This window comes from Streptomyces sp. T12 (assembly GCF_028736035.1).
Lineage (GTDB): Bacteria > Actinomycetota > Actinomycetes > Streptomycetales > Streptomycetaceae > Streptomyces.
Genome location: NZ_CP117866.1, coordinates 7474316 through 7531986, shown reverse-complemented (window position 1 = coordinate 7531986; position 57671 = coordinate 7474316). Strand labels below are relative to the sequence as shown.

Sequence of the window (57671 nt, the reverse complement as noted above, 5' to 3'; positions counted from 1 at the left end):
GCTTCATCGCCCGTGAGCGGCACGGCGGAGTGCAGTCGGTGCGGGAGGCGATCCAGGACCAACTGGCCCGTTTCGCCGAGGAGGTGAAGGCCGCGCTCACCAAGGACCCGGTCTCCGCGGGCTGGAACGACGACGACCTCCTCATGCTCGCCGACCTCTACGTCGACCAGATGCTGATGACGGCCTCGCTGTTCCTGGACGTCCTGGAGGCGCCGGGGGAGGAGCGGCGGCGCGTCGCCCAGGTCGCGACCCGCCAGATGCGGCTGATCAGCATCGGCCGGGAGCACTGGCTGGACTGAGCACCGGCAGCACGACAGGGGCGGCACCCCCGGTGTACGGGAGCGCCGCCCCTGTCGTACGACGGAAGTGCCGCCCCTGCCCTACGGCGCCCTGCGTCAGTTCTTGGTCGCCGTGGCCGCCGCGCTCGGAGCGCCGCTCGGCGCCCCGCTCGGAGCGCCACTGGGAGCCGCCCCGCCGCCCTGGCCACCGCCCGGACCGCCACAGCCGCCGCCCTGGCCACCGCCCGGACCGCCCTGACCACCGGCCTGACCACCGCCCTGCCCGCCGCCGGGTGCGCCGCTGGGAGCACCGCTCGGCGCACCCGAGGGAGCACCCGAGGAAGCCCCGGACGCCCCGACCGAAGGCGCACCCGAGGGAGCACCGCTCGGCATGCCCGACGGCGCCCCGCTGGGCGCGCCCGAGGGCTGCCGGCACGACGACTGCTGCCCGGAGTTGCCGCTGTTCGAGGTCGATGACGAGTCGCCGGACCCACAGGCCACCAGGGCCAGGGGCGAGAGCGCCAGCAGGGCCACGGCAGGGAGGAGACGCGCACGCTTCATGAGAAACAGCTCCAAGGAAGATGAGGAAGTCCTGGGCTCGAACTCAACCAACGCCGCTTAGGCCTTCCTTGAGGCCCTGCTGTAAGCAGCCTGTGTGCGGGGCAAAGCCCCTCTCAAGCCACCTCTCTGACCTGCAGGTTTCCTTGGATCTTCAACCTACTCGCTGGTACAAGGCCGTGACAGAAGCGGGTTCTTGGGCCGGCCGCGGCCGCGCGGCGGGGCCGCAAATCGACACAGTCCCACGCCCCTGCAGGGCGTTTCAGCTCAGCCTTACCCGTGCCAGCTGCCTCGACTGCGCCACCAACCTGTCCGCGCTGTCCCATACTTCCGCGTCCTCCTCCAGGAACCCGCCCGCGAGGTTGCGCGTCGTGATGGACACCCGCAGCGGGCCCGGGGCCGGGCGGCACCGTATGTGGACGGTGAGTTCGACCGTCGGGACCCAGCCGGAGATGCCGATCTCGAAGGCGGTCGGGGGCAGCGCGTCCACCGCCAGCAGCAGCGAGAGCGGGTCGGCGTCGCGGCCGTCGGCCAGACCGAACCACGCCCGCATCTCGCCCTTGCCCGACGGCTGACCGAGCGCCCAGCCCAGGGTGGACGGGTCGAGCTTGAGCATCAGGCGGTCGGCGATGGCCGAGCTGCCCGAGACGGGGGCGGGGCCGTCCTCGGGGCCGAAGCAGTGCTCCATGGGCGGGAACACCGGCGGCTTGGCCGTCGTACGGACGTCGTCGGGGAGGGAGTCGAGGTCGCCGTACGAGGCGAGGACGCGGATGCGCTCGATCTCGTTGCCCTCGGCGTCGTACTGGAAGAGGGATGCCTGGCCGGTCGACAGCGTCCGTCCCGTGCGCACCACGTCCGTGCGGACGACCGCCGGGCCCGGCTGGGACGCGGTCAGGTAGTGCGCGGAGATGGTGAAGGGGTCGCTGTGCGGCAGGGCGTCCGCGAGGGCGCGACCGAGGACGGCCAGCAGATAGCCGCCGTTGACCGCGCTGATGATGGTCCAGCCGGCCAAGAGGTCGATGTCGTAGACGCCGGGTGCGCGCGGGGTGAGCGCGGTGTCGCGGTCGAACTCGCTGTCGCCGATCGTGGCCTGCGTGGCCGTCGGGGCGGAGGCTGCTTCTGGCATGGATGAACGGTACAACAGGTAACTACTAAGCGGTAGCTTTCCTCGGCCGCCGAAGCGCTGAGGCTCATTGAGATATGGGCAACTTTTCGGTAAGCGTCGTTCCCCGTCCGAAACCTGAGATGCCGATAAGCCCTCTATCGGGACATGAGTCTCACCGGGACCCCGTTCCTCTACACGCTGATCGCGCTGTGCGTCGTCGCCGTCGTGCTGCCGCTGGTCCTCTGGTCACGGATGCGCGGACCCAAGGTCCTGCGGGCCGCCGCCCGGATGCTGATGCTGCTGTTCGCCCAGGGCACGGCGGTCGCTCTGGTCTTCACGCTGGTCAACAACTCCAACCAGCTGTACGACAACTGGGGCGACCTGCTCGGCACCAGCACCCATGTGCACGAGGCCGCCGACCTCGGTGCGAACGGCACCGGTGGGATCGCGCTGGAGAAGCTGCCCAAGGTCCGGCAGGCCTTCACGCCGGGCAAGGGACCCGGCATGCGCGTGGAGGGCGGGGTGCTCGTCACGCAGCTCAAGGGCCGGGTGTCCGGAGTGCACGCCGAGGTCAACGTCTGGCTGCCGCCGCAGTACCGCGACCCCGCCTACCGCAATCACAGGTTCCCGGTCGTCGAGGTGCTGCCGGGCTATCCGGGCTCGTCCAAGGCGTGGTTCGGAACGATGGACGCGACCCAGCAGTTGGCGCCGCTCATGCGCAGCGGGCAGATCGAGCCGTTCATCATCGTCTCGCCGCGCACCACGCTGCTGCCGGGCAGGGACACCGGCTGCGCGAACATCCCGGGCAAGGTGAACGCCGACAGCTGGCTCAGCATCGACGTGCCGAAGATGGTCATGGACAACTTCCGGGCCCAGGCCGCGCCGGACGGCTGGGCGGTCGCCGGGTACTCGGCGGGCGCCCACTGCGCGGCGAAGCTGGCTGTCGCCCACCCCGACCGCTACCGGGCCGCGGTCAGCATGTCCGGCTACAACGACCCCATCGCCGTACCACAGTCGCTCGCCGGCAGGTCCCCGGCCCTGCGGGCCGCGAACAACCCGTATGTGCTCCTGAAGGAGTCCCGCGTCCCGCCGCGCGTGGCGCTCTATCTGTCCGGTCAGCCGAAGGACGGGTACGAGGCGGCCATGGCCCTCCAGCGGGTCGCGAAGGCGCCGACGACCGTGGACGTGGTGTTCATACCGAAAAGCGCGGGCGGCCACACCATGGCGTTGTGGAAGCCCCAGGTCGTCCCGGCCTTCCGCTGGCTGACCGAGGTGATGGGCACGCGACACCCGGTGCGTACGGCGCCGGGCTCCGGCGGGACTACTCCTCTCGCACCGTCGACCGCCGGTTCCAGGCACGCGGAGCTCGCCAGTGGTACCGCATCGCCAGCAGACGCAGTACGAAGGCCGTGACGACCGCGAGGGTGCTGGTGAGCGGGGTCAGGGCGTCGTAGCGGATGCACAGCACGACCATCGTGGCGCCGACGATCGCCGGCACCGCGTACAGGTCGCGGTCCCAGCGCAGCAGTGACGGCACCTCGTTGGCCAGGACGTCACGCAGCACACCGCCGCCCACCGCGGTCGCCATGCCCAGACAGGCGGAGGCGGTCAGGCCCAGCCCGTAGTCGTACGCCTTCGTCGTCCCGGCGACACAGAAGAGGCCGAGGCCCGCCGCGTCGAAGACGTTCACGCCGGTCTGGATGCGCTCCACGTGCGGGTGGAGGAAGAAGACGAGCAGCGCGGCGAGCAGCGGCGTGAGGAAGTACCCCAGGTCCGTGAAGGCGGCCGGGGGTACGGCACCGATGATCACGTCCCGGAACAGCCCGCCGCCCAGGGCGGTGACCTCGGCGAGGACGGCGATACCGAAGACGTCGAAGTTCTTGCGGACGGCCAGCAGGGCGCCGGAGATCGCGAAGACGAAGATGCCGATCAGGTCGAGCGTGTGCTGGACGGACGGGCTGAACAGTTGCTGGAGCACCTGAGCATTCTCGCGTGCGGCTGGATGCCGGCCGCGCTGCGAGGCTCTCCACGCCATGGAGCAGAGAAGGAATCTCGAGGCATCCAGCAGCATCGACGCGAAACCAGGCGCGAACAAAAGGCGGGACCGGCAGGGGCCACCTGCCGGTCCTGGCAGGCGTTGTACCGAGGGGCCGGCGGACGTCCGGCCGCCGTGCCCGACACGCGGAAACCGCGCGGGGCTCCCAGAGGTCCGACAGGTAATCAGTTCTGCCGGTCGCTTGACTCCTGACCGTCCGCTTCCGGTTCTGTGGAGCCAGTAGCCTCGGCGGCCACCGCCGCCGACGTCGCCGCCGACTCCGCCAGCACCTCGTCCGCCACGAGCTCGGCCGCCTTCTTGGCGGCGCTGAGGAGCACCGTGTCCTGGGGGGCCTGGTCCTCGAAGTTCTCCGGGTGATGGCAGGCGACGCGCTGGCCGGGCCGCAGCTCCAGCAGCGGCGGCTCGGTCGTCTTGCAGATCTCGGTCGCCTTCCAGCACCGCGTGTGGAAGCGGCAGCCGCTCGGCGGGGAGATCGGCGAGGGCACGTCACCGCGGAGCAGGATGCGCTCGCTCTTGGCGCCCCGGCGCTTCGGGTCCGGCACCGGCACGGCCGACATCAGGGCCTTGGTGTACGGGTGCATCGGCGCCTCGTACAGCGAGGTGCGGTCGGCGAGTTCGACGATCTTGCCGAGGTACATCACCGCGATACGGTCCGAGACATGGCGTACGACGGACAGGTCGTGCGCGATGATCACGTACGTCAGCCCCAGCTCGGACTGGAGGTCGTCCATGAGGTTGACGACCTGTGCCTGGATCGACACGTCCAGCGCGGAGACCGGCTCGTCCGCCACGACCAGCTTCGGCTTCAGGGCGAGCGCGCGGGCGATGCCGATGCGCTGGCGCTGACCGCCGGAGAACTCGTGCGGGTAGCGGTTGTAGTGCTCGGGGCTCAGACCCACCAGCTCCAGGAGCCGCTGGACCTCCTTCTTCACCCCGCCCTCGGGCTCGACGCCCTGGAGGCGGAAGGGTGCCGAGACGATGCCGCCGATGGTGTGCCGCGGATTCAGGGAACCGTACGGGTCCTGGAAGATCATCTGGATGTCCCGCCGCAGCGGACGCATCCCGGCCGTGCTCAGCCGCGTGATGTCCTGGCCCTCGAAGTGGATCGAGCCGCCCGTCGGGTCCTGGAGCCGCGTGATGACCCGGCCCATCGTCGACTTGCCGCAGCCCGACTCGCCGACCACGCCGAGGGTCTCGCCCTTGCGCACCTCGAAGTCGATGCCGTCGACCGCCTTGACCGCGCCGACCTGGCGCTGGAGGACGCCCTTGCGGATCGGGAAGTGCTTCTGCAGGCCCTCGACCTTGAGCAGTACCTCGCGCTCGTCGGCGGCGGCAGCCCCGTCCGATTTCGCCGGGTTCGGAATCTTCGTCTCACTCACAGCTTCGGCGCAATCTCTTCGGTCCAGATCCGCGTACGGTCCTCCGGCGAGAGGTGGCAGGCGGAGAAGTGTCCGCTGCCGACCGGCTGGAGCTCCGGGCGCACGGTACGGGTGACATCGCCCTTGGGGATGTCCGCGTACGGGCAGCGAGGGTGGAAGGCGCAGCCCGAGGGGACGTTGATGAGGCTCGGCGGCTGACCCTTGACCGGGATGAGCCGCTCGGAGGTCTCGCGGTCGATGCGCGGCATCGAGCCGAGCAGACCCCAGGTGTACGGGTGCTGCGGCCGCTCGAAGACGTCGTCGACCGAGCCGCGCTCCACGCACCGGCCGCCGTACATCACCAGGACGTCGTCGGCGATCTCGGCGACCACGCCGAGATCGTGGGTGATGAGGACGACGGCGGAGCCGAACTCCTTCTGCAGATCCCGGATGAGGTCGAGGATCTGCGCCTGGACGGTCACGTCGAGGGCGGTGGTCGGCTCGTCCGCGATGAGCAGTTCGGGGTTGTTGACGAGCGCCATGGCGATCATCGCGCGCTGGCGCATACCGCCGGAGAACTCGTGCGGGTAGTTGTCCACGCGCTTGCCGGGCTCGGGGATGCCGACCCGGTCGAGCATCTCGACGGCCCGCTTGCGCGCGGTCTTCTTGTTGACGTCGTGGTGGACCCGGTACGCCTCCACGATCTGGTTGCCGATCGTGTAGTACGGGTGCATCGCGGACAGCGGGTCCTGGAAGATCATCGCCATCTCGCGGCCGCGCAGCCGGCGCACCGCGTCCGGGTCGGCGGAGACCAACTCCTTGCCGTCCAGCCAGATCTCGCCGGACATCTGCACGTTCTTGCCGCGCGCGCCGAGCCGGTGCAGGCCCATGATCGCCAGCGAGGTGACGGACTTGCCGGAGCCCGACTCGCCCACGATGCAGAGGGTCTTGCCCTTCTCCACCTGGAAGCTCAGTCCGTCGACGGACTTGACCAGACCGTCGTCGGTCGGGAAGTGCACCTTGAGGTCGCGGACCGCGAGGAACGCATCAGGGGCGTTCCCGGGCGAGGGCTCACCCAAGGCGGCACCGGTCTTGGAGAGTTCGGTCACGAGAGCCTCACGCGCGGGTCGGCGGCGGCGTACAGCAGGTCCACCAGGAGATTTGCGATCACGACGAAGAAGGCGGCGAGCAGGGTGACGCCGAGGATCGGGGGCAGGTCGTTGTCGGTGATGCCCTGCACCGCGTACTGGCCGATGCCGGGCAACGAGAAGACGGTCTCGGTGATCACTGCGCCGCCGAGCAGCAGGCCCAGGTCCATGCCGAAGACGGTGATGATCGGGGTCAGCGCGGCCCGCAGCCCGTGCCGGGCCACGACGTTGCGCTCACGCAGGCCCTTGGCGCGCGCGGTGCGGATGAAGTCCTCGTTCATCGTCTCCAGCATGCCCGAGCGGGTGAGCCGCGCGTAGATGGCGGAGTACAGCAGGGCGAGCGAACACCAGGCCGGGAAGAGCGTGTTGGCCCACTGCGCCGGATTCTCGGTGAACGGTACGTAGGTGCGGCCGAAGATCGGCCACTGGAAGGTGAAGAGCAGCAGCGCCAGGTTGCCGGTGAAGAACATGGGCAGCGAGACACCGGCGAGCGCGACGCCCATGAACGCGCGGTCGAAGAAGCTGCGGGGCTTGAGCGCGGAGATCACGCCGATCAGCACACCGGACACCAGCCACAGCACGGCGGCGCCGCCGGCCAGCGAGAGGGTCACCGGAAGGCGGGAGGTGAGCTGCGGCCAGACCTCGACGTGGTTCTTGAAGGAGTAGCCGAAGCACGGCGCGTTGCAGTGCGTCGTGGTGGGGCCCAGGTCGTAGGTGGCGCCGGCCACGATCCCCTTGATGAAGTGCCAGTACTGGACGTACAAGGGCTGGTCCAGACCGAGGTTCTGCTTGACCGCGGCGATGTCGGCCTTCGTCGGGCTCTTTCCGATGTACTGCTGCGCGAGCTGGTCGGCGGTCTGGCCGGCCATCCGTGGCAGCAGGAAGAAAATCGCGAAGGTGACCGCGGTGACGACCAACAGCAGGATCACTGCCGCGAACGTCCGACGGAGGATGTACGAGATCACGGGGACCGGCGCTGGTGCCCGCGGGCCGCTGAGCCCGCGGGCACCAATGCCTTCACCTGCCTTCCGGGGCTACTTCTTGGTCGTGCCGATGTTGAGGTAGTCGTACTGACCGCTGAAGGCCGCCGTGGACACCAGGTTGGTGAAGTTGGCGGGGCGGTACAGCAGGACCTTGAAGTAGGTCAGCGGGACGATCGCCGCCTGGTCCATCGCGAGCTTGTCGATCTCGGCGTACATGCTGTTGCGCTGGGTCTCGTCCTCGGTGGCGATGGCCTTCTCCAGCATCTCGTTGATCTGCTTGTCATCGAGGTACGAGAGGTTGGTGTTGCCCGAGGCGCCGATCGCGTCACCGTGCAGGATCTGCTGCAGGAAGCCGTAGCCGCCCGGCCAGTCGGCACCCCACTGCATCATGTGCAGACCGATGTTCTGCTTCTTGCCGAACGCCGGCACACCCGCGTAGTCGGTGAAGTACTTGCCCGACGGGTACTGCTTCAGGCTGGCGTTGATGCCGACCTTCTTCAGGGAGGCGATGATCGCGGTGGCCGCGTCGATCTCCTGCGGGCGGTCGCTGCGGGCCGAGATGTTGGTGCTGATGGTCGACTTGCCGCAGGCCTTCAGCTGCTCCTTGGCCTTAGCGGCGTCGCCCTTGTTGCCGGCGGTGGCGTAGGTGTCCGCCTTCTGGTAGCCCGGGATGTCCGGCGGCAGGACGGTGGTGGCGATGTCACCGCGGATCGGGCCGCCCTCGGCGGTCTGCACGGAGACCTTGTCGATGGCGTACTGAACGGCCTTGCGGCACTCGACCTTGTCGAACGGCGCGACCTGGGTGTTGACCGCCAGGTAGACCAGGCGGCCACCGTAGGTGTTGTCCGTGTTGGCCTTCAGCGAGGCGTCGTTGACGACCTTCGCCTGGGTCGCGGCCTGGACACCGGTACCACCGAGGTCGATCGCCGTACCGGCCTGGACGTCCTGGTCGATCGTCTCGGCGTTGACCTTGAGCTTGACGACGATCTTGTCCGGGTACTGCTTGCGCAGCGGGTCCGTCTTCGCGTCCCAGTTCTTGTTGCGGACGAGGACGGCCTGCTTGCCCTCCTCGTAGCTCTCGAACTGGTACGAGCCCGAGGACACGATGCTCTTGACGTAGTCGATGCCCTTGTCCTTGGCCTGGGGCACCGGCGCGGTCTGCGGCGTCGCGACCAGGTAGTCGAACTCCTGGAAGGCGCGGTTGAGCTTGAAGACGACCGTGGTGTCGTCCGGCGTCTCGATGGACTTCAGGCCCTCGGCGCTCTTGTCCTTGTAGGGGCCCTTGTACTTGTCGCCGCCATCGAGGAACTGCTGGAAGTAGTTCGGGCCGAGGGAGAGCACGTCACGCGCGAAGTTGGAGCGCTCGACGGCGTACTTGACGTCCTTCGAGGTGATCGGCGTGCCGTCCTGGTACTTCAGGCCCGGACGCAGCTTGTACGTCCAGGTCTTGCCGCCGTCGCTCGGCACGCCCGCGCTCGCAGCGAGGTCCGGGACCAGCTTGTTGCCCTCCTCGCCCGGGCCGGGCGCGAAGGTCATCAGCGGGCGGGCGTACAGCCGGCTGAGGTTGTACATGTACGCGTAGTACGTGTTGCCGGGGTCGAAGGAGTCCGGGACGTCCGAGTACTCGTACGTGACCGTCCCACCCTTCTGGGTGGAGGCGTTGACGACACCCTTGGTCGCTGCGTTGGCCCCAGCCGACTTGTTTCCGTTGTTGTCCGAGTTGTCATCGGCCTTGCTGCAAGCCGAAAGCAGCAAGCTCGCACTGCCGATGGCCGCGATCGCGGCCAGCGCTGACCTTCGCATGATGGTCTGCTTCCCCTCCATTGTTGGAAAACCTGTTGAACTCTCTCCGCTACCGCGATCAGCGGCTGCGCGGGTCGAGAGCGTCACGGAGACCGTCGCCGAGCAGATTGAACGCCAGCACGGTCACGAAGATGGCCAGACCAGGCACGATCATGAACTGGGGGTCGACCTGGTAGTAGTCGACCGCCTGGTTGATCATGCCGCCCCAGGACGCCTGCGGGGGCTGGATGCCGACGCCGAGGAAGCTCAGGGACGCCTCGAAGAGGATGTTGGTCGGGATGAGCAGCGTCGAGTAGACGATGATCGGGCCCACGAGGTTCGGCAGCAGCTCCCGGAAGAGGATGTACGGCCCCTTGGCCCCCATCCCCCGGGAGGCGTCGACGAACTCCCGCTCACGCAGGGCCAGCGTCTGGCCCCGGACGATACGGCCCAGATAAGGCCAGTTGAAGAAGCCGATGACAAAGATCAGCACACTGATGTGCAGCGGCAGGCCCTCCAGGCCGAAGGCACCGCCCTGCAGGGTGGCGGAGATGGCGATCGCGAACAGCAGGAGAGGGAACGCCAGGAAGGTGTCCATCAGCCGGCTGATGATCGCGTCGACCCGTCCGCCGTAGTAGCCGGCCACGACACCGAGGACGGCACCGATCGTGTTGGACAGGACCGTGGCGCCGAAGGCGACGACCAGCGACACCCAGGAGCCCTCCAGGATGCGGGTGGCGATGTCCCGGCCGAACTTCGGCTCCACACCGAGCGGGTGCTCCCAGCTCATGCCGCCGAAGTCGCCCTTGGGCAGCGAGGTGTTGGGGTCGATCAGATCCTGGTTGAGGGCGTTGGGGTCCAGGCCGAACAGCGCCTGGATGGGGCGGGAGAGGATCGCGAGCAGAATCAGCAGGATCACGATGATCCCGCCGGCCACGGCAACCTTGTCCTTCTTGAAACGGGACCAGGCGATCTGCCCCAGGGAACGACCCTCGATCTGCCCCTTGTCGGCACCGACGAGTACAGCCTCCGGCTGTGCCTCGGTCTGCGCCCCAGTGGTCTCGATCGGTGCGGTCACAGTGACCTGACCCCTCTCGCCGGTGGTAACCGGCCTACACCCGCCGTGGATTACGGCTTTGTCGACTCGCGTTCGATCACGGGATCGACCGATCCCGTGTCTGAGTGGGGAGTCTTCAACGCTTGGGTGATCTGTTGCCAGAGTTGGCGGGGAAAGGATGCGCAACCGTGATGCTGTCTGGGGAGTTCCGTTATCCGAACGGCCGGTAACGATCACCGGACGCGGGCCAGTTGGGGCGTATGAGGGCGGACCGGGACCTTCCGATCACATCTACGCGCGGAGATCTACCTGGGAAACCGCAGCGGGCAGCCGTTTACGCCTACGACAGTCGGGCTGCCGACTGAACAGTAGGTTAGCCGGTGAAAGATCAGTAACGGCCCGGCGCCGGAGGGTAGCCGTAACCGCTCGCCGGAGCCTGCGCGGGGGCGGCGTGTGCCTCGCGGTCGTAGAAGGGGCGGGCGCTCGCGCGCATCCACATGGCGACCGGGTCGTACTCGTCGGACATCGCCACGGTCGACACCGGCAGCCCGTCCGGACACGCGCCGATCGACTGCAGCATCATCGAGCGCACCGAGTCCACGGCGGGCGGACTGGTGTCGTACACGTCGAGCCCGATGGCGAGATACGGCGCGCCGAGCGCCGGCTGCACCCAGGCGCGGCGCAGCGAGCGGACGGCGGGGGTGCGGTGGGCGTTCTGCGTGAGCAGGGCGTAGAACTGCGGGACCTCGATGCCGGGCTCCGACAGCCGGAGCGGGCCCGCGGGCTGGCGGTCCAGGCCGGTGGCGATGCGGCGCAGGTCGAGCCAGGGGATGCCGACGCCGCCGCCCGGGGCGTGCGGGTTCAGCCAGAGGCCGAAGTGGTCCGGGTAGAGGGTGCGGGCCACGTCGACTCCGTCGACCACCTCGTAACTGCGGTTCCAGCCGCTGGCCGACAGCTCCTGGGCGGAGGTGACGCACGGGGCGTAGCCGTGGCCGTCGACTTCCATGTTTCCGTACTGGGCGTCCGGGGAGCCGGCCTGGCCGTGCCACAGCAGCATCCAGACCTGGCCGGAGGACGGGGTCGCGAGCGCGCGCAGGAGGGCCTCGTAGGCGTCGTAGCGCCCGGGCGTCACCTGGCGCAGCATGTGCTCGACCTGACCGGTCGAGGTGGTGCCGCTCGCGCTCACCATTACCGCCCCTTCGGGAAACGTGGGTTTGGAAGCCAGCTTATGCGCTCCGCCGGGAGCGCCGTTGAGAGCTCAGGACTTGATGTGGTCTGCCGTCCGCGGGTTCATTGTGGCTGCTCGCGCCCACGCGGCGGAGCCGCATGTCGGTACAGCCCCGCACCCCTGACGGGGCGCTGCCCCAGCGGGTTCACATAACCCGCTGGTAGAAGGGCCGCACCTGTGCGCGCATCCACTCGATCACCGGGTCCTGGGCTACGTCCAACAGGACCAGGTTGACCGGCCACTGGACCGGGGTGCGACCCAGTGCCCGGGCGAGGGCCTCCATGGGGGCCGCGCGCAGGTCACCCTCCCACTGGGAGAGTTCCACGCCTATGAACATCACCGGGGCGGCCGTCTCGATCGCCGCGAGGCAGCGGCGGGCCGTCACGACCACGCCTGTTTCGGCGAACTCGGCCGACGCCACCGCGAGGAAGTCGATCGGGTCGTCCTGCCAGTCGGGCTGGTAGAGCTTGACGCGGCCGCCGGAGTTGAGGCCGTCCAGCGGGGTGCGGCCCACCCGGCAGAGGTCGGCCACCGCCGCCGGGGGCAGCGGGACGCCGACCACGCCGTCCGGGTTCACGGCGATGCCCACCTGCGGGGGCAGGCCGCGGGCGAACTCCACGGCGGGGGCGATGGTGTACGACATGTGGGCGCCGGTGACCTGGCGGAACTGTTCCTCGGAGCTGAAGACCGGGACGTACGCCTGGCCCTCGATCTCCACCGTGGGCAGGTCCAGCGGGCCGCTGTGCGGGCCGCCACCGCCCGGCAGGGGCACCCAGACGAAGCTGCGGCCCAGCACCTCGATGATCCGGCCGCCCGCCGAGGGCAGGCCCATGGAGGCCGAGAGCACCTCCTCCAGTTCGTTGCCGGGCCACCCGCCGTGTGGATGGGGGTGTGCCAGTGCCGGGAAGTCCGCGGGGAGATCCGCCGGGAAGTCCATCTGCTCTCAACCGCCTGCTGTGAACCGCTGCCGTGAACCGCTGCTGTGGCTCAAAAGGCTAGCGGGTGACCACCCCGTACAGGACTCCCCCGTACAGGTCTACGGCAGCTCAGCCCGTGAAGCCGATCCGGCGCAGGACGTCCGCCGCCGCCCGGTCGATCAGTACCGCCGAGCCGCAGCCCTGGGGCAGGTGGCCCTTCTCCACCGAGTGCAGCAGGCGGGCGGCCGCCCTGCGATGGCGCAGGAAGGCATAGCGCGAGACGCCGCGGCCGCGCTCGCGCTGGCCCTCCAGAGCCGTGCCCGGGGTGACGTCGAGCAGCAGCAGATGCAGGGTGCCGCCACGGCGGCGGGCCTCGCGGGCCAGCCAGCCGCGCACCCAGGCCTGCGTACCGCAGTCGTGCACGACGACGCCCTCGCCCGAGCGCAGGGCGCGGCGCAGGCCGGTGTAGTGCGCGAGGCGGACCAGGGGGCGGTAGACGGCGTAGGGGAGGAAGCGGGGCATACGGGCGGCCCAGTGGTCCCGGGTGTCCTGGGAGTCGATGCGGGTGCCCTGCACGGCCCGCCGCATCAGCGTGGACTTGCCGCTGCCGGGCAGGCCGGTGATCACGACGAGGTCCTCGGGGGCGAAGAGCAGGGCGTGCGGGCTGTGGCCGGAGCGCTCGCGCAAGTCGCGGACCACGGGTGCGGATGTGCCGCGGGCTTCGCCGGCCGGGGCCGCGGGCTGCTTGGGCAGCGCGATGCCCGAGGTCGTGGCGTACGCCGTGGTGCGCTTCACCGTCATCGTCCTCCTCCGGGGGTCAGGAGTCCCCATCCCCACTGAGCGTAAAGAGAAGGTAATAGAGGATCTCTCGCTTTTTCGTTCGCTTCCTGCCACAAGCCGGTTACAGACGTGGCCTGCCGTTGACGCGCGGGGCGTGCAATGATGTCCGCGCCAACTGCATACCGGCCGTTTGAATCCGCGCGGGAGAGTCCCTGGCAGTGCATCGCCGGGGCGCCGAAGGAGCAAGTCCCTCCCTTGAATCTCTCAGGCCCCGTTACCGCGCGGGCGAGGCACATCTGAAAAGCGGGCCGCTCCGTCTGTCTTCGAGACGCGTGGCTCCACCCAAGGTGCAAGCCGTGACCTGGTCTTTCGCGGGTCATGGCGAACCTCTCAGGTTCCGATGACAGATGGGGAGGAACGACCTCGCCCGTCATGCCTTGGGAGACATCCGTCCGATGAGCAGTACAGAAGAACTCCGTCACACCGCGCTCGACGCCCTGCACCGCTCGCTCGGCGCGACGATGACCGACTTCGCCGGCTGGGACATGCCCCTGCGCTACGGCTCCGAGCGCGACGAGCACAACGCCGTGCGGACGAAGGCCGGGCTCTTCGACCTCTCCCACATGGGCGAGATCACCGTCACCGGCCCGCAGGCCGCCGCCTTCCTCAACCACGCCCTGGTCGGCAACATCGCCTCCGTCGGCGTCGGCCGCGCCCGCTACACCATGATCTGCCGGGCCGACGGCGGCATCCTCGACGACCTGATCGTCTACCGGCTCGCCGAGACCGAGTACATGATCGTCGCCAACGCCTCCAACGCCCAGATCGTGCTGGACGCGCTGACCGAACGGGTGGCCGGCTTCGACGCCGAGGTCCGTGACGACCGGGACGCCTACGCGCTGATCGCCGTCCAGGGCCCCGAGTCCCCGGGCATCCTGAAGTCCCTCACCGACGCCGACCTCGACGGCCTGAAGTACTACGCCGGCCTGCCCGGCACCGTCGCCGGCGTGCCCGCCCTCATCGCGCGCACCGGCTACACCGGCGAGGACGGCTTCGAGCTGTTCGTGAAGCCCGAGCACGCCGTCGAGCTGTGGCAGGCGCTGACCAAGGCGGGCGAGGGCGTCGGCCTGGTCCCCTGCGGGCTGTCCTGCCGGGACACGCTGCGCCTTGAGGCGGGCATGCCGCTGTACGGCCATGAGCTGTCGACCTCCCTGACTCCCTTCGACGCCGGGCTCGGCCGGGTGGTGAAGTTCGAGAAGGAGGGCGACTTCGTCGGGCGCGAGGCGCTGACCGAGGCTGCCTCCCGCGCCGAGTCGAACCCGCCCCGCGTGCTGGTCGGCCTGGTCGCCGAGGGGCGTCGCGTCCCGCGCGCCGGGTACCCGGTCGTCGCCGGTGGCGAGGTGATCGGCGAGGTCACCTCCGGTGCTCCCTCCCCCACGCTGGGCAAGCCGATCGCCATGGCGTACGTCGACGCGGCCCACTCGGCGCCGGGCACGGCCGGGGTCGGCGTGGACATCCGCGGCAGCCATGAGCCGTACGAGGTCGTGGCGCTGCCGTTCTACAAGCGTCAGAAGTAGCGGCAGAAGTAGCAGCACAAGCGGCGCGACCAGCGCCAGAAGTAGAGACTGACAGCGGTCCATGCGTGACCCTGCGCACATTTCCGCTGCTCACGCACGTTTCCAGCAGTCCCCCATTCATCACCACTCCCGCGCGTACAGGAGAATTCAGGCCATGAGCAACCCCCAGCAGCTGCGCTACAGCAAGGAGCACGAGTGGCTGTCGACCGCCGAGGACGGCGTCGCGACGGTCGGCATCACGGAGTTCGCGGCCAACGCGCTCGGCGATGTCGTCTACGCCCAGCTCCCCGAGGTCGGCTCGACCGTGACCGCGGGTGACACCTGCGGCGAGCTGGAGTCGACCAAGTCGGTGTCCGACTTGTACTCCCCGGTCGCCGGCGAGGTCACCGAGATCAACGAGGACGTGGTGAACGACCCGGGGCTGGTGAACTCCGCCCCCTTCGAGGGCGGCTGGCTGTTCAAGGTACGCGTCACGGAGGAGCCGGCCGACCTGCTCTCCGCCGACGAGTACACCGCCCACACCGCCGGCTGAGGAGTCGTATCCCCCATGTCTGCCCCCATTTCTGACAAGTCGCTTCTGAACACGCCCCTGCACGAGCTGGACCCGGCCATCGCCGCCGCGCTCGACGCCGAGCTGGAGCGCCAGCAGTCCACCCTGGAGATGATCGCCTCCGAGAACTTCGCGCCGGTCGCGGTCATGGAGGCGCAGGGCTCGGTCGCCACCAACAAGTACGCCGAGGGCTACCCGGGCCGGCGCTACTACGGCGGATGTGAGCACGTCGACGTCGCCGAGCAGATCGCCATCGACCGGGTCAAGGAGCTGTTCGGCGCCGAGTACGCCAACGTCCAGCCCCACTCCGGCGCCTCCGCCAACCAGGCCGCCCTGTTCGCCCTCGCCCAGCCCGGCGACACCATCCTCGGACTGGACCTGGCGCACGGCGGTCACCTCACCCACGGGATGCGGCTGAACTTCTCCGGCAAGCAGTTCAACGTGGTCCCGTACCACGTGGACGACTCCGGTCTCGTGGACATGGCCGAGGTCGAGCGGCTCGCCAAGGAGCACCGGCCGAAGGTGATCATCGCCGGCTGGTCGGCGTATCCGCGGCAGCTGGACTTCGCCGAGTTCCGCCGGATCGCCGACGAGGTCGAGGCGTACCTGTGGGTCGACATGGCGCACTTCGCCGGTCTGGTCGCGGCGGGCCTGCACCCCAACCCGGTCGAGTACGCGGACGTCGTCACCTCCACCACCCACAAGACCCTGGGCGGCCCGCGCGGCGGCATCATCCTCGCCAAGCAGGCCTTCGCGAAGAAGCTGAACTCGTCCGTCTTCCCGGGCTTCCAGGGCGGCCCCCTGGAGCACGTGATCGCGGCCAAGGCGGTCTCCTTCAAGGTCGCCGCGAGCGAGGAGTTCAAGGAGCGCCAGCGCCGCACGGTCGACGGCGCCCGCATCCTCGCCGAGCGCCTGACGGCCGCCGACGCCCGTGAGGCCGGCGTGAACGTGCTGTCCGGCGGCACGGACGTGCACCTGATCCTGGTCGACCTGCGCGAGTCCGAGCTGGACGGCCAGCAGGCCGAGGACCGTCTCCACGAGGTCGGCATCACGGTCAACCGCAACGCCGTCCCGAACGACCCGCGCCCGCCGATGGTGACCTCGGGCCTGCGCATCGGCACCCCGGCCCTGGCCACCCGTGGCTTCCAGGCCGAGGACTTCGCCGAGGTCGCGGACGTCATCGCCGCGGCACTGAAGCCGGCGTACGACGCCGAGTCCCTCAAGGCCCGGGTCAAGGCGCTGGCGGACAAGCACCCGCTGTACGCCGGTCTGAACAAGTAGTTCCTTTTTGTGGGGTGTCCCGCACACTCGTAGGTGAGCGGGACACCCCACCCCCTTGCATCACCCCCGTATTGAGGAGTCCCCCCGTGGCCATCTCGGTCTTCGACCTGTTCTCGGTCGGCATCGGCCCGTCCAGCTCCCACACGGTCGGCCCGATGCGCGCGGCACGCATCTTCGCCCGCCGCCTGCGCAACGAGGATCTGCTCGGCTCCGTCGCGTCGGTCCGCGCCGAGCTGTACGGCTCGCTCGGCGCGACCGGCCACGGCCATGGCACCCCCAAGGCGGTGCTGCTGGGCCTGGAGGGCGCCTCGCCGCGCACGGTGGACGTGGAGACGGCGGACGAGCGGGTCGAGGCGATCAAGTCGGGGGGCCGTCTGGCGCTTCTCGGCGACCACGAGGTCGCCTTCGACTTCGACAAGGACCTCGTGCTGCACCGCCGTAAGGCACTGCCGTACCACGCGAACGGCATGACGCTGTGGGCGTTCGACGCGTCCGGGGCGGAGCTGCTGTCGAAGACCTACTACTCGGTGGGCGGCGGCTTCGTCGTCGACGAGGACGCTGTCGGCGCGGACCGCATCAAGCTGGACGACACGGTCCTGAAGTACCCCTTCCGCACGGGCGACGAGCTGCTGCGCCTGACGCAGGAGACGGGCCTGTCGATCTCGTCGCTGATGCTGGAGAACGAGCGGGCCTGGCGCACCGAGGAGGAGATCCGCGAGGGCCTGCTGGAAATATGGCGGGTGATGCGGGAGTGCGTGTCGCGGGGGATGTCGCGGGAGGGCATCCTGCCGGGCGGCCTGAAGGTCCGTCGCCGGGCGGCGAACACGGCCCGCAAGCTGCGCTCCGAGGGCGACCCGAAGGCGCTCGCCATGGAGTGGATCACGCTCTACGCGATGGCCGTGAACGAGGAGAACGCGGCGGGCGGCCGGGTGGTGACCGCACCGACCAACGGGGCCGCGGGCATCATCCCCGCGGTGCTCCACTACTACATCAACTTCGTGCCGGGCGCCGACGAGGACGGCATCGTCCGCTTCCTCCTCGCGGCGGGCGCCATCGGCATGCTCTTCAAGGAGAACGCGTCCATCTCCGGCGCCGAGGTCGGCTGCCAGGGGGAGGTCGGCTCGGCCTGCTCGATGGCGGCGGGCGCCCTGGCGGAGGTGCTCGGCGGCTCCCCGGAGCAGGTCGAGAACGCCGCCGAGATCGGCATGGAGCACAACCTCGGCCTCACCTGCGACCCGGTCGGCGGCCTCGTCCAGATCCCCTGCATCGAGCGCAACGGCATGGCCGCGGTGAAGGCGGTCACGGCGGCGCGGATGGCGATGCGCGGGGACGGCTCGCACAAGGTGTCTCTGGACAAGGTCATCAAGACCATGAAGGACACGGGCGCCGACATGTCGGTGAAGTACAAGGAGACGGCGCGGGGCGGGCTGGCGGTCAACATCATCGAGTGCTGAGGGGATGGGCCCTGACCAGCGCGTTCGTGTCTTTCAGCGCTGTCGGGGCCTTTCCTGCTTACGCGGCGGAAAGTCCCTGGAAGCTCCCTGGGACAGGCCTGAAGTCCCTGAAAAGTCCCTGGGTAAGTGGTGGTGCTGAATCGCTCACCAGACGGCCGGCCGAGGCACGGCCGAGTCAGCCGCGCCTACACTCTCGGGGGCGTCCGTCGATCACAGCAAGGGCGGCACGTGCTGCGAAGTGCCGGCCCCGAGGGCACTCATCCTCTTACCCGGCGCCCAATGCCGTTCAGTTTGAATGCCGTTGCATTGGCCTCCGCGATGAACCTGGTCGCCTACTCCTCCCTGCGCACGCGCCGACATGCTCCCAGCACTTCGGGCACGCTTCGGTGAAGCAGACGCCCGTCAGAAGCGCTCTCAAGCCGACGTCCCGACCGAGAAATCCCCGTCGGACCGTAGAAAGCCGAGGTCAGAAGGGCTCTGACATCGTGACTCTTGATAGGCCCTGTTGGACTCGAACCCACAGCCAGTGAATTAACAGTCCTGGTGGGATCTTGCTGGGTGGTTCCGGACGCTGCTTCGGGGTCCGGAACCGCATGGTCAAGGCGCCTGCGGCGTGATGCGCGGTCTGTTCCGTCGCGGACGATGCCACACCGTCCGCTCACGCATCGCTCACGCAGAAGGAGCGCTCGGGGGTCGTCCTGAACCGATGTGCGCCGCAAAACAGGAAGAACAACCCTGTGCTTGGGCGGCATTCGACCAGTACGGGATCGGGAGTAAAGGTAGTGTCTCCTGGCTGCGAGGCTGTTCACGGGGAGTGTGGAGTGCGGGAACGCATAGGGATGGTGGCGCTCGTTGTTGCGAGCATCGTGCTGGCCGCCCTGTTGTCGCTGGCCGCTAACGCGGCTACTGCAAAGCAACATTGGCCGGGCCCGTTAGACAGTCTGCGTCAACAATCGTGGCCCTCGGTCGCCGTGTTGGTTGTGCTGTCTCTTGCCGTCACTGGCGCAATGACCTGGAAGCAGGGGCGCCCATCTGCTGGTCGCGACGACCCTCCACCCCCACAGCCGGCGGAGGTACCAGGTTGGTTCGTGGCTCGCTCAGAGACTCTCGACGCAGTAGCAGCGGTATGTCGTGGTGGTCGCGCAGTAGGAATCACCACGTCGCTGTGGGGCGCTGGCGGATTCGGTAAGACGGCTTTGGCTACCGCAGTATGCGCACATAAGCGAGTTCGACGGCGCTTTCGCTCCCGCATCTACACCGTCACCATCGGCCGGGATGTTCGCGGCCGAGCAGCCGTGGCGGCCAAGATCGCGGAAGTGACCCTGTTCATCACAGGTGACACCACCGAGTTCGACGATCCGAATCTGGCCGGCGACCACCTGGGCCGCCTACTCGATCAGCGGCCTCGTATCCTCCTGGTCCTCGATGATGTCTGGGAGGACGAGCAGTTAACCCCCTTCCTGCGTGGTGGTCGTCGCTGCGTTCGCTTGGTTACCACCCGCAATCCCAACCTGCTACCGCCCGGCGCCCGACCAATCAAGGTCGATGAGATGTCCCCTGACCAAGCCCGTGCAGTGTTGGCCTGGCAACTGCCGCCACTCCCTGCCGACATCATCGATGCGCTCTTGGAGACCACAGGCCGGTGGGCCCTCCTGCTGCACCTGACCAACCGGCTGATCGCCGAGCAGACGGCAACTGGCGCTGCCCCCGTAGCTGCCGCAACCCAGATCTTGCAGCAGTTGCGCGTGTTGGGGCCGGCTGCCGTGGACGAACCGGCAGGAGCCTGGGACCTGGACGACCCCCAGCGTCGCAGCCAAGCCGTCCAGGCATCGATCGAGGCAGCGATCACCCTACTGCCCCCAGACGGTGCGGCCCGTTTCGCCGAACTCGCCGTATTCGCTGAGGATGAGACCATCCCCCTCGTCCTGGTCGCACTCCTGTGGCGTGAGACAGGTGGACTCACTGAAGGGCAGTCACGCGCTCTGTGCCGCGCCATGGAACGCTTGTCGTTGCTGATGCTGAAACCTGATGAAGGCGGCCGCATCCGCCTGCACGACGTCATCCGTGACTACTTGCGTGGCCGTCTCGGCGAAGCTCCACTCACTGCCCTACATGCGCGTCTGGTGAGCGCAGTCGCTGCCACGCTGCCCGCAGCCGCGCCGCTGGCGCCGACTGCCCCCGATCCCGGACGCGCTTGGTGGCGCCTTCAAGAAGGCTACCTGCTCGACCACCTCATAGAGCACCTTCTCGCGGCGAACCTCACCGCCCAGGCGGAAGCCGTGGCAGGCGACCTACGCTGGGTCGAATGTCGACTGACTCAGCGTGGCCCCACCGCACCTTGGAGTGATCTCGCCCTCATCGACACTCCTCGGGCTCGTGCGGCAGCCCTCAGCCTCGCCCAGGCAGCCCACCTCCTCATGCCGACAGATCCCGCACGGGCGCTAGCCGGTGTCCTCTACAGTCGCCTCCAGCCCAACCAATACTGGGGCGATCAGGTCACCGCGCGTGAGCGTGATGCTTCCCAGCATCCGCTTCTGACGAATCGATGGATTCCACCCGATCACCCCGCCTCTGTCGTCCAACGCGCCTTCTCCGGCTACGGCAGGGCCTTCTGGTTGCTGACGGTCCTGCCAGATGGGGCGCGGATTGCCACCGGCAGTTACAACGGATCGGTGCGAATCTGGGACGCGGCGTCAAGAGCTCGTACAGCCACGCTCACCGGTCACAGCCAACAACTGCGGTCGGTAGCGGTCACACCTGACGGCGCGCGGCTCGCCACCGTCGGTGATGACCGCACAGCGCGAATCTGGGACTTGACGTCTGGAACCTGCATTGCGACGCTCGCCGGCCACACCAGGGCAGTGCACTCAGTAGCGATCACGGCGGATGGGGCGCGGCTTGCTACCGCCAGTCACGACGGGTCGGTGCGGATGTGGGACGTGGTGTCCCGGACTTGCACCGCTGTCATCACTGACTACACCGATCCGGTCCAGCTGATGGCGATCGCACCGGATGGCGCCTGGTTGGCGACTTCCAGCAGAGACCGCTCCTTGCGGATATGGGACTCGGCGTCAGGCTCACGCCTTGCCGGCCTGATAGGTCACACCAAGCGTCTGACGGCGGCAGTGGTGGCACCTGACGGATCCTGGCTCGCCACCGCATCCGAAGACTGCTCCGTGCAGCTCTGGGATCTGGCGTCCAGAAACTGCCGCGCCACACTGACCGGCCACACCGAGCGTGTAACGGCGATGGCTGTCACACCGGACGGAGCGTGGCTTGCCACTGTCAGCCGTGACCGCACAGTGCGGATCTGGGACGCCGTCAGGCACCACACCGTGGCTTTGGTGCGCGTCGAAGGGCCACTGACCGCGTGTTCATGGGGGCCGGACAGCCAAAGTCTCGCAGTGGTAGGCCGCTATGGGGTGTATCTGTTCGGACTGCTCGTTTGACACGCCGTCCGATGGGGACCGCCCGGAGAGAAGTCGTCAACAGGCTCCGCAGAACATGCGCGAGCATTTGGCACACGGTCTGGGGCCCCAGTTGACCGATCTGGAAATGGCGATCTCATCCCTTGCAAGACGTCAGTCCACGAGATCAGAGAGACGCGAGTCTCCTGCCACCGTTAGTTCATCCACGATGCGTTGCCATCGCTGGGCAGCTTCTCCCTTGACGACCGTGTGCACATCGCGCAGCCACTCAGGTAGCAGATTGGACCGCTTCGCGATCTCATCGCAGTTCCTCGCTGCCGACATCGACATCAAGATCGTGTCGGACACCCTCGGGCACAGCGACACCCGAATTACGCGGGACATCTATCAGAGCGTCCTCCCCCACGTCGGCGAGAACGCCGCCGAGGGCAAGAAGAAGGCCCAGCGGAAGAAGCCCAAGAGGTAGGGCCGAGCCCCCTCCGCTCACGCATCGCTCACGCAAGCCATCCCACGGTGCCCGGCCGCGCACCCCGCCATGCCCCGAGCAACAGAAAACCCCAGGTCAACGACTATCTGACCTGGGGTTTGATGAAGCCGCCTTCGGGATTCGAACCCGAGACCTGCGTATTACGAGGCCGACAGAGGCCATGCCGGGTTGTGCTTCGCCGTCGCACCAGATCCAGTTTTCCCAGATCAGAGCACATGTCGTGGTCCCGCTCATCGCAGCCCATGTTGCACCGTCCAAAGGCGTCCGCGCTCCCCTTGCGCTCCCCGCCGTCCCACGAAGCACTACGCGCGCATGGGCGACCCGCCCTCCTCGGCCCGAGGGCCCGGCTTGTCGGAATCACACCGACCACGTACGGGTCTCTTGAGGCAGGCGGAAACGGTCTCCAGAAGACATGCGCGCGCGTCTCATCGTCAGGGACGGCGAACTTGCCGACCATGACAGCCGGCACTTTGGAGCTCTTTCTCGTCCACTGTGGGCAGATCCTCCGCCGCCGCCCCCGACCGGGCGCCCCCGAACCTGCGCCAATCCACGTATCGCCTCTCACCGTGGCCGTTCTATTCCTGCTGTCCTTTCTCCCCTGACGGGTCCTCCCAGGACGGGTCCACGGGGACGTTCCAGCGTCTCAGCATCGCCAGGATCTCCGCCCGGGTCTTCGGCCAGGCGAACCTGAAGGCGCGGTCGAGCACTTCATCACTGTCCAAGAAAAATTCCACGAAAGTGAAGTAGGCCGTGTCCACCAGCCAACCCGTAGGGTCCTCCTCAAGCGCCTCAATGAACTCGAAACAACGCTTCAGAAAATCCTCCGCGTCCACGTCGATTTCCGGAGATTTCATCATGGGCTTGAACAGAGGGTAAACAAGAACTTCAGACAGGAGCGTCCCCGGATGAGTGTTTATCTGCTCCCAATGGGTCACCTGCGACACACTCAGATCGTGGCGCTCGGCCGCCTTTTCGAAATAGGGCTCCACTTCCGGAAGCAGTCGCATGAGCTGCGTGACCAATTGATCCGATGAGATTCCTTGCATGTCCATGCCCCTTCGTATAATGCTGCATAATACCGCGCCACCGTCCGGGAGAATTCTCCCGGACGGTGGCGTCTCTGGTGGGTGGTGCGGGTGGGGTCAGGCCATCGGGGTCACCACATAGCAGTCACCGAAGAACAGGCATCCCGCGCCCTGGCCGTCGGGGACCACGTCCAGCGGGTCCGTCAGGGATTCTGTGAGCTGCTTCGACGCTTCCTCGAATCCGTAGTTGTAGGCGTCCGCCGGGAACTGCGCGACGCCGGCAGCGCCACCCACCACTCCGAACGCCTTGGCGAAGCCCCGGCCCTTGATCTTCTCTCCCGAGGGCACGGCCCGCTGGGGCGCCTTCGGGTGGAGGTTCGCGGGGACGGCGAACTTCTGCCCGGTGACCTCGCTCATCGATTCCGCCGAGATGACGGTCTTGATGAGGTTGGACAGCGTCTTCGCAACCTGCGGTTTCGCCTTCACCCTCTTCGTCACCTCCCCGGCCACGTCGTCCGCGTTGAGGGCTGTCCATAGTTCCTTCGATTCATTGAGCGCGACCTTGCGGTCGGAGTCGGAGAGAATCCCCTTTCCGGTGTCCACCTTGGCCTTCCGGTCCTCCTCCAACAGGTCACGCAGACCGCCCAGTTTCGCGATGGCCTTCTCGATGTGCCAACTCGTTCCTTTACCTCCGAAGGCCTTGCCCTCGTTCATCTCCTCGATCAAGGCCGTGGCCGTCTTACCGTCGCCCACCACGTCCGAGTCCGCGACCCGCTCCCGGATGTAGAGCTCCTCGATGAGGTCTTTGAGGCGCTCGCTCTGCACCGCCGGCATATGGGCGCGCTTCTTGTCCATCCCCGGGTTCGGGTTCTTCTTGGGCTTCGAGGGCTTGCTGGGGACGATCCTTCCACCCACGCACTTGCCGGGGTTGTCCTGGCACCACGCCATCATGTCCGGGTCGTAGTTGCCCGTCGGGTCGCTGCGCCGCAGCGGGTTGTTGTGCCCGTAGGCATAGCCGTTCAGCTGCTGCGGGTCCGCCGGATCGACCACCGCGTCGGCGCTGAGGAAGCGGCCCGTCTCCGGGTCGTACTCCCGGGCTCCGAGATGGGTGAGACCGGTGGGGTCCTGCGTGCCGCCGACGAAGCCCTTGGTGCCCGGCCAGCTTCCGGCCTGCGGCACCGTGCCGCGTGCTCCGCCGAACGGCATGTTCCGGCGCTGCACCATGACCTGGGTCGTGGCGTCGATGGCGAGTTCGCCGGTGCCGTGGTGGTCGGCGACGACGAACGAGAGCGAGCCGTCGTCCTGACGTACGGCGCCGGCCCCGCCGAGGTCGTAGTACCGTCGCGCCGTCGTCTTCCCGGTGGCCTTCGTCCAGGTGATCTCCGTGGCGCCCAGGTACAGCGTCGAAACACCGCCGGGCCCGCGGCTGATCAGGCGCTTGCCGTCGGCGTCGTACAGGTACTGGGTGGTCGAGGAGCCCTCGGTCACCGAGGCGAGATTGCCCTCGGAGTCCCAGGCGAACGTCTGCTTCGCCCCGCCGCTCGGCGTACGGGACTCGGTGCCGCCGCCGGGCTCGTAGGTGTACGTGTCCTTGCCGGTGACGGCGCCCGTGGAGGAGACCGACGTCAGGGTGTTCGGCTGGTTCTTGCCGTTCTCGTCGTAGCGGTAGGTGCGGGTGATGTCACCGGCGGTCTTCCCGGTGGGGTCGTGCCGGGTGTCGGTGTCGCGGTTCCCGGCCGCTGTGTAGGTGTACGACTGCCAGTACGGTGCCGGTCCGCCGAGCGCGGTGGCGCCGGGGGCCTGCTCACAATCACCGGCCGGTGTCCACGCCTCGGTCAGCCGCTGGAGGTAGTCGTAGCGGAAGCACTGCCGGTCGGTGCCCTGGCGCGAGGCGTCAGTGACCGAGTTGACGTTGCCCGAGTCGTCGTAGTCGTAGGTGACCGCGCGGTCGACCCCGGCGATTCCTTCGCGTTCGGTGCGACTGGTGGACAGCAGCTGGGTGCCCGGCTCGTACGTGTTGTTGATCCAGACCCGCTTGCCGGCGTCGCCCAGCTCCAGCTCCTCCAGCTTGCCGGTGAGGCTGTAGCGCGCGTTGCCGACGTAGGTGCTGAGCCCTTCGGCCTTCACCACGCGCTGGAGCCCGTCGTAGGTCGGTGCGACCACCTCGGCGGGCAGGTTCCCCGCCGCCGGGTAGCTGGCGGACTTGACGGTCCCGTCGAGGTTGTAGGTGGTGTTGGTCTGATAGCTGACGCCCGCGGTGCCGCCGAGTCCGGGTTCCGAGGCCGGGATCGACACGGTCGTGCGCAGCGGTCGGTACAGGTTGTCGTACGCGTTGATCGTCTGCGTGTACTTCGCGCCGCTCGCTCCCCCGACATAGCGGGTGGAGCTGGCCAGGTACCCCTTGCGCACGGTGTCGAAGGTCCACGAGGCCAGCAGCGGGCCCGTGGCGGAGTTCTCCCGGGTCTCGGTGTGCCGGCCGAGCCGGTCGTAGACGAAGGCGATCGTCTTCTGCCGGCCCACGTCGGTCGCGGTGGTGACCCGGTCCGCGTCGTCGTACGTCGTCCTCGTGGTGCCCGAGTCGGGGTCGGTGGAGGTGAGCTGGCGTCCGAGCAGGTCGTAGGTGTAGGAGCGGACCGTCTTGTCCGGGCTGGTGACCTTCGTCAGGTGCCCGTTGCGGTCGTGCTCGTACAGCGTTCTGTCGAAGGCGCCGACGGGCGACGCCCCGTGGAACTCACGCAGTTCCTTAATCCGGCCCATCGCGTCGAGCACCGTCGCGGTCGGGGTGGTGCCGGTCGGCGGGTCGACGGTGACCAGGTCGGCGCTGTGGGTGCTCGTGGTGCGGGACAGCTCCACCCCCACGCCGTTGCCGCGGAGCGTCCGGGTGACGGTCTGGCGGCCCAGGCCGTCGTACTCGTTGACGACCTGGGTGTCCACGGCACCCTGTTCAGTCACGCCGAAGAGCTTGGCCTCCGGTGCTTTGGTGGCGTAGTACGGCGCGTACTTCCGCTCGACCAGGCCGCGTTCGTCGTAAAACGTGTCGTCGATCAGCCGACCGCCATCGGGGCCGGCGGACTGCGACTGCCGGGGCCGCAGCCAGCCGTCGTAGAGGATGTACGACGCCTGCTGACTGCCGTCGTTCATCAGCTTTTTGGCGACGACCGCGGCGATGGCGCCTTCCGAGATCCGGTAGTCGTACTCCAGGCTGGGCGTCGGGCTGGAGGCCTTCGGCCGGTTCGCGAGCCAGGCCTTGGTGAGCCGGCCGAGCGCGTCGAACTCCGCTTCGCTGCGCTTGCCGTTGGCGTCGATCGTGGCGGTGGGCAGCGAGCGGACGCCGTCGAACTCGGTCACGACGGACTGTGCGCTGGACGGGGTGCCGGCGACCAGTTCGGTGCCCTTCACGGTGAGGGTGCCGGGCTTGGTGGTGGTCGCCGGCGCGAAGACGGTCGTACTGCTGGCGCCCGACGAGTCGGAGGTGGACCGCACCCGCCCGTAGCTGTCGTAACCGGTGCTCTTCCAACGGTAGTTCGGCTTGGTGCCGGTGTAGCCGACCAACTCCTCCTGTTTGGTGAGCAGGCCCCGGGTCGGTGCGGCTCCGAACGCGAGGGAGTCGTAGGTGTTGATCCTGCGGGAGAGCAGGTGAGCGGGGTAAGTGACAGCCGTGCCGCACGCCACGTCGAGGACCTCGACCTGTTTGGGCAGGGCGCGCAGCCAGTTGGCGGCGCTGTCGGTGTACGAGGTGATCGTGCACTGCTCGTCGCCGGACGCGGCCTCACCGAGGTCGCTCTCCTCGATGACCCTTCCCGCATCGTCGAACGTCGTCGCGGTGGAGGTCTGCTGCCAGCTGCCGTCGTGCTTGCGGTCCCAGGTGCGGGTCGCGGCCGTGCCGGTCAGGTTCGCGGTGACGGTGCCCCAGTCCCGTACCCGCTTGGCGGTCTCCTTGCGCCACGGGGTGCTCACGGTCTTGCTCTCCACCGTGCCGCCCGGCGCGGTGTAGTTGATCGTCTTGAACTCGGTTCCCTGGAAGGCCTCGTGGTCGGTGAGGGTGCCGCCCTCGCCGTCGGCGACGGTCACCGACTTGGCGCCGCCCGCGGTGTTCTTGCGGTCACCGTCCATGCCCCGCAGGAACCAGTGCTCGGTCTGCGAGCGCATGCCGTCCCAGCCGCCGGACTGCACCTGGACCCGGCCGTAGCCGTTCCACTGCGACCAGGTCTTGTGCTTCTCCTTGGTCAGGCCGTCGTCGTCGGCGTAGTGCCAGGCGGCACCGTCGAGGTACGCGTACTTGGTGATCATGTCGTCGGCGCCGCCGGTGCGGTCGGTCGCGGTGACCTGTGTGACGACGTACTTGTTGAACCACTCCTGGACGGGGTCCGGTGCGCCGGCGGGCTGCCAGTACTGCGGAAAGCAGCGCGTGGTGTTCGTCGCCGGCGTGGGTAGCGCGTCGAAGTCGCACTCGGGGGCCGAGTAGGCGACGTCGATCGACCCGCCCGACTCGTCGGAGACGCCCGCGAGCCGGTACTTGATGAAGGGCGCGATGCCGTCACCGAGCCGGTCGAGGCGGTTGGGCGCCTGCTTGTAGCCGAAGGTCACCTTGGGCAGGGTGATCGAAGGGGTGGCGGACAGGCCGGTGTGCTGGATCGACTCCAGGAGCAGGGAACGGTCGATGTCCGCGTCGCCCCACGTCTGGGTGAACGCCCAAGCGTCGGCGTCCGCGTAGCCGCCCGCAGGCTGGAGGATCTGTGTGGTGATCTTGGAGAGCCGCTTGCGGGACCAGAAGGACGGGGCGAACCGGCCCTTGTCGCAGTCGGTGCCCGCCTTGCAGTTCAGGTAGTACGGCGTGTCCTCCCACCGGGTGGCGTTCTTCTCGATCTCCGCGGGGGCACAGGCGGCGGCCGTGGGCTGGATACACCGCTCGGTGTTGGTGAAGACGACCTTGCCGGCGGCCTTCGCGGTGAAGAGCGTGTTGCTGCGCTGGCCGTACTCGATGCGGTCGATGACACCGCCGCGCTCGTACGGGGTGTCGTCGGCGGCAACGCGGTTGCGGCCGTAGGAGTTGGTCTCCGGGCTGTACCAGTACGACATGGCGTTGTCGTTGAGGTCGACGACGTAGTCGAGGTTCCAGCGCCATGCCTGCTGGCACCAGGACGCGGCGAAGGTGGCCTGGTGGCAGGGCTCGTCGGCGTTGTTGCCGAAGACGGGCACGGTCCAGGTGGACTTCGTCTCGGGCTTGCCCGTGCTCCAGCCGGGAAGACGGTTGTAGCCGAAGAAGTACTGGAGGCCGTCGGTGGTCGTCACCTTCCAGTACTCGCCGTCGTCGTCGCCGTTCGCCCGCTCTTTGGCGTTGTTGAGCTTCTCGACGCGGGTGCCGTCGTCGTTGCGGATCCGCCAGGTGTTCTTGCCGGCCGGGATCAGCTCGCCCGCACGGCCGTTGAAGCTGATGGTGGCGTTGTCGTATCCCCAGCACTGGTCGCCGGGGGCGTCGTCCTTGCTCCAGTCACCGTCCTCACCGCACGGCTTGTAGCGCCGCTCGATGAAGCCGGTGTTCATGTCGAAGCCCGAACCGACCCAGGAGGACTGGTTGTTGCTGGTGGTGGTCTGGCCGTCCACGGCGCCCGAGGAGTAGCCGACGGACAGCTTGGGCAGCAGTCCGCCGGGCACGGTCGGCGCGGTCAGGGGATAGGACCAGGAGAAGTCGCCCGTCTGAAGACTGGTCTGCCATGCGGCGGACGACGACAGCGGGGTCGCGGTGTAGTCGCCGGCGCCCGCGGAGCCGCCGTCGGGGTCGGCCACGGCCGCGAGGACAACGGCGGAGGCAGCGGGACGCAGCGCGACGGAGTCGGCGGAGACCGTGCGCTTCTCGCTGTCGTTGCGGCCGGCCACCGGGGTGGTCGTACGGCAGCGGGGCAGCTTCGGCGTGGTCAGCGCGCAGGAGGGCAGGGTGACCAGGCGCAGCCGGGCGCCGTAGTCACCGCCGTACGCCTCGCCGAACGCGGAGTAGTCCAGGCTGACGCCGACGCGGCGGGCGCCGGAGGACGTGCTCGCGGGGTCGGTGGCGCTGACGGAGAGCAGAACTCCCTCGAGGCCGAGGCCGCGGGCGGTGTCCCGCGGCAGGAGCCGCACCTTGGCCTTGGTGGGGCCGGTTGCCGCTGGGTCGGCCAGCATCCGGACGGGCATGCCTGGTACGCGCAGGGGTGCGACGGCGGTGGACCGGGCCGGTGCGCTCGCCGCCTTCTTGCCGGCGGTACCCGGGGCGGCTGCGGCGGGCAGGGTGACCTGCGCGGCGCGGGCCTTCGGCCAGGTGGCGCGGGGAGCACGGCGGGGGCCTGAAGCCAGCCCGTCCGGCTTACGCGGCAGGGTTTTGAGCGCTTTGCCGGGGACGGGATGGTCGGCCTCGACGGGCGGTGCGTGCCTGGCATCGCCGGGCTTCGGAGCGGCCAGCGCGGGCTCGGCCTGGAACAGTGAGCCGGCCATGAGCGCGGCCGCCGCCAGGGCGGTGTACCGGTGGAAGCGGGCCGCGCGACGCGACCGTATGGGTCTGGACAACCCGATTGTTCCTTACGTTGATGGGTGGGGGGTTGGTTCTGGTCAGTCGTGGGACCCGTGGACCCGCGTGCTCGCGGGTCCACGGGTCCCACGGGGCCACGGAAACGCCTCGTCGGCCGCCCGAGTCCGGGGCTACGGTCCTGGGACCGTGTCCAGGGATTCGCCGTTGCCGAGCTTGGCGATCTGGGCGTCACTCGCCACGCCGGAGAACATCCACACGTCGTCGATCACACCCGGCCAGTACTCGCCGGGCGTCCCGTTCTCCTTGTTGCGTCCGAACTCGAGGTGCCTGGTCGCCTGGAACGGCAGGATGTTGGCCCGCCACGACATGGCGTCCAGTACCTGCTCCAAGTGGCCGTTGACGTACAACCGCGCCTCGTCGGCGAATGCGTCGTACACGACCGCAAGGTGGTCCCACTCGAAGTCCGACTGGAAACTCGAATGCCGCACCACGGGCCGGGACGCGCTCGCCGTGTCCGCGCTGGGCAGTTCCAGTTCGTAACCGCCCTGGTTCTGCGGGTCCGTGGGGTCCGGTGCGTACCGCACGGTGAAGGCGCTGTTGACGGCTCCTTCCGCCGACAGGACGGTGACCTTGTTCTGCGGGCGGGCCGCGGTGCTCACCCAAGCGGTCGCGGTGAAGCTCTCCTTGGTGTTCACCGGGACCGTCGCCGCGGCGGCGTAGTCGTCCAGCCCGTCCAGGACCAAACCGCCCGCGCCGACCCAGCCGGCGCCCGGCTGCACGGTCGCCTGGGCCCCCAGGACCGCCGGCCGCTTGCCAGCGCTGTCGTCGGGGCTGGAGGCCGGCGACCCCGCCGTGGTGGTGTCGAACTTCCAGCGCCCCTTCACCTGCGGGTGCTGCTTGAACAGATCACCGGCCTCGTCCTTGGAGACCACCCGGTCGTACAGGCGCACATCGTCGATCTGCCCCTTGAAGAACGAGTCGGGCCGTCCACCGTACGAGCCCGCGCCGACCTGCACCGGACCGGTGGCGTCCCAGGGGGCGGGTGTGAAGGGCACCGTGGACACGAGCCTGCCGTCCACGAAGAGCCGCAGCTCCTTCACCATGCTGTCGTAGACGCCGAGGAGATGATGCCAGCTGTCGCCGGGGTAGACCTGGTCGGCGGCGGGCTTGCCGAGGTTGGCCATGGCCCGGGTCGACTGGGCGCCCTCGGCGTCAGAGTTGTACCGGTTGAAGACCCAACGGCGGTACGAGCCCGAGTAGTAGAGCTCGAAACCGCTCTGCTCCGCGCCGGCCTGCGTCGCGATGATCTGCGCCGCGGTCGACTCCGTCTTGGGGAGTCTGGCCCAGGCCGACACCGAGAAGCTGCGCAGGGTGTTGAGCTGGGGCCCGGCGGTGCTCGCGTAAGCGTTGTTGGCGGAGCTGAAATCCAGGGCGCCGGCCACGTTCCCCGGGACGCCGAACGTACCGCCGCCGCCCTTGAGGACCAGCGGGTTCACCTGGCTGGCGCCCTTCGCCACCTGGGAGGTGGCCGCGTCGTCAAAGTTCCAGGCCGCCTTGGCCGGACGGCCGGTGGTCACGGGCTCATGGCGGGCCAGCCGACCGACGTCCTCCGCGCCCAGGGGGCGGTCGTAGACGGCGGTCTCGTCGATCGCGCCCTGCCACGGTTCGGCATGGGCGCCGTTGTACTTGGCACGGCCGAACTGGAGGTTGGCGGCGGCGTGCCAGGGGGTCGTGACCGCGGACGTGCCGGCCGCGACACCGTCGACGTACAGGGTGTACTGGCCGGCCGCCGCGTCACGGACGGCCGCGAGATGGGTCCACTTGCCGACCTCCGGCGTGGTCGGCGACAGCACCCGCTGGACGCCGAAGTCGGCACCGGCCGCGTCCTTGGTGGGCACGCGCAGCGCCCAGCGCCCGCTTCCCTTCTCGTAACCGAGGTAGAAGCCGGCCTGGAAGGTGCCGTCGACGCTGACCGCGGTGGCGGTGGCGGCGTCCGAGTCCAGGCGTACCCAGGTGGAGACGGTGAAATTGCCGTCATTGTCAAGCAGATGGGGAGCGGCGGCCGCGTAACCGTCAGTGGCACCCGCGCTGTTCAGGGTGAGGGCCGTGCCTCGGACGCCCGGTCCACCGAGTGCCGCGGTGCCGTCGAGGAGAGCGGGCCGGGTGCCGCCGCTGCCTGGGTCCTGCGTCGAGCCGGCCGGGGCGTCGAGAGTCCAGGCGGCGCGTTCGGGCTGGCCGGTGGCCACCCGGAACTGGTAACTGGCGATCGTACTGTCGTTGTTGTTGGCGTCCCAGGCCTGCACGTAGAGGGTGTTGAGCCCCGGCCGGGTCGGCATCACGTCGATCGTGACAGCCGCTCCCGGAGTCGCGGGCTTGCGCTCGTTGGCCGCGGTCGGGTCCGCGTTCAGGCCGAACCAGTACTTGGTCACGTCCTGCGCGGTCGAGTCGACGGTGAAGCGGCCGTACCGTCCGACCCCGTCCAGCCACGGGTCGAGCGGGTCGTCGGTGTGCGATGCGGGGTACTGCGGGGAGACCACGGTCGGTGCGGCCGGGTGCCTGGAGTCGTAGGTCAGGTTGCAGGCGGTCTGGGTGTCACCGGCGTAACTCCAGGGCCCCCACAGCTTGCCGTCCGAGGCGCGAACGCTCCACGCGGCCTTGACGTTCTGCGGGATGGTCGACGGGAGCTTGACCGTGAACGGCTGCCCGGAGGCCTTGGGGCCGATTCGGCCGGAGTTCCAGTGTTCCTTCCAGCCGTCGCCGGCGTCCCAGTCGACCTTGAACTCGGCGTACACCTGGTCCTTGTCCGGGTCCGACAGGACGGCCGTGGCCTTCGGGATGACGTTCACCGCCTTGGGCGTCGGCGTGCAGCTACCGCCGGGGCTCATGGTCAGCTGCGACTGCTTGGGCTGGTTCGGCGGGTTGTTGTACTCGACGCGCAGGAAGCCGTTGCCCGCGAAGCGCTTCCACTGGTTCTCGGCGTTCTCGTTCGGCGCCCTGAGCCCGAAGGTGAGCGAGCTCTGCTTGTTGGCGGCGGCCCAGACGACCGCGTCCTTGGCGTTGAACTCCAGGTCGCCGTCCGGGCAGGCGGCGGTCGCGCCCTTGGCCGCCGTCACGGTCGGCATCTGGTCGATCCAGTAGCCCGCGGCCTTCTGGTCGTTCCAGGACGTCGTCGAGGTGAGCGGCTTGGTGCGCCAGAACTCCACCGGCTGCTTGACGCAGTTGTACGCGAACGTCTCGCGGACGACGAACTCGGCGCTGGTGATGCTCTTCCCGGCGAAGCTGGTCACGGGAAGCTTGTAGAACAGGCGCTTGGCGTCGTTCGGCGCGCACCGGAGACCGGTGAAGTTCGGCGGGCAGAAGCCCAGGCCCGCGTCGGCGGCGCCGTCGAACTTGTAGAAGTCGGAGTCGGGGAAGGCGCGGGAGACCATCGCATAGGCGGAGGCACGCGGTGAGGACCAGGCCGGATCGATGAAGACCGGGTAGCGGGTGTCCTCGCCGGAGAGCAACTCCGGGTCGGGGATGAGAAGCAGGGAGTTCCCGGTCACGTGGGCGCGTACGTCGGCCCGCGCCGAGGCGTCGCCCGGGCCTTCGTACAACTCGGGGGAAGGAGTGGTACCCGAAGTGGCGTCCGAGGCAGCGGACTTGGCGGTGGTGTCGGAACCGGCGGACGTTGCGGACGACGCCTTCGCCAGGGTGCCCACGCCCGTGTTCGCAGCCGCACCGGTGTCGGCTTCACGGGAGTCCCACATCACCGGTTGTGCCGCCTCGAAGGCCACGCCTCCCGCCTGGGTGTCGACCGCCTCAAGTCCCCCCGCGCCGGTGGAACGGACGGTGAGTCCTTTGCCGGCCATGGGAATTCTCAGTTCGGAGAGCGCGGGGTTCGCCGCTGCCTCGGCGCTCTTGACAACGAGGACCTGAGAGAAGCCGTCGGGCTCCGCGGTCATCCGCAGGTCCACGTCCGGCAAGACCTCCGGATAGGTCACGGACGATCCGGAAAGCACCGGGTCGGGCAGTGCACCGGGCCACGACAGGGACAGCTCCCGGCCCGCCTTGACCATCCTGACCAGCGGGTCCCGGCTGCCGCCCGCCGAGAACACCACATCGGCGGCGGCGACGGGCGCGATGCCGACGCCGTCCAGCCGCCGAAGGCCGGTGTCGATGTCGACCCATTTGCCTGCCCGACGGGTGCGCACCGGTTCCAGATGCGTGATCTCGGTGAGGCTGCCACTCGGGTTGGCGAACACCTCGCGGCTCGCCCCGCGTTCGGAGACGACCTCCACCTGCTTCTTGTCCCGCTGAGCCTGCTCCCGTGCCCGGTCAATGTCGGGGGAAAGGGTGTCCGGCGCGGGGTCGTCCGCCATGGGGGACTGCGCCCGGGCCGCATCCGAGGTCTGCGCGACCGCGGTGGGCAGGGACGATCCTGGTAGCTGCCCCGTGAGCAACGCCCCAACCAGTAGGGAGATCGCGCCGACGGCAGCTCTCCCCCGAGTTCTTTCAGCCACGCCAGGCCTCTCATACAATCTTCATAATGTGAAGATCACTATCTGGCCACCCCTCCAACCTGTCAATGGGCTTTGTCCGGGGCCCCAACTCCCCAGGGCTGTTGCAAAGTCCTTTGATTTTGCGTGAGTGCTGGCCAGGAGGGGCCGAGTAGGTCCAGCGGTCGGCGGAAGCTGTCGTAGGACATCTCGCGGAGTCCGGCCGCGATGTTCGTGTGGCCGGTGGCTCGCAGGGTGTTGATGGCGAAGCTGCGGAGGGTGGCCATGCTGTCCAGGCCAAGCCCGGTGCGGACTGTGGAGGCGTCCTCAGCGAATGTGGTGTCGCGGACGAAGTGGAGCCGGTTCTCGACAATCCACCGTGAACGGACGATCTTCGCTATGTGCTCGGGGGAGGATTCGCGTCTGGTCAGGTCGGTGATGCCGTAGACCGTCTCGCGGCTGCGTCTGCCGGTCTTGCGCTGAATGCGGTGCCGGACGATCTTCCTGACCTGGACCGTGTGGGGAAAGTCGACGCCGAGGTCGGTGATGGGCAAGGCCGGCACGACTTGGGGCTCCAGGTGTCCGCGTGCGTCGGTGCGGTCGTAGAACTTCGCACTCGCCTTCTCCCAGGGCAGACGGGTGAGTTGGCGGTGCCCGTTCTTCTGGTTGCGCTTCACGGTGAAGGCGTAGTGCGCCTTCTTCGTCTCGACGAGGAACCGTGGGTGATCGCGCTGGCAGTGCAGGGCGTCCGCGGTGACCGTGATGCCGGTCAGGTCGCAGGGCGCCAGCAGCGATGACACCGTTGATGGTGCCGACCCGGATGTCCTGGAGGCTCGTTCTCGCGGTTGCGGTCGGTGCAGTTACTGGAGTAGATGCGGGTGATGCACGCGGCCTTCAGCCCGGCCACGGCCTGGGCGTCGCCGAGCTTGCCGCCGCCGGGGCTGCCGCCCCTGCCGCCGTTCACGAGCCTGGCCCAGGTGTTGGGACCGACGACACTGCCGAGCCCTTGACGCCCGACTTCGCCGTCATATGGAACGCCTCGTGGAGTTCCAGGACGCCTGGGGCAGCAAGCATCCGGCGATAGTGAAGCTGTCGTCCGGCGCCTGGGCGCCAACGCCCGCCCAACCTGATCTTCGGGCTGACCATCAGAGAGACTCGGAAGGCAAGGGTGCACGCCGGATTGTCTCTGCCCGCTCGAGAGGCACGGGTCCACTCTCCGGGGGGAGCGGTCTCCGGATCAGACCGATCCATGTACACCCCGAGGTTTCCGCCGGCCCTTCCCTTGCCGTATGAGCACAAAGCCGAAGTCGGCTCCCAGGAGGCCCTCCACGACCATCGCGTTGCCGCAATTCCGGATATTCCGGCGCCGTTGCCCGAACCGCCCTCGAACTACCCCTGCACTGATGCGCTCCCCATGCGCACCCTCACCCGCTCAAGGCTTATCGCGCCCCAGACCAAGGACCGAAGAATCAGCAGGTCAGACCCCTTTTCCTCGCAGCCTGAGCCCGCCTCGTCCCGCTCTCTTGAACTTCCGACCTACGCATTCGGATACGTAGGTCATCAAGCCTTCAAAACCAGCATTCCCATGGTCGAGAAAACTAAAAACCGCAGGCCAGAGGCCTGACCTGCGGTTTCTACTGGAGCCGCCTTCGGGATTCGAACCCGAGACCTACGCATTACGAGATCGATAGAGATCGTGATGGCGTGTGCCTCCTGGTCGCATCAGATCCTGTTTTTGCAGATCAGAGCGCCGATCACGGTCCCGCTGCTCGTATGCCGTGTTGCACTGTCCACAGGCGTCCGCGCTCCCCTTGCGCTCCCCGCCCCTGGCAATGCGATGAACCGGCCTGCGCAGTTCCTTGACAACACCATGGCGGCACGGCTTGTCGAGATCACACATACGAGACGATGGCCATCACTCGCAGGCTCCTCGCTCACACCTCTCACGCCGACGAGCACAGCGGCACACACAGCAACAACAGCAGCTCGACGAGAAGCCGCCCACTTCCGCCTCGGGTGTCGCAGCCGTCGGCTCCCCGATGCCTGTGCGCTCGGGTACGTCGATGTGGAGCAGCTTGAGCAAGTCTGCGGTAACGACCCGGTAGGCGTTGCCCAGACGCAGAACCGTGTACGGATACCGACCTCGCTTGGCGAGGTCGTACCCCGTTGTGCGGCTGAGAGACAGCGCACGGTTCGCCGTCTCCAGGTCCACGGCCGCAGGCAGCGCCGGCAGTTCCTCGCGCGTCAGTCCACGGGACACATCATCGCGCTTGGTGATCGCAGAGGATCTGTACCCCGCGAGGCAATGCGCCACCTGCCTCCGGGCAAGCCGCACCGGCGCAGAATCACCCCACCCAATAACAAGAGTTTTGTTAATGTGGCTCCATGGCCACCACTCCCGACCCCGCTCCCGGCGAAGGCCCCGTCCGCCCGGTCTCCGTCTCCCTCCACGAAGGCACCATCGCCGCCCTCAAGGCCCGCACCGGCAAGCGAGGCATGTCCGCCTACGTCGAAGCCCTCATCCAGCGCCAACTGGAACGGGACCGGTTGCGCGAGCTCATCGAGGACGCGGTGACCGAGCACGGACCGGTCGACCAGGCCGCCGTCGAGGCCAAGCGGGCCCTCCTGCGCGGCGACGCGGCCGGCTCGGCGGACGCCGCGTGAGCGGCACCCTCGTCCTGGACTGCGAAGGCCTGTCCAAACTCGTACGACGCACACCCGAACTCACCGAATGGCTCGCCGCCGCCGAGGCCGAGGACATCCGCGTCATCACCAGCTCCGTCACCCTCGTCGAAGCCCGCGACCCCAAGACCAACCAGGCCCGCTTCGAACACGCCGTCTCCCGCGTCAACATCGTCCCGCCCACCGAAGCCATCGCCCGCCACGCGAGCAAACTCCTCGCCGCAGCCGGCCTGCACGGCCACAAATACGCCCTCGACGCCATCGTCGCCGCCACCGCACTCGCCTCACCCACCCCCGTGACCGTCCTGACATCGGACCCCGAGGACCTCCTGATGCTGTGCGATCCCGGCATCCGCATCATCAAGATCTGACACCGCGCGAGCCGGGCCGACCGCGGCCTCCGGCTCGCTGCTGCTCAGCGCGGCTCGGTCTATCCCTTCACTCCGTACGCGGCCGCTTGAGCCGTATAGAGCTGGGCGTACCGGCCGCCTGACCCCAGGAGTTCGGTGTGGGTGCCCTGCTCAACCACTCGGCCTTCCTCCAGGACAACGATCAGGTCGGCCATATGGACGGTGGAGAAGCGATGGGAGACCAGGATGGTCACGGCGCCGCAGCGTGCGGCGGCGTCGCGGGCCTGCGTGGCGAACCGCTCGAACAGGTCGTGCTCCGCCTGTGGGTCGAGAGCGGACGTGGGTTCATCCAGCACCAGGAGCAGAGGATTGCGGCGCATCAGCCCTCGGGCCAGGGCGAGTTTCTGCCACTGTCCGTGAGACAGTTCGACCCCGTCGAAGACAGTGCCGAGTTGGGTATGGAGCCGCCCGGGGAGGGATTGGACGACGCTCTCGGCGCCAGAGCGGAGGACGGCGTTCGCAATGACGTCGAGGTCGTCGAGGTGAGGAAGGTCGCCGACCCCGACGTTCTCGCTCACCAGCAACTGGAACTTGGTGAAGTCCTGAAACGCTCCGGTGCACCGCGCTGCCCACGCATCCGGGGCGAGGTCGGCAAGGGGCATGCCGTCCACGCCGATGGAGCCCGCGTCAGGCCGGTACATGCCAGTCAGCAGTTTGACCAGAGTGGTCTTCCCGGCTCCGTTGATGCCGACGAGGCCCACCACGGAGCCCGCCGGAAGGTCGAGGTCGACGTCCGACAAGGCCCGTATGTCCGTACCCGGATAGCGGAAGGTGACGCGGCGCATGCTGATGCCGGACGTGAGGGATTCGGGAGCCGCTTCGGTCCCGGCGGGCTGGGCGTCCGCGTACTTCCTGAGCCACAAGTAGTGGCCGGTCACGTGACCTGCTTCGGCTACGACGCCGAGGGAGAAGAGAGCCGTCTCGATCTGCCGGCTGAGGGCACTGCCCAGAGTGACGAGCATGACGATGTCGCCGAGCCCAGCGGAGCCGGTCGTGTACAGGTGCGCCGTCAGCGCCACCGCACCGCTCAATGCCAGAGTGAATACCATCCAGCCGAGGCTCTCCCAGAAAGCACCGCGCAGCCGGGCACGGATGAGCCGGTCGGTCGTGTCGCCCCATAGTCGCCCCGCGCGCGCTGACAGGAGCGGACCACTACCCGCGATCCGCAGTTCCTTGGCCGACTCGGGGCGCAGGCAGAGCTCGTGGAGATTGCGTTCCAGCCGTTCGTACTCGGCGCAGTCGTCCCGCACCGTGCGAAAGTGCTTGCGCCCTCGGCCAGTGAGGATCAGGAGCGGGGCCGCGCACAAGGCCAGCAGGGGTAGAGCAGGGTGAATGGCAGCAAGCAACCACACGCTGAGTCCGAGACTGATCACCGACGAAGCGGCCTGGGCCACGCGCCAGACAGAGGCGGCCAGGGCCTGGGTACCGCGGCGAAGGTTGGTGACACGGTCGAGGAAGTCGGGTCGCTCAAGGTGTTCGAGCGTGGGGATGCGGGCAGCGAGGGTGAGGATCTCGTGGTCGAGTTCCCGGGCGACCCGCACGGTGAGGTCCTGGCGGACCTCACCCTGGATGTGCTGGAGGACGAAGGTCGCGCCGTGGGCGATCACACCGAGCGCCGCAGCGCCGAGCACGGCAGGCATCGCGTTGTGCCCGGCAGCATCGACGATCATCCGCTGGCTCGCCGCCGTGAGTGCAACGCCCCCTCCCAGCAGCAGGATCAGCAGCACGTTCAGCACAGTCACCGCCGGCGCCGCCCGGGTGGACAGCCGGAGCATATGGCGGAGCGTCCAGATCCGGGAGGCCCAGTCGGGGCCGGTGTTCGTCACGGTGCAGGGATTCCTTACTCGGCGTGCGGGCCGGTGTCGGCAGTGACCGTTTCGGGGTTCTGCTCCCCGGTGAACCGGGATGCCTGGAGCCGCCACAGACGGGCGTAGCTGCCATCCGGGAAGGCGAGCAGATCGTCGTGGCTGCCGGATTCGGTGATGCGGCCGTCGTTCAGAACCACGATGCGGTCGGCATTGCGGACGGTGGAGAGCCTGTGGGAGATGAGCACGACGGAGACACCACTCGAGCGGACGGTGGCGACCACCTTGTCGAAGAACTCTGTCTCCGCTTCGGCGTCCAGGTTGGCTGTGGGCTCGTCCAACACGATCAGATCGCGTCCGTGGGCGGTGGCATAGAGCACTCGGGCCAGGGCCAGACGTTGCCACTGCCCGCCTGAGAGGTCACGGCCGCCGCTTCCCGTACGCCACAGTTGTGTGTCGAGGCCCTCGGAAAGTGAGCGCAGCAGTCCGTCCGCTCCGGCGCGGTGCAGGGCGGCCAGCACCTCCTCGTCACCGCTCTGCGGAGGATGCTCTGGTGCGCTCAGGATGATGTTGTCGCGGACAGTGGCCGGGTAGTGCAGGAAGTCCTGGTAGATGACGCTCAGACGGCGGCGGAGAACGGCCGGGTCTAGGTCTCCGAGTGTCTGGTTGTCGACGGTGATCCGCCCGTGGGTGGGCCGGTACAGTCCTGCCAGGAGCTTGGTCAGGGTCGTCTTCCCGGCTCCGTTGACCCCGACGATTGCGAGCACCTGGCCCGGATGGATCGTCAGGTTCAGCTCGCGCAGCACTGGCTGGGCGGCGTGGGGGTAGCGGAAGGTCACCTGGTCGATTTGTATGAGCGGTGCATGTCGACCGTCGGTTTCCGGTGCCTCGATTCCCACGTTTGCCGGGGCTTCACCGAACCGCTCGTCCGGGTCGCCATAACGGGCGAAGAGTCGGTCGACTGCCTGAACAGCGCCCTTGCCGTACTCGATGTCGAAGCTTTCGAAGCCCATCAAGGTGATCTGGAAGATGCCAGTGGCGGCGGCCAGGCAGGAACCCAGTGCGCCGACGCTGATGTTTCCGTCGGCTGCCGCCAGGCCCGGAACCAGTAGGGCAGACGCCCCGCACGCCGCAGACAACGCCGTCGTCAGACCTTGTCGGCGCAGCAGGCTGCGGCGCAGCGCCCAGTACGGGGCGCGGAGTTCCCAGTGGGTGGATGCTCGGCGTATCACCAGCCAATCCGCGAGGCCAAACAGGCGGATCTCCTTGGCGGCCTCCAGCCCGGCGGCCAGTTCGTCGAGGTAGTCGACTCTGCGCTGACCGCCGGTCAGTCGGTCCCCGACCGTGACCAGGTGGGTCCACTGACGACGTTGCAAGGAGCGGCTGAGCAGCGAGGCCGCAAGCAGGAAGCCGGCGAGCCACGGAAAGTACAGGGCCAGTACCACCGCCGATGCAGTGGCGGAAAGGACTCGGCCAGTGAGCAGCAGGCTGCTACAGGCCGCGGTTCCGGCGGAGCGTACCCACCATCCCTCGCCGATCTCACTCGCGCGCAGGGCGTCGTCCTGGAACTCGGACTCCTCCAGGTGGCTGATGGTGGCCGGTGTCAGTGCCACCTGCCGGATCCGCTCGCGCAGGACGCCGTCGATCCTGCGGGTGGCGCCTGTGGTGACCAGTTCGCTCATGGGGCGGATCAACTGCTGGAGAAGCAACATCCCGCCAAGGCCGACGATCACCCAGGCTGCCCCGGTCAAGCCGTCGTCCTGGACGATACGGTCCAGCAGCTCTCCCGTCAGCAGCGCCATGGCCGGTCCGGTCAGCACGGTGACCGTGATCAGTGCCAGCAGCGCTGAGAGCGAGCCGAGGCCGATCAGCGGCAGCAGCCGCAGAAGGCGCACTCGTTCGGCGAACAGGGCGCGCAACTGCGCGGGGTGCAGAGCGCCTAAAGGGAACCTAGGATCGCGCGGGTCGAACGTCGTCATCAGGAATTCCTCTATCCGTTGGCCGACCAGAGTTCGGAGGCCGCGCCTGCGATGGCTTCGCGTACCGATTCCGTGCGTATGCAGGCCTGGTCCACGGACATCCGGATTATGAGGTCCGTTGCGTCGGAGCCGATGTGTAGGCCGAACCGTACGGCGCTGTCCTTTTGGGGATCCAGATCCGCGAACACCAGCTCCCGCCCCGCGGGATCCTCGGCGGGAGACGCCACGCCACTCAGGGACGACAGGTACTGGAAGTTCACGAAATTAGCCACCGGCCCGAACCAGTCGCATTCCCTGCCGCACATCTGCGAGATCAGCGCGAATACGTCGTCCTGGTCGTACAGGGAGAAACGGTGGCTCAGCAGGAGGGAGTGCCATGTCTGCCGGGCCAGTTGATCGAGAGGCGTCTGGACGTCCCGAATTCCGATGACTCCGTGCTGTGCGAGGGTGCCGATGTATCCGCGGGACCACGACAAAACACGGTTGGACAATGTGACACCCAGCGGGTACGCGGTTGCATCGGAGCAGGCCGCGAACGCCTTGCAGAAGGCCGCGACGCACAGGGCCGGAGCCGAGACGCGCAGGCGGTCGGCGATTCGTTCGACGTGCCGTCCCAGCCCAGGTGCGTGTGCCTGGACGACGGCGAATCGTTCGCCGTGCCAGGAGTGCGTGCTGTCGGCGCGGATCGGAAAGAGCCACTCGGGGTGGCGTTCGAGCACCGTTCGCCAGTGCCGAAGCGCCCGTGCGTTCTGTGATCGGCCCTCGGACGACTGCTCGAACCGGGCTCGTTGGAGGGGCTGGCAGGTAGCAGTCGAGGGTGTTCCGGCTTCCGTCAGTAGACCATGAAGATCGGATTGGAGTCTGTCGCACGCCTCGGCGTCCACGGTCAGGTGCGAGATCGCGGCGACGATCCACTGCGGTGTCCCTTGGAAGGTCAGAATCTGGAAACGGACCGGTGGTTCTTCATCCGGCCCGAAGCCGGCAACCACCGACTCCGAAGCTGCCCGCAGTGCTGCCTCCTGGGACCACTCGGCGGCGGCATCCGTCACCGGGCAGGACAAGAGGCCGTCTTGTCCTACGACCTGGACCAGCGCCCCTCTGTCGACTTCGAAACGGGTCCGCAGGGCTTCGTGCTGCTCAACGAGCGCGCGTAATGCGCCCACGACGTCCGCGACCGTACGGCCGACCGGAACGTGCCATGCGCGGCGCAAGGTAAATCGGGCCGGGTTGCCCCGGTTGTCGAGGAAGGACGCCCAGATATGGCGCTGCCCCCAGGTAGCGGGACCGCGTCCGCCACCGATTCCGGAGTAGTCGATCCGCAGTGTTCCCTGCCCGGAGTCCGCCATGATCCCTTCCTCATTCGAGGTTTCCGTGTCCGGTCGTGGGCCAGCGCACCAGCAGCGATCCGGGCCCGGAGGTGTCTTTCTCGAACAGGACGGCGAGGTCCAGCGTGTGTCCGCCACGGTCCCGCAACCAGTTTGTGCGGATCACAGCGCCGTGTTCGGCGGCCATGCCGCGGACGACGGCCAGTGGATCGTCGTCGCGGCGGGGCTCTCGGGCCATGCGCAGTGATGCGAGGGTCGTGTTCTCCGGGGCGTCGCGCAGGCTGCGTCCGGCCTCGTTCGGCGGGTCAAGGCGTGTGTGGGGAATGCCGAGAATCCCCACTGGCAGCCTGCTGCGCCAGTCGATCCGCTGCTCTATACCGGGTTCCCAGACCAGCCACTCGGCAGGATCCGCGATCGGTTGGGGCGGCTGGAAGTAGCCGATGGTGTCGTACCGGAAGAGGTTCATCTCTGTCAGGTACGCGCCGTCCTTGAGCCGGGACTCGACATGCTGTGCGCCAACGGACCGGAGAAGACCGGCCAGGTCAGCAGGGACGGTGCTCCACTCGCGATCGGCACGGTGGCGTCTCTCCGCATCGGCGAGAGCCTCCCCCGCGGTCGTACCGTCGGGAGCAGCCCGCCACGAGCGCCAGACATGGTGAACTGCCAGCAGGTCCCGGTGTCGTACGTCGCCGAGGAAGAGGATTCCCGGGGGCCGGAGCAGCCCGACGGCCTGCCGGAGCACCTCATGCACGTAGGCGGTGTCGGGGAAGTACTGCACAACGCTGTTGAGGACGATGCAGTCGTAGTCCCACTTCGGTACCAGGCTGAGATCCTTGGCGCTGCCCAACAGGAGACAGACGGCGGACCTGGTCGTCGAATCAATCCCCAGGCTGAAGCGTTGCAGGGCGCCGACAGAGAAGTCGAGCCCGCAGTATGCCTCGGTCACGGGGATCAGTCGGCTGCCCAACAGCCCTGTGCCACAGCCGATTTCAAGTACCCTGCGTGGCGCATGCTCCAGGATCCTGCCGACCGTCTCCTCGGTCCACTCCTCCATTTCGGCCGGTTCGTAAGGCTGCCCCGTGTACGTGTTGACCCATCCGCTGGTGTCGAGGTGCGAAGCCGTTGGCGTGCGATCCAGCCGATAGGCGCGGTCGTAGACGTGCCGCCATGCCTGCTCGATACCTGGCCGGCCTGTGGTCTGGCTCACTGTGGGATCCCCGCCTCGGCGGCTATGACGGCGGACCGCGCCACGGTGTCACCGTCCATGAGGATGCGAGGGATGAGCGGGTCGTCGTAGTCGAGGCCGAGCCGCTCTGTCAGAATGAAGGAGATTTCGACGGCAGCCAGCGAATCGCCGCCCAGATCATGGAAGTTGTCGTTCACGCCCACCTCGTCCAAGTCCAGGACATGGGCCCAGATCCGGGCGATGACCTGCTCAAGGGGCTCTCTCGGCTCCTGGTACTCCGACTTGAGATCAGGCCGGGCACGCCCTGGCGTAGGCAGCCGACTGGTGTCGACCTTCCCGTGCCCGGTCAGGGGCAAAGAGTCGAGGAGGACCAACTTCGACGGTACGGAACGGGCCGGTAGACGCTCCATCAGGTACTTGTGCAGTTCCCCGACGGGATCGGTCATGCTGTACGCGGCGTCGACCACGACGTAGGCGACCAGCAGTAGGCGGCCGCTTCCGGACAGATGGGCCCGCACATGGGCGTCGAGGACCTGCCCATGCCGGCGCAGGGCATGCTCGGCTTCTGCCGGTTCGACGCGCTGGCCGCGGATCTTCAGCTGGCCGTCTAGACGACCGCAGTACTCAATCTGACCGTCGTCCGTGTACCGGCCCAAATCGCCTGTACGAAACGTTCCCCACCCTCGGGGTGCTTCAGGGAGGACGGACCGGAAGCGCGCGTCGTCCTCCTCTCCGGCTCCGAGGTAACCGGATGCCACGCCCGCGCCCTGGATGTGGATCTCGCCCCGCTCTCCAACGGGACACACCAACCCGTCTTGGTCCAGGATGTAGATGCGGGTGTTGGTGATCGGGCGCCCGATCGGAACCGGTTGGCGGGCAAGGCGGCTCGCGGGATAGTGCGTCACGTCGATGGCGGCCTCTGTGGGCCCGTACAGGTTGTGGAGTTCGGCCGTGGACTGGCGGGTGAACTCCTCCACCAGGGCAGTGTCGAGCGCCTCCCCGCTGGAGAAGACCATGCGCAGGTCCGGGCACCGGCGTGCACCGTCCGCGCGCAGCCACATCCGGAGCATGGAGGGCACGAAGTGAGCGACGGTCACCCGGTGTTCGTTGAAGATCGAGGTCAACGCTTCCGGTGAGGTGTGAGCACCGGGTGGCACGACCACCGTCCCCGCACCGGCGTACTGCGGCCAGAACATCTCCCAGCCGGCGACGTCAAAAGTGATGGGTGTCTTGAGGGCGACTCGATCGGTGGCCTGCAACGGAAAGGTCTCCTGCATCCACCGTATCCGGTTGGCGAAACCTCCGTGGGTGCAGATCACGCCCTTGGGCCGACCGGTCGACCCCGAGGTGAAGATGACCTGGGAGGTGCTGTGCATCCCGACGGCCCACGGCTCAAGGTCCGCTTCGACGTGGCCGCCCATGCCGATGGAGAAGGCGTTGGCGAAGAGGTTGCGACCTGTGTCGTCGGCAACGAGGACGGCGGTCGCGCCGCTTGTGCCGGAGACGTCCAGCTGCCACTGCGGTGGATCGCTCGGGCCCACGGGGCAGTATGCCGACCCCGTCAACGCCACGGCGTGGACGGCGAGGAGCAGTTCGGGTGAGCGGTCGACGGCTACCCCGAACACCCGGCTGTGATCTGTCGTATCAAGGGAGAACTGCTCGCTGAGGCGTCGGGCGAGGCCGAAGACCCGCTGTCCCAGTTCGGCATACGTCCAGGAGCGTGCGCCGTCCACCACGGCTATGCGAGTGCCCGCATCGCGGTAGTGCTCCCGCAAGCGCCGCAGAACCTCGTCGGCCGCGACGGATCGTGTCTCCCCTTGCAGCTGCTCGATGACCTCACGGTCAACAGGCGTGCAGCGACTCCAAGGGTTCCTCAGCGTGGTCATGGTGGCTGCCTCTCTGTGAAACGTGGACCACGATGCGTCGGCGTGGATCCGCCGACCGATTGCGAGAGCCGGTCAGACCAGGAGCGTGGTCACCCCGGGATCGGCGGTCCCGCTGCTTCCCAGCGCGCCGAGCGTCACTTCGACGCCGAAGCCGAGCAACGCGGGGAGGCAGTCGCCGACGTTCATCAGCGGGGTTGCGGAGGTACGGATCCGCTCCGGTTCGAGGGGAGGCTGTGCCTGGGTCCCGCAGAGTTGGTCCATGGCGCGGAGTGCGTAGTAGAGGGAAGGAGCGAGATAGGGGTAGCGCAGTGCGACATCCCGCACGTGCTCTCTCTCGAACCGGTCGTGATGCCAGAGCAGTTTGAGGTGGCACAGTGCCTTGAGGCTGGTGTCTCGCAGGAGCGTGGTGTCCACATAGAGACGGTGTGGAAGCACCCAGGACAAAACTCGCGGGCTGAGCGTGACCACGCCGACGCCATCGATGCCGACCGTCTCCGTGTCCTCCAGCCAGACGTTCTCCGACGGCTTCACCCGTGTCCCGACGTCGTCGGTCAGGTGGTTGAGGCTGTAGTGCAGATCTACGGAAAGCCGAAGATGGAACCTGCCGTCGGAGAAGCAGAACATGTACCCGAAGTGCTCCAGCACACGCGCGCTCAGCGACTCCAGCTCGGGCACTGGGACCAGCCGGTCCAACAGGGCGCACTGACCGAAGGAATACAGGGAGTCCTCGGTCATCTCGACGACACGAGACGGTGTGCGATACGCCCGGCCGGCCCGGATCTGGAGGCCGGGGACGTACCCCAACGCATGGAGGGTCTCTCTCGCCTCGGACACGCGACTTTTCGGCACCAGGACGTCGATGTCGTTGCTGTACGAGGGCGCGTGGGTGTTCCCCAGCGCCGCGTCCATGGCCACACCCTTGAAGGAGATGAGCGGTATGCCAACCGCCTCGAACGATTCGGCGAGGCGGCATAGTTCCCTGCGGTGGATCCGGCTCACCGTCTGGCTGACCTGCTGGATGAGCTGGAAGAGACCATTGGGGTCGGCGACTTCGGCATGGGTGCCGTGGGTGGCCAGAGCCGCGTGCGCTATGCCGCGTCTGCGCAGTGTCGTGAAGACGGACTCGGCTCCGTGACGCGCGACGAGATTGTCGAAAAGCGTGCGTACGGCGGGTTCCGCCGGCATCGGATACGGCAGCAGAACGCTCCTGATGATGTCGATCCGGTCAGCGAGACTCGGATCCTTACCGTCGGCGCCAGTGCCTAAGCCGCCCGCACGTAAAGGCATGCACAGCCCTTTCCCAGAGAAACTGCAATTTGTAACGTTTCAAAATCTCCTCTACGGCTCCACCACGCGTGAACCGCAGCGGCCGGGGACACCCGAGGTAGACAGGAGGCCACCCACCTCTGTTTGCATCATGCTGAACATAGCTTCCGATCAAACAAGCGACGACCGTATGTGTGCGGCAGTGTGCGGACAACCGTTCCGTCGGGACTTTTTACCTTACCTTTACCTTAGCCGGGGCTGCCGTGCCCCCGGTTCCATCGCCGAGCAAAGATGCCCGAAAGCCAACACCCCGAATTCTGGTCATGTATGTGTGCCCAAAACTGCACACCGATCACGCCTACCGCACCCTTGCCTGCCTCCAGGGCGATGCGCTTGGCTCTTGAAACGTATTAGGCAAGCGCTTTCATCTCGGGGTGGGTTATCTGCCCATCCCCACCTGCTCAGGACTTTGTGCGCCTCTAGTCCTGTCATGTACGAGGCCGTCGCCGGTTAGTGCTCGTGGCATCGAGGAGCGGCTGAAGGCCCGGTTGCCCAGCCTGCGTTGTCGTCCCGGAGACAGAAGGGCCGACGAAGTCGAGGTTGCCGGGTCCGCCGGCCCCGACTGGGCGCTGAGCTGCGCGCGAACCGGTTGCCTCACAGCTATGGAAGGGGGAAAGCCGTTGTACTCAGTCATCATCCCGGTACGAGACCGGGAAGGCATGCTGCCGACCACCCTGCGTCCATGGATCAGTCAGCCGGATTGCGAGGTCATCGTCGTGGACGACGCCTCCGCCGACAACTCGGCGGCCGTGGCCGAGGCGCGAGGCTGCGTCGTGATCAGGCTGCCAGAACACCAGGGGCCGGCTGGGGCCAGGAACGCCGGTCTGAGGGCCGCGGTCGGGGACCGCATCCTCTTCCTCGACGCCGACATCGTCGTACCCAGCGGATTCGCGGACGCCATGGCTCGCGGCCACGACCTGGCTGACGACCTCGTGCTGTTGGGGCTGAGACGCCAACAGCTTGCGGGGCAAGCCGCGTCCGGGCCTCCTCGAAGGGACAGCCGCGAGCTGATCAGCGAGACCTACTCGTTCAATCTTGCCCGTCATCCACTGCCCTGGGCCATGTGCTTCTCCTGCGTGCTGTCGGTGCCGCGCAGTCTGCTCCGACGCATCGAACTCGCCGAGGGCACTGCCTTCGACCCCGCGTTCCGGCAATGGGGGCTGGAGGATCTCGAACTCGGGTTGCGCCTGCACGCCTCCGGCGCCCGGTGGGCCTTTGCCCTCGGAGCCGACAGCGACCATCAGTACCACGACCGGGACATGACCGAAGAACGCTTCGAGGGCTGGCGGAGCAACCTGGCCCGTCTGATCGACCGACACCCCGATGCCGCCGGATACGCGTCACTCTCGGACGCCTTCGATCCGACCAAGAGAGCCGACTTCATCCAGATGTTCCGCAGCTACGCCGGACCACCACCCCACACTCCCCGAGCCCGGGTCGTCCGCCTACGGACGGACGACGATCTGGCAGCGCTCAGCCGGTATGCGGCGGCCGACAGCCCGGACACGACCTTCTACGCCGTGGCCTCGCACCCTTCCGTAGTGATGGCCGCGACCTGCGCAGCGCTGCCCGCCCCGGAGCGCATCGCCCTCTACCCCGCGAGCGTCTGGGAACGGGTCGGCTCCGCCGCGCTCACACGCCACCGCCATGTCTTACCCGAGGAGCCGCAACGATGACCCCAGCCCGGACGACAGGCCGCATCGTCGGCTGCGTCATCGCCAAGGACGAGGAACGTTTCCTTGCCGACTGCCTGCGCTCGCTGCGACAACTCTGCGACCAGGTCATCCTCGTGGATACCGGCTCGCAGGACGCGACACGGTCGATCGGCGCCCAACTGGCCCACACCATCACGGATCTCCCGTTCACGGGGGACTTCTCGGCAGCGCGCAATCACGCGCTCGCACTCGTCGACGACGCGGACTGGGTGTTCTTCCTCGACGCGGACGAACAGCTGCATCCCGGCCAGGTGGCGCCGCTGAAATCCGCCATCGAAACCGCTGCCCCCAATGTCGGCGGCATCACACTGCTGCGCTACAACTTCTTCCCCACCGGGGGCTTCTACACCGGACGCGAACTGAAGGTGTTTCGGCACGACCCACGGATCCGCTACGAGCGGCGAATCAACGAGTCCGTGAAGGGCGCTCTCTCGCAGCATGGCCTGCGCATCGCCCACAGCTCCGCTCTCCTCACCCACGTCGGACACTCCAGGCCACGTGCGGAACGCGACGCCAAGGCCCTGCGGTACATGTCCCTGATGCGCGAGCAACTCGCCGAGCAGCCGGACGACGCCGTACTCACCGGCTACATCGGCCTCAACCTGCGCCTCTTCGGACAGTTCGACGAAGCCCGGCAGTGGAGTGAGAAGGCCCTGGGGATCGACGACACCAACCCCACCGTCTGGGCCTTCCATGGACATGTGCTGCGGGCCACGGGGCAGGGTGAGGAAGCACGCAGGGCGTACCAGCAAGGCCTGTCCCTGCGTCCCTCCGACGCGAGCCTGATGAACATGGTCGGTATCTGCCAGACCGCCTCAGGAGACCTGGACGCCGCGGACCACACCTTCGCGGAGGCCATGGACGCCGACCCCGCTCTGCTCCACACAGTGATCAACCGCGGCGTCGTCGCCCAGGCCCGCGGTGACTACGCCCACGCGGAGCACCTGTTCCTCGATGCCGCCAGGCGCTTTCCCCCGTTCCTGACGGAGGAGCCCGTCGGCCGCCTGGAGACCGACCCGTTGCACACGCTGTACTTCGAGACGGTCACCGGTTATGCCGGCCTGGCCCACCACCTCGCCTACGTGCGGGGATGCCGCGAAGGCTGGCTGACCCCGGAACGGATCAGCGTCCGTGCCCGGGCCTGAGCCGCTGCGCCTGGCCTTCTCCGGCCCGAGCGGCAGCGGTAAGGACAGCATGGCCCGTGCGATCTATGCCCTGGCAAGCGTGGCACCAGCCAGACTCACCTTCGGCGAGCACGTCATCGCCGAGGTGCGAACGTTGCTGGAGATCATCAGCCCCGACGCCAGCGGTGCTGACGACATCTCAGTTGCCGAGCGCGTGAGCCAGCGCATGCGCGTGGACGCCGCGACAGCGCGCTCCGCCGTGGAGAAGTGCATCCTGGCGCAAACTCCTGATCACCCGCACCGGATGCCGTCCCGATCATTGCTTCAATGGTGGGGCACCGACGTACGCCGCCGTGAAGATCCGCTCTATTGGCTCCGCCGGATGAGCTCCCGAGTGGACGAACTGGCCGCGGACGAAGCCGCGTTCGTGACTGACTGCCGCTATCCAGAGGAACTGATGCTGCTGCGCGCGGCCGGCTTCCGAACGGTGCGGATCCAGGTACCCGAGCAGCTCCGCAGGCTCAGGATCCTGGAACGCGACGGGTTCCTGGACCCCGCCACCGACCGGCACGCCACGGAGACATCCATCGGCCCAGACATCGCGCACGACGTCACCGTCGACAACACCGGAGACCTCTCAGCCAGCGCCAGGTACGTCCTCGCACGCGTACGCCCCGCTCTCCTTTCCTAGTTCTCCCAGTTTGACGTCCCACATCGCCTGCGGCTGGCCCGGCCAGCGCGGCCAGTGAGCCCCCATACATCCGCTTCCCCAGGCTCGCCTGGGTCAGGAGGTCGTCATGACAGCCAGAAAGAGCCTGCCTCTCACTGTCGTCAACGCACCGGAGATCACGCACAACCGCGTCATGACCCACGCACCCGACGCCCCCGAGTGGACGCAAGCCGTCCCCACGTCCATCAACGACACCTACGGTGACCCCTTCATCCCCGAGCAGGTGGACAACACCATCGCAAAGCTCGATGAACTCAGGTCGCACCGTGCTCCCTTGGCCATCTTCACCAAGGCCGGCCCTGACCCGCAGGTACTGCGGAAGCTCGAATCCGTGACGGACCTCGAGCAGATCGTCGTCTACTACTCGCTCACGGCCCTTGACGAAGGCGACATCTCCTTCGACGACCGCGTGGTGATGATCAAGGAACTGAGGGACCTGTTCCCCAACACCCTGGTGTTCACCCGACCGATCATCCGAGGACGCAACGACGACCCCGCGACACTGCACAGGTTCGTCGAGGTCGCAGCCGAACACACCGGGCACCTGGTGCTTGGCGGACTCCACGATCCGTACAAGCGGAAGAAGATCCGGCTCACGATCGAAGAGCAGTTGGTCGAGCTGTGCGACGCGGCCGGCGTGCGGAGTTTCCACAAGACGAGCTGCGCCGCGGCCCACCTCCACGGCACGGAGTGCTGGGTGCATGATCTCGGGACACCCCGCCACCTCGACATCGTCGCGGAGCTTGGCTACGAGTTCGCCGTCGAGGGCGACCGTGTCGTCCTCCCGAAGGGCACCACCGGCGACATCAACTTCCTCCGCATGCTCACCCGGGCCGAGATCTTCGTCGAGGAACTCCAGAGCAACTACAACCTCCTCACCATCCCCACCGGTGAGCGGAAACTGGAGTCGACCTCCTCCTGGTTCGCCTGGTCGGAGAACATCGACGTCTGCCTCGATTGCAGCTACTGCATCATCAAGCAGATTGAGTATCTGAAGAAGATGCACGTCCAGATCGGTGTGCACCCCACCCGGCTCCCGGAGATCGTTGAGCGTTCCGGGCGCCGTATCGACCTCGCCGGATTCCGCAAGACGAAGCTGAGCGCGAAGGAGGCCGCCGAGAACCGCCACGTCTACGAGGACGTTCGGATCCCCAAGCCGTGCTTCAGCCACCGCTATCCTGCGGCTCCGGCCCCCTTCCAGGTCCGCTCGTGACCAACCCAGCGAAAACGCCCCGGGGATCGGGGCGGCTCATCGCCGTCGAAGGTATCGACGGTTCGGGAAAGTCGACCGTCGCTGCCCGGCTGGCTGAGCATCTCTGCGCCGCAGGACGGCCCGCCGTTGTCCTGCGTCCCGTCGCCGCAGGGCATCCCTATCTCGCGGGACTGCGCAGCGCCGCCGAACTGTCGGGCACGGCAACGGCCGGAATCCTGCCCGGCCTGGACATCTACGCCCTCTTCCTCACCTACTCCTTCACCGGCATGGTCGCTGACGAGGTGATACCCGCCATCGCCGACGGCGTCACCGTCGTCTGTGACCGCTACCTCAGTTCGCACCAGGTCAACCAGGCGGTGTTCGGTGCCGAGTTGTCCGCGCTGACGCCGCTCATGGACGTCCTTCCCCGGCCTGACCGGACCCTCCACCTGCGCATCGAACCGAAAAACGCGCTGGAACGGATCGAGGCCCGCGGCGGCGCGGAGGGCGTCTTCGACCGGTACGAGCTGCTGGCACGGGCCGCCGCAGAGTTCGACGTGCTCCTCGCCGACGAGCCCGGCACCCGGATCGTCGACGCGGAGGCCCCGATCCACGCGGTACTGGCCACCTCGATCGCCGAGCTGGACGCACTGTGGTGACGGCACCAGTCTTTGTCGACGTACCGGCCTTCCCCCGGCCGGTGATGTATCACGAGGGCGGCAGCGACACCGCGGCACTGATACTGCCCGGCATGGGTGAGCCTCGGACCGGGATCAACTATCTCTGGTCCGAACTCGCCCGCGCCCTCTCGGAACACCAGGTGAGCTGTCTGCGCCCAGAACTGTCGGGATGCGGCAACGCCCCGGGCAGCAAGTCCGCGCGCATCTGGCGCCGGCAGGCCGCCGCCGCGGTCGACCACCTGCGCCAGTCGGCCGCCCGTGTGGTGGTCATCGCGCGAGGTTCGTCGGCACTGGTCGTACCTGCGTCGGTCGGCCCGCAGGACCAGATCGCGTTGCGCCCCGCCGGCCGAGTCTCACTGCGACGACTCCTCGACGCGAACGGGAGCCAGCCATGCTTTACCCCGGCCCGGCTCGTCCAGGACGGCTTCCACCCAGACGTCGAGGACCTCGGCGTCGAGTCCCGGTGCGCGGGTGGTTTCGACTATCCGGCCGAGATCCTGACCGAACTCCATGAGTACGCCGCACAGTTCTGCGCGTCCTCTCACATCTGGTTCACGGACGCACCCACGCATCTGACGCTTACCCAACGCGCCGAGCTCATCGACCGAATGGTCAGACTCTGCGCCCCCACTCGCACACGAGGAGGAATACAGCATGTGGAACGCAGATGAGGCGCGCGCCTTCGCCGGCTACCTCAGCCCTCAGGCCGGTGCCGACCAAGACCGTGTCGTGGACGCCGTTCTGCGAGCGGGAGAACAGGTGCGGCAAGCACGCCACCAGCTGACAGAGGAAGTGGCGAAGACGTCCATCGGACACCTACGGGGCTTCCTCGCGGCGGACGTCTGCGACCGCCTGGACCAGCACCTGCGCGAGCGTAGCGACATCGTGGTCGAACGGGTCGAGGCATCCGAAGGCAGGTGGCAGATCGATCTCATCGACAATGCATATCTGCCCCTGTCGGAGACGGTCGCGCTCGACCCCTTCTCAGTGCTGTGCCTGTCCACGAACTTCATCTCCGCTATGGCGGAGATCTCCGGCTTCTCGCGCCGGACCATCACCACGCGCCGGTGGGTGAACCGCTACGCGGCCGGTGACTCAATCACGCCGCACGACGACACCACGGGCGACTACCAGATAATGATCTGCGTAGACGCGCCGCCCGTGGAGTACGGCGGTGAACTGCAATTCGAGGACGGGACGCGTGCCGACTTGCAGCGCGGTGACCTGCTCATCATGAAGCACGCGGGGCTGGTGCACTGGACGACTCCTCTGGCAAACGACACCCCCGGTGAACGGGCCACGGCCACATGCCGGTACTACGTGGAGGACGGACGTCTTCCCCGCAGCAAGGTGTATGCGCACTCGCTGGCGGGTCCCAAGACCGGCCCACGCTCTAAAGGAGACTGACCGCCATGCTGATTCCCAGCGAAGTCGAGCGACTTTCCGCCATGTCCATCTGGGCCCACTTCGACGACATCGTCCGGACCGGCTCACTCACGATCGACCGACCACGCGGGTGCGCCCATCCCAAGGTGCCCGAGTACATCTACCCCCTCGACTACGGCTACATCGACAACACTGACGGGGGCGACGGATCGGGGATCGACATCTGGCTGGGCAGTGCGGACTCCCGGACGGCGACGGCGCTGTTCTGCACGTTCGACCCGTTGAAGCGCAACGCGGAAGTGAAGGTGGCATGGAACTGCACCGAGAAGGAGATCTCCGTGATCGAGGCCTTCTACGCGCCACAGCCGCAGGCGGTCCTGACCGTCAGACGGCCGAAGGACCCCTCCCCGCAGACCTGACATCGAGATGGGTCACCCACGAGTTCCTTGTGCCCGTTGCCGACGCCGAGTGGATCTCCTGCATCGCGGACATCCCAAGCCGGCCCATGGGGCTCGCGGTCGTCTGCCACGGACTCACAGGCGACTCCTTCGGCCCCGGGGGCCTGGGACGTCAGCTGGCGGAAGCCCTTGCGGAAGCGGACCTGGGCGTCGTACGCATCGATGTCAGGGGCGGCGGGGATTCATCCGTGGCGCTCGGCCAGCCGACGGTGTCGACCATGGCGGACGACATCCGCACAGTGCTGAACGCCCCACAGCTCGCCGATCTCTCGGCACTGCCCAAGGTGCTCTGCGGGGTCAGTCTCGGCGCGATGTCCGCCGCAGTGGCGGCGCTGCGGATTGACGGCGTCCGGGCCGTCATCGCCGTCTCCAGCGACATCTCTGACGGAGACCTACGACCCTGGCCGACAACGTGGTCCCGCTCGCACGAGCACCAGGTCCCCGACGCGTTCGCCGCCGACCTGTCCCAACACCAGCCACGCGGACAGCTGTTGGACATGGGCATATCCCTGTCGGTCCTCGTCGGCGAACACGACAGAGGTGCCGCACACGCGAAGTTGCTGGCAGGCCAGGGCCTGGCTGTCGAGGTCATACCCGGCGGTGACCACCTGTTCCAGGACCAAGTAGCGCGCACGGACCTGCTACGCCGGGTGCGCTCCCATGTCAGGGCGGCGACGAGGCCACGGACGTGATCGCCGCCGGACTGCCCCGCTCGTACTGGATCGTGTGGTGCAGCACTCTCGTCAACCACCTCTGCACGTTCCTGATCTTCCTGCTCCCGCTCTACCTCACCGACGCACGGCATCTCTCACTGTCTCTGGTCGGTGCCGTCGTCGCCTGCGCGAGCGGAGCCAACTCGTTGGGGCTGCTCACCGGAGGATTCTGCGCAGACAGGTGGGGCCGGACGAGAACCATCCAGGTGGCCAACACCGTTGCCGCCACATCGGTGTTCGCCCTGGTCTTCGTCTCCCAGTGGCAGGCTGTCGCGGCCCTCGTCACCCAAGCCTCATACGCCAACGGCGCCGCACGCCCCGCCCTGTTTGCCCTGATCGGCGACCTCGTGGAAGCCGGGGACCGAGTGCGCGCCTATTCGCTGCTTTCCTGGGCGACGAATATCGGCCTGGCCGGCGCGGCGGCCGGTGCCGGTCTGCTGACCGCCAAGGGCTATACGCCGGCCTTCGCTCTCGAAGCGGTAGCGACTCTCATGTCCGGACTCCTGATCTTCCGCGGCGTCAAGGACTCCGGTCCGTCCGAGGCCGCCCCAGGACGGAACGCAAAGGCAGAAGACGTTCGCCTGCTGCACGACACCGTCTTCCTCGTCTTCACCCTGTGCGGCTTCCTGTTGGCCCTCGTCCTTACGCAGAAGACCTTCGCGTTGCCCCTGGCGATCCGCGCCGACCACTTGCCCGCCCACGTATACGGCAATCTACTCGCCGGCAGCCTTCTGTATGTCGCCGTACTCCAGCCACTCCTGATCAAGCTCGTAACGCGCCTCGACAAGAACAAGGCACTGGCCGTCGGCGCGGCCCTGGTGGGCCTGGGGTTCGGCTCTCTCGGGCTCGCCGACTCCATACCGGTCTATGTCCTCGCCATGCTTCTGTGGTCGACCGGAGAAGTCGTCGGCACCTGCTGCGCATCCGCCACGCTCCTGGAACTGAGCCCTGCACAAGCACGGGGAACCTATCAAGGCGCCGCTATGTTCACATTCTCGGCCGCGGGATTCGCCGGACCGTTAGTCACAGGACTCCTCATGCACGACTCCTCGTCCTCCATGGTGTGGACCGCCTGCCTGGCCCTGAGTGGGATGTCGGGCCTCCTGCACTTCCTCAGCGGTCCCCGGCGAAACGCCCAAGCGTCCTTGCGGAGCGCCGTCGACAGCTGAGCAGAGTCCCTCGCCAGCATCGACCTCATCCTCACTGGAACCATCGCCTGTCAAAGGCCAACTGACATCCCGGCGCCGTCGTAGCCGCCCCAGCACCGCCTCGGCCCTTGCACCGCAAGTTGACCGGCATCGACAATCTCGGCATCGTCGACGCGTCCCGCTCGACGACCCGTCACCCAGACTGCCCGCTGCACTCTGAATGCACCGATGCGCTCCCCTTGCGCGCACCCACCGACATCCAGAACTGACCAGGCATCACCCAAGCCTTGAAAGTCGCAGGTCAGACGGCTTTCACCTACCCGGCGACACGGACTACGCTCGTGATCAAACCTCCGACCTACGCATCACGGCTGCGCAGGTCAACAACCGCAGTCCCGCCCGGACGAGACAGCATAGACGACACAAAACCCCAGGTCAGAGGCCTGACCCGGGGTTTCAAATGGAGCCGCCTTCGGGATTCGAACCCGAGACCTACGCATTACGAGTGCGGGGTACAGCGAAGAGACCGGATGCCTGCACGAACACAACGACCCGACTCCCGCAGGCATGTTACGCACCATCGGACGCCTTGCAGGCAGCCCTCGGCAAGAAGTTCCTGAAAGTCCCTGATGTGACTCAAGGCGAGCCTGCTCATTTCAAATCCGCAGGTCAAACCCATGATCAACAGCCGGCGATATGTCCGTGAAGTACAAGGAGACGGCGCGGGGCGGGCTGGCCGTCAACATCATCGAGTGCTGAGGGAAATCCTCACGACGTGGGCGGCACCACCGCCGACACCTCGGTCAGCAGGCGCTCGGCCTCCATGCCCCATCGCGAGACGATCACCAGATCGCGTGCCGGATCCACCCACAGCAGGTGGCTGCCGCCGTTGCCGCGGGCGCAGCGTCCGGTGCGCGGCGCCCGGGGCCATACCGTGCCGCCGTCGTTGAGCCACCAGGACAGGCCGTACTCGGGCTTGACCCGGCAGGGCGTCCACAGCTCCTCGATCCAGCGCCGCGACAGGACCTGACGCCCGCCCCACCTCCCGCCGCGCAGGCAGAGCCGGCCGATGCGGGCCAGGTCCAGGGCGCTGATCCACAGACCGCCGCCCCAGTGCGCGCCTCCGGAGACCACCGGCACCGCGGCGCCGTCGATCTCGACCACCGCGTTCTCATAGCCGTGCCAGGACCAGCCGTCAAAGGCGCCGATCGGTGTCATGACGCGGTCGCGCAGCACGTCCGGCAGGGCGCGGCCGAACAGGGCCGTGAGCGCCAGCGCGGTCAGGTTCACCCGCACGTCGTTGTAGGCCCAGCCGGCGCCGGGCGGTCCCCCCGCCGACTCGGTGCCCTCCCGGGTGCTCTGCGCGTCCACCCACGTCGGCTTGGACCACAACTCACCCTCCCACTGGCTGGTTTGGTCCAGCAGGTGGCGCCATGTGATCGCGCGCCCGTGGGAGCTGCTGCCGAACTCGGGCAGGTCCACCGACTCCGCCACCGGCTCGTCCAGGCGCAACGCCCCGTCGTCGAACGCGACGCCCGCCACCAGCGACAGCACGCTCTTCGTGGCGCTGTACGCCATCTCCGCGCGCGCCGGGTCGCCCCACGAAGCGAGGACGGTGCCGCGCCGCACCACGACACCGCCGGCCCCCTGGCCGTCGAGGAGCGGGCCGATGACCTCGCGGTGCGAGGTGTCCGACACCTGAGCGGCGAGATACGACGCCATGTCGTCGATGCCCGCCACCGGCCGCCCCGCCTGCGCACGCACGGCCCGCGCGAGTGCCGTCCCGTCCACTCCCTCCCAGGGATCATCCGTTGGAGGTTCACATTTCCGTGTCATGGACGGATCACCCATGCCAAGGTGGGGCATACAGCAAGTCCAACCCCTGTCCCCCCAC

42 protein-coding genes, 1 tRNA gene, 1 pseudogene and 1 riboswitch (1 of these 45 cut by a window edge) are annotated in these 57671 nt (G+C 67.7%); of the genes and pseudogenes, 20 read left to right on the top strand and 24 right to left on the bottom strand.

Annotated elements, in window-relative coordinates:
- A protein-coding gene (locus PBV52_RS33980; protein ID WP_274243558.1) for a TetR family transcriptional regulator crosses the window boundary here: on the top strand, nucleotides 1-299 show its final stretch. Its footprint begins 328 nt before the window's first position; the window shows 299 of its 627 coding nt (coding positions 329-627); its start codon lies beyond the left edge, outside the window; it ends in the stop codon at nucleotides 297-299.
- 96 nt (nucleotides 300-395) lie between these two features.
- Here PBV52_RS33980 and PBV52_RS33975 read toward each other — a convergent pair whose 3' ends face one another.
- Nucleotides 396-839, bottom strand: coding sequence for a hypothetical protein (locus tag PBV52_RS33975; RefSeq protein WP_274243557.1), 444 nt, complete (start codon nucleotides 837-839; stop codon nucleotides 396-398).
- A gap of 259 nt (nucleotides 840-1098) precedes the next feature.
- Complete coding sequence (locus tag PBV52_RS33970; protein ID WP_274243556.1) at nucleotides 1099-1962, bottom strand: thioesterase family protein; 864 nt, start codon at nucleotides 1960-1962, stop codon at nucleotides 1099-1101.
- A gap of 144 nt (nucleotides 1963-2106) precedes the next feature.
- Here PBV52_RS33970 and PBV52_RS33965 point away from each other — a divergent pair, with 144 nt between their 5' ends.
- Nucleotides 2107-3354, top strand: coding sequence for an esterase family protein (locus PBV52_RS33965; RefSeq protein ID WP_274243555.1), 1248 nt, complete (start codon nucleotides 2107-2109; stop codon nucleotides 3352-3354).
- On the opposite strand, the gene PBV52_RS33960 is transcribed toward PBV52_RS33965, so the two are convergent.
- The 9 genes from PBV52_RS33960 to PBV52_RS33920 form a co-directional block, all read right to left on the bottom strand.
- On the bottom strand, nucleotides 3263-3919 hold the full coding sequence (locus PBV52_RS33960; RefSeq protein ID WP_274243554.1) for a trimeric intracellular cation channel family protein: 657 nt from the start codon (nucleotides 3917-3919) through the stop codon (nucleotides 3263-3265). The genes PBV52_RS33965 and PBV52_RS33960 overlap by 92 nt on opposite strands.
- 242 nt (nucleotides 3920-4161) lie before the next feature.
- Nucleotides 4162-5361 (bottom strand): ABC transporter ATP-binding protein, encoded by a 1200-nt coding sequence (locus PBV52_RS33955; RefSeq protein ID WP_373922037.1) that lies wholly within the window; start codon nucleotides 5359-5361, stop codon nucleotides 4162-4164.
- An 11-nt stretch (nucleotides 5362-5372) separates the two neighbouring features.
- Complete coding sequence (locus PBV52_RS33950; protein WP_274243552.1) at nucleotides 5373-6464, bottom strand: ABC transporter ATP-binding protein; 1092 nt, start codon at nucleotides 6462-6464, stop codon at nucleotides 5373-5375.
- Complete coding sequence (locus tag PBV52_RS33945; protein ID WP_274243551.1) at nucleotides 6461-7468, bottom strand: ABC transporter permease; 1008 nt, start codon at nucleotides 7466-7468, stop codon at nucleotides 6461-6463. Before PBV52_RS33945 ends, PBV52_RS33950 begins: the two co-directional genes overlap by 4 nt.
- A gap of 69 nt (nucleotides 7469-7537) precedes the next feature.
- The gene (locus PBV52_RS33940; RefSeq protein WP_274243550.1) at nucleotides 7538-9310 is read right to left on the bottom strand and encodes an ABC transporter substrate-binding protein; all 1773 of its coding nucleotides are present in this window, start codon (nucleotides 9308-9310) and stop codon (nucleotides 7538-7540) included.
- 37 nt (nucleotides 9311-9347) lie between these two features.
- Nucleotides 9348-10346, bottom strand: coding sequence for an ABC transporter permease (locus PBV52_RS33935; protein WP_274243549.1), 999 nt, complete (start codon nucleotides 10344-10346; stop codon nucleotides 9348-9350).
- A 367-nt stretch (nucleotides 10347-10713) separates the two neighbouring features.
- The gene (locus PBV52_RS33930; RefSeq protein WP_274249770.1) at nucleotides 10714-11511 is read right to left on the bottom strand and encodes an enhanced serine sensitivity protein SseB C-terminal domain-containing protein; all 798 of its coding nucleotides are present in this window, start codon (nucleotides 11509-11511) and stop codon (nucleotides 10714-10716) included.
- A gap of 187 nt (nucleotides 11512-11698) precedes the next feature.
- The gene (locus tag PBV52_RS33925) at nucleotides 11699-12490 is read right to left on the bottom strand and encodes an enhanced serine sensitivity protein SseB (RefSeq protein WP_274243548.1); all 792 of its coding nucleotides are present in this window, start codon (nucleotides 12488-12490) and stop codon (nucleotides 11699-11701) included.
- Between the two features lie 109 nt (nucleotides 12491-12599).
- Entirely contained in the window at nucleotides 12600-13271 is a 672-nt protein-coding gene (locus PBV52_RS33920) for an AAA family ATPase (protein ID WP_274243547.1), read from the bottom strand.
- A 170-nt stretch (nucleotides 13272-13441) separates the two neighbouring features.
- Nucleotides 13442-13540, top strand: a riboswitch (glycine riboswitch).
- Nucleotides 13541-13705: 165 nt separating this feature from the next.
- Here PBV52_RS33920 and gcvT point away from each other — a divergent pair.
- The 6 genes from gcvT to PBV52_RS33890 all read left to right on the top strand — a co-directional run bounded on the left by gcvT (nucleotide 13706) and on the right by PBV52_RS33890 (nucleotide 22006).
- Nucleotides 13706-14827, top strand: coding sequence for a glycine cleavage system aminomethyltransferase GcvT (gene gcvT, locus PBV52_RS33915; protein WP_274243546.1), 1122 nt, complete (start codon nucleotides 13706-13708; stop codon nucleotides 14825-14827).
- 154 nt (nucleotides 14828-14981) lie between these two features.
- A complete protein-coding gene (gene gcvH / locus PBV52_RS33910; RefSeq protein ID WP_274243545.1) occupies nucleotides 14982-15359 on the top strand; it encodes a glycine cleavage system protein GcvH in 378 nt (125 codons plus the stop codon).
- 15 nt (nucleotides 15360-15374) lie between these two features.
- Nucleotides 15375-16658 carry a serine hydroxymethyltransferase gene (gene glyA, locus PBV52_RS33905; protein WP_274243544.1) on the top strand — a complete coding sequence of 428 codons (1284 nt, stop codon included), beginning with the start codon at nucleotides 15375-15377 and terminating at the stop codon, nucleotides 16656-16658.
- 86 nt (nucleotides 16659-16744) lie between these two features.
- The gene (locus PBV52_RS33900) at nucleotides 16745-18112 is read left to right on the top strand and encodes an L-serine ammonia-lyase (protein ID WP_274243543.1); all 1368 of its coding nucleotides are present in this window, start codon (nucleotides 16745-16747) and stop codon (nucleotides 18110-18112) included.
- Between the two features lie 839 nt (nucleotides 18113-18951).
- Nucleotides 18952-21561: an NB-ARC domain-containing protein gene (locus tag PBV52_RS33895; RefSeq protein ID WP_306801497.1), complete on the top strand. Its 2610-nt coding sequence runs from the start codon at nucleotides 18952-18954 to the stop codon at nucleotides 21559-21561.
- A gap of 259 nt (nucleotides 21562-21820) precedes the next feature.
- Nucleotides 21821-22006, top strand: a complete 186-nt coding sequence (locus tag PBV52_RS33890; protein WP_274243542.1) for a hypothetical protein — start codon at nucleotides 21821-21823, stop codon at nucleotides 22004-22006.
- A 596-nt stretch (nucleotides 22007-22602) separates the two neighbouring features.
- Here PBV52_RS33890 and PBV52_RS33885 read toward each other — a convergent pair.
- The 5 genes and pseudogenes from PBV52_RS33885 to PBV52_RS33865 all read right to left on the bottom strand — a co-directional run.
- Nucleotides 22603-23079, bottom strand: a complete 477-nt coding sequence (locus PBV52_RS33885) for a hypothetical protein (RefSeq protein ID WP_274243541.1) — start codon at nucleotides 23077-23079, stop codon at nucleotides 22603-22605.
- 90 nt (nucleotides 23080-23169) lie between these two features.
- Nucleotides 23170-29592, bottom strand: a complete 6423-nt coding sequence (locus PBV52_RS33880; RefSeq protein WP_274243540.1) for an RHS repeat domain-containing protein — start codon at nucleotides 29590-29592, stop codon at nucleotides 23170-23172.
- A 132-nt stretch (nucleotides 29593-29724) separates the two neighbouring features.
- Nucleotides 29725-33915 (bottom strand): LamG domain-containing protein, encoded by a 4191-nt coding sequence (locus PBV52_RS33875; RefSeq protein ID WP_274243539.1) that lies wholly within the window; start codon nucleotides 33913-33915, stop codon nucleotides 29725-29727.
- A 203-nt stretch (nucleotides 33916-34118) separates the two neighbouring features.
- Complete coding sequence (locus PBV52_RS33870; protein ID WP_274243538.1) at nucleotides 34119-34832, bottom strand: ISAs1 family transposase; 714 nt, start codon at nucleotides 34830-34832, stop codon at nucleotides 34119-34121.
- Nucleotides 34833-36100: 1268 nt separating this feature from the next.
- Nucleotides 36101-36310, bottom strand: a pseudogene (locus PBV52_RS33865) (hypothetical protein); the annotation flags it as partial.
- A gap of 107 nt (nucleotides 36311-36417) precedes the next feature.
- On the opposite strand from PBV52_RS33865, the gene PBV52_RS33860 reads away from it, so the two are divergent.
- Nucleotides 36418-36696 carry a hypothetical protein gene (locus tag PBV52_RS33860; protein WP_274243537.1) on the top strand — a complete coding sequence of 93 codons (279 nt, stop codon included), beginning with the start codon at nucleotides 36418-36420 and terminating at the stop codon, nucleotides 36694-36696.
- On the top strand, nucleotides 36693-37085 hold the full coding sequence (locus tag PBV52_RS33855; protein ID WP_274243536.1) for a type II toxin-antitoxin system VapC family toxin: 393 nt from the start codon (nucleotides 36693-36695) through the stop codon (nucleotides 37083-37085). Before PBV52_RS33860 ends, PBV52_RS33855 begins: the two co-directional genes overlap by 4 nt.
- A gap of 59 nt (nucleotides 37086-37144) precedes the next feature.
- Here PBV52_RS33855 and PBV52_RS33850 read toward each other — a convergent pair whose 3' ends face one another.
- From PBV52_RS33850 to PBV52_RS33825, 6 genes are all read right to left on the bottom strand, one after another.
- Nucleotides 37145-38950, bottom strand: coding sequence for an ABC transporter ATP-binding protein (locus PBV52_RS33850; RefSeq protein WP_274243535.1), 1806 nt, complete (start codon nucleotides 38948-38950; stop codon nucleotides 37145-37147).
- Nucleotides 38951-38964: 14 nt separating this feature from the next.
- Nucleotides 38965-40908 (bottom strand): ABC transporter ATP-binding protein, encoded by a 1944-nt coding sequence (locus PBV52_RS33845; RefSeq protein ID WP_274243534.1) that lies wholly within the window; start codon nucleotides 40906-40908, stop codon nucleotides 38965-38967.
- Nucleotides 40909-40919: 11 nt separating this feature from the next.
- Complete coding sequence (locus PBV52_RS33840; RefSeq protein WP_274243533.1) at nucleotides 40920-42254, bottom strand: condensation domain-containing protein; 1335 nt, start codon at nucleotides 42252-42254, stop codon at nucleotides 40920-40922.
- Between the two features lie 10 nt (nucleotides 42255-42264).
- The gene (locus PBV52_RS33835) at nucleotides 42265-43440 is read right to left on the bottom strand and encodes a bifunctional 2-polyprenyl-6-hydroxyphenol methylase/3-demethylubiquinol 3-O-methyltransferase UbiG (RefSeq protein WP_274243532.1); all 1176 of its coding nucleotides are present in this window, start codon (nucleotides 43438-43440) and stop codon (nucleotides 42265-42267) included.
- Nucleotides 43437-45305, bottom strand: a complete 1869-nt coding sequence (locus PBV52_RS33830) for a non-ribosomal peptide synthetase (RefSeq protein WP_274243531.1) — start codon at nucleotides 45303-45305, stop codon at nucleotides 43437-43439. The genes PBV52_RS33835 and PBV52_RS33830 overlap by 4 nt, the downstream gene beginning before the upstream one ends.
- 72 nt (nucleotides 45306-45377) lie before the next feature.
- Entirely contained in the window at nucleotides 45378-46490 is a 1113-nt protein-coding gene (locus PBV52_RS33825) for a nucleotidyltransferase family protein (RefSeq protein WP_274243530.1), read from the bottom strand.
- Between the two features lie 761 nt (nucleotides 46491-47251).
- Here PBV52_RS33825 and PBV52_RS33820 point away from each other — a divergent pair.
- The 10 genes from PBV52_RS33820 (at nucleotide 47252) to PBV52_RS33775 (ending at nucleotide 55798) form a co-directional block, all read left to right on the top strand.
- Nucleotides 47252-48307, top strand: coding sequence for a glycosyltransferase family 2 protein (locus tag PBV52_RS33820; protein ID WP_274243529.1), 1056 nt, complete (start codon nucleotides 47252-47254; stop codon nucleotides 48305-48307).
- Nucleotides 48304-49491: a glycosyltransferase gene (locus PBV52_RS33815; RefSeq protein WP_274243528.1), complete on the top strand. Its 1188-nt coding sequence runs from the start codon at nucleotides 48304-48306 to the stop codon at nucleotides 49489-49491. The genes PBV52_RS33820 and PBV52_RS33815 overlap by 4 nt, the downstream gene beginning before the upstream one ends.
- Before the next feature lie 49 nt (nucleotides 49492-49540).
- Nucleotides 49541-50161, top strand: coding sequence for a hypothetical protein (locus tag PBV52_RS33810; protein ID WP_274243527.1), 621 nt, complete (start codon nucleotides 49541-49543; stop codon nucleotides 50159-50161).
- 106 nt (nucleotides 50162-50267) lie between these two features.
- A complete protein-coding gene (locus PBV52_RS33805; RefSeq protein WP_274243526.1) occupies nucleotides 50268-51413 on the top strand; it encodes a hypothetical protein in 1146 nt (381 codons plus the stop codon).
- Nucleotides 51410-52051, top strand: coding sequence for a hypothetical protein (locus tag PBV52_RS33800; RefSeq protein WP_274243525.1), 642 nt, complete (start codon nucleotides 51410-51412; stop codon nucleotides 52049-52051). The genes PBV52_RS33805 and PBV52_RS33800 overlap by 4 nt, the downstream gene beginning before the upstream one ends.
- A 92-nt stretch (nucleotides 52052-52143) precedes the next feature.
- Nucleotides 52144-52743: a hypothetical protein gene (locus PBV52_RS33795; RefSeq protein WP_274243524.1), complete on the top strand. Its 600-nt coding sequence runs from the start codon at nucleotides 52144-52146 to the stop codon at nucleotides 52741-52743.
- A complete protein-coding gene (locus PBV52_RS33790) occupies nucleotides 52727-53479 on the top strand; it encodes a hypothetical protein (protein ID WP_274243523.1) in 753 nt (250 codons plus the stop codon). The genes PBV52_RS33795 and PBV52_RS33790 overlap by 17 nt, the downstream gene beginning before the upstream one ends.
- A gap of 5 nt (nucleotides 53480-53484) precedes the next feature.
- Nucleotides 53485-53877 (top strand): hypothetical protein, encoded by a 393-nt coding sequence (locus tag PBV52_RS33785; RefSeq protein WP_274243522.1) that lies wholly within the window; start codon nucleotides 53485-53487, stop codon nucleotides 53875-53877.
- 29 nt (nucleotides 53878-53906) lie between these two features.
- Complete coding sequence (locus PBV52_RS33780) at nucleotides 53907-54608, top strand: alpha/beta hydrolase (RefSeq protein WP_274243521.1); 702 nt, start codon at nucleotides 53907-53909, stop codon at nucleotides 54606-54608.
- Complete coding sequence (locus PBV52_RS33775) at nucleotides 54605-55798, top strand: MFS transporter (protein ID WP_274243520.1); 1194 nt, start codon at nucleotides 54605-54607, stop codon at nucleotides 55796-55798. The genes PBV52_RS33780 and PBV52_RS33775 overlap by 4 nt, the downstream gene beginning before the upstream one ends.
- Before the next feature lie 440 nt (nucleotides 55799-56238).
- Here PBV52_RS33775 and PBV52_RS33770 read toward each other — a convergent pair.
- Nucleotides 56239-56320: transfer RNA gene (locus PBV52_RS33770), tRNA-Thr, on the bottom strand.
- A gap of 225 nt (nucleotides 56321-56545) precedes the next feature.
- Nucleotides 56546-57568 carry a serine hydrolase gene (locus tag PBV52_RS33765; RefSeq protein ID WP_274243519.1) on the bottom strand — a complete coding sequence of 341 codons (1023 nt, stop codon included), beginning with the start codon at nucleotides 57566-57568 and terminating at the stop codon, nucleotides 56546-56548.
- Nucleotides 57569-57671 lie beyond the last annotated feature (103 nt).

Excerpts from the sequence above, each read along its gene's own strand:
- PBV52_RS33975 (WP_274243557.1), bottom strand. The coding sequence starts at position 839 with ATGAAGCGTGCGCGTCTCCTCCCTGCCGTGGCCCTGCTGGCGCTCTCG.
- PBV52_RS33845 (WP_274243534.1), bottom strand. The coding sequence starts at position 40,908 with ATGACGACGTTCGACCCGCGCGATCCTAGGTTCCCTTTAGGCGCTCTG.
- PBV52_RS33825 (WP_274243530.1), bottom strand. The coding sequence starts at position 46,490 with ATGCCGGCGGAACCCGCCGTACGCACGCTTTTCGACAATCTCGTCGCG.
- PBV52_RS33885 (WP_274243541.1), bottom strand. The coding sequence starts at position 23,079 with ATGGACATGCAAGGAATCTCATCGGATCAATTGGTCACGCAGCTCATG.
- PBV52_RS33810 (WP_274243527.1), top strand. The coding sequence starts at position 49,541 with ATGGCCCGTGCGATCTATGCCCTGGCAAGCGTGGCACCAGCCAGACTC.
- PBV52_RS33860 (WP_274243537.1), top strand. The coding sequence starts at position 36,418 with ATGGCCACCACTCCCGACCCCGCTCCCGGCGAAGGCCCCGTCCGCCCG.
- glyA (WP_274243544.1), top strand. The coding sequence starts at position 15,375 with ATGTCTGCCCCCATTTCTGACAAGTCGCTTCTGAACACGCCCCTGCAC.
- PBV52_RS33965 (WP_274243555.1), top strand. The coding sequence starts at position 2,107 with ATGAGTCTCACCGGGACCCCGTTCCTCTACACGCTGATCGCGCTGTGC.
- PBV52_RS33920 (WP_274243547.1), bottom strand. The coding sequence starts at position 13,271 with ATGACGGTGAAGCGCACCACGGCGTACGCCACGACCTCGGGCATCGCG.
- PBV52_RS33940 (WP_274243550.1), bottom strand. The coding sequence starts at position 9,310 with ATGGAGGGGAAGCAGACCATCATGCGAAGGTCAGCGCTGGCCGCGATC.
- gcvH (WP_274243545.1), top strand. The coding sequence starts at position 14,982 with ATGAGCAACCCCCAGCAGCTGCGCTACAGCAAGGAGCACGAGTGGCTG.
- PBV52_RS33805 (WP_274243526.1), top strand. The coding sequence starts at position 50,268 with ATGACAGCCAGAAAGAGCCTGCCTCTCACTGTCGTCAACGCACCGGAG.
- gcvT (WP_274243546.1), top strand. The coding sequence starts at position 13,706 with ATGAGCAGTACAGAAGAACTCCGTCACACCGCGCTCGACGCCCTGCAC.
- PBV52_RS33795 (WP_274243524.1), top strand. The coding sequence starts at position 52,144 with ATGGGTGAGCCTCGGACCGGGATCAACTATCTCTGGTCCGAACTCGCC.
- PBV52_RS33815 (WP_274243528.1), top strand. The coding sequence starts at position 48,304 with ATGACCCCAGCCCGGACGACAGGCCGCATCGTCGGCTGCGTCATCGCC.
- PBV52_RS33895 (WP_306801497.1), top strand. The coding sequence starts at position 18,952 with ATGGTGGCGCTCGTTGTTGCGAGCATCGTGCTGGCCGCCCTGTTGTCG.
- PBV52_RS33790 (WP_274243523.1), top strand. The coding sequence starts at position 52,727 with ATGTGGAACGCAGATGAGGCGCGCGCCTTCGCCGGCTACCTCAGCCCT.
- PBV52_RS33875 (WP_274243539.1), bottom strand. The coding sequence starts at position 33,915 with ATGGCGGACGACCCCGCGCCGGACACCCTTTCCCCCGACATTGACCGG.
- PBV52_RS33830 (WP_274243531.1), bottom strand. The coding sequence starts at position 45,305 with ATGACCACGCTGAGGAACCCTTGGAGTCGCTGCACGCCTGTTGACCGT.
- PBV52_RS33925 (WP_274243548.1), bottom strand. The coding sequence starts at position 12,490 with ATGGACTTCCCGGCGGATCTCCCCGCGGACTTCCCGGCACTGGCACAC.
- PBV52_RS33970 (WP_274243556.1), bottom strand. The coding sequence starts at position 1,962 with ATGCCAGAAGCAGCCTCCGCCCCGACGGCCACGCAGGCCACGATCGGC.
- PBV52_RS33840 (WP_274243533.1), bottom strand. The coding sequence starts at position 42,254 with ATGGCGGACTCCGGGCAGGGAACACTGCGGATCGACTACTCCGGAATC.
- PBV52_RS33785 (WP_274243522.1), top strand. The coding sequence starts at position 53,485 with ATGCTGATTCCCAGCGAAGTCGAGCGACTTTCCGCCATGTCCATCTGG.